Source organism: Citrobacter sp. KTE30, assembly GCF_000398825.1.
Lineage (GTDB): Bacteria > Pseudomonadota > Gammaproteobacteria > Enterobacterales > Enterobacteriaceae > Citrobacter > Citrobacter freundii.
Genome location: NZ_KB976056.1, coordinates 283,659 through 340,914 on the forward strand (window position 1 = coordinate 283,659; position 57,256 = coordinate 340,914).

General features: G+C 51.5%; 56 protein-coding genes (1 of these 56 running past the window's edge). 28 read left to right on the forward strand and 28 right to left on the reverse strand.

What is annotated here, in order from left to right:
* The 4 genes from lldR to trmL all read left to right on the forward strand — a co-directional run.
* Positions 1-163: the 3' end of a transcriptional regulator LldR gene (gene lldR / locus WC1_RS02070; RefSeq protein ID WP_016151162.1), read on the forward strand. It extends 614 nt beyond the left edge of the window; the window shows 163 of its 777 coding nt (coding positions 615-777); its start codon lies beyond the left edge, outside the window; the stop codon is at positions 161-163.
* A complete protein-coding gene (gene lldD, locus WC1_RS02065) occupies positions 160-1,350 on the forward strand; it encodes an FMN-dependent L-lactate dehydrogenase LldD (RefSeq protein ID WP_016151163.1) in 1,191 nt (396 codons plus the stop codon). Before lldR ends, lldD begins: the two co-directional genes overlap by 4 nt.
* A 195-nt stretch (positions 1,351-1,545) precedes the next feature.
* Positions 1,546-2,886, forward strand: a complete 1,341-nt coding sequence (locus tag WC1_RS02060; RefSeq protein ID WP_016151164.1) for an MFS transporter — start codon at positions 1,546-1,548, stop codon at positions 2,884-2,886.
* A gap of 46 nt (positions 2,887-2,932) precedes the next feature.
* Positions 2,933-3,406 (forward strand): tRNA (uridine(34)/cytosine(34)/5-carboxymethylaminomethyluridine(34)-2'-O)-methyltransferase TrmL, encoded by a 474-nt coding sequence (gene trmL / locus WC1_RS02055; protein ID WP_016151165.1) that lies wholly within the window; start codon positions 2,933-2,935, stop codon positions 3,404-3,406.
* 86 nt (positions 3,407-3,492) lie between these two features.
* Here the strand turns inward: trmL and cysE are convergent, their stop codons facing one another.
* From cysE to WC1_RS02030, 5 genes are all read right to left on the reverse strand, one after another.
* The gene (gene cysE, locus WC1_RS02050) at positions 3,493-4,314 is read right to left on the reverse strand and encodes a serine O-acetyltransferase (RefSeq protein ID WP_003024160.1); all 822 of its coding nucleotides are present in this window, start codon (positions 4,312-4,314) and stop codon (positions 3,493-3,495) included.
* Between the two features lie 78 nt (positions 4,315-4,392).
* Positions 4,393-5,412 carry an NAD(P)H-dependent glycerol-3-phosphate dehydrogenase gene (gpsA, locus tag WC1_RS02045; RefSeq protein ID WP_003844543.1) on the reverse strand — a complete coding sequence of 340 codons (1,020 nt, stop codon included), beginning with the start codon at positions 5,410-5,412 and terminating at the stop codon, positions 4,393-4,395.
* Complete coding sequence (secB, locus tag WC1_RS02040) at positions 5,412-5,879, reverse strand: protein-export chaperone SecB (protein WP_003024155.1); 468 nt, start codon at positions 5,877-5,879, stop codon at positions 5,412-5,414. Before secB ends, gpsA begins: the two co-directional genes overlap by 1 nt.
* A gap of 46 nt (positions 5,880-5,925) precedes the next feature.
* Entirely contained in the window at positions 5,926-6,177 is a 252-nt protein-coding gene (gene grxC / locus WC1_RS02035) for a glutaredoxin 3 (RefSeq protein WP_003844542.1), read from the reverse strand.
* Positions 6,178-6,229: 52 nt separating this feature from the next.
* Entirely contained in the window at positions 6,230-6,661 is a 432-nt protein-coding gene (locus WC1_RS02030; RefSeq protein WP_003024148.1) for a rhodanese-like domain-containing protein, read from the reverse strand.
* 249 nt (positions 6,662-6,910) lie between these two features.
* On the opposite strand from WC1_RS02030, the gene gpmM reads away from it, so the two are divergent.
* Genes gpmM through WC1_RS02015 form a run of 3 tightly spaced genes read left to right on the forward strand, consistent with a single transcriptional unit; the run spans position 6,911 to position 10,687 of the window.
* Positions 6,911-8,455, forward strand: coding sequence for a 2,3-bisphosphoglycerate-independent phosphoglycerate mutase (gene gpmM, locus WC1_RS02025; RefSeq protein WP_003837640.1), 1,545 nt, complete (start codon positions 6,911-6,913; stop codon positions 8,453-8,455).
* 33 nt (positions 8,456-8,488) lie between these two features.
* Positions 8,489-9,748 (forward strand): murein hydrolase activator EnvC, encoded by a 1,260-nt coding sequence (gene envC, locus WC1_RS02020; protein ID WP_230122419.1) that lies wholly within the window; start codon positions 8,489-8,491, stop codon positions 9,746-9,748.
* Positions 9,749-9,751: 3 nt separating this feature from the next.
* The gene (locus WC1_RS02015) at positions 9,752-10,687 is read left to right on the forward strand and encodes a divergent polysaccharide deacetylase family protein (protein WP_003024138.1); all 936 of its coding nucleotides are present in this window, start codon (positions 9,752-9,754) and stop codon (positions 10,685-10,687) included.
* Here WC1_RS02015 and WC1_RS02010 read toward each other — a convergent pair whose 3' ends face one another.
* From WC1_RS02010 to kbl, 3 genes are all read right to left on the reverse strand, one after another.
* Complete coding sequence (locus WC1_RS02010) at positions 10,688-11,725, reverse strand: glycosyltransferase (protein WP_003024135.1); 1,038 nt, start codon at positions 11,723-11,725, stop codon at positions 10,688-10,690.
* Positions 11,726-11,917: 192 nt separating this feature from the next.
* Positions 11,918-12,943 carry an L-threonine 3-dehydrogenase gene (gene tdh / locus WC1_RS02005; protein WP_003024132.1) on the reverse strand — a complete coding sequence of 342 codons (1,026 nt, stop codon included), beginning with the start codon at positions 12,941-12,943 and terminating at the stop codon, positions 11,918-11,920.
* A gap of 9 nt (positions 12,944-12,952) precedes the next feature.
* A complete protein-coding gene (gene kbl, locus WC1_RS02000; RefSeq protein ID WP_003837635.1) occupies positions 12,953-14,149 on the reverse strand; it encodes a glycine C-acetyltransferase in 1,197 nt (398 codons plus the stop codon).
* Positions 14,150-14,364: 215 nt separating this feature from the next.
* Here kbl and rfaD point away from each other — a divergent pair, with 215 nt between their 5' ends.
* Genes rfaD through WC1_RS01965 form a run of 7 tightly spaced genes read left to right on the forward strand, consistent with a single transcriptional unit; the run spans position 14,365 to position 21,636 of the window.
* Positions 14,365-15,297 carry an ADP-glyceromanno-heptose 6-epimerase gene (gene rfaD / locus WC1_RS01995; protein WP_003827312.1) on the forward strand — a complete coding sequence of 311 codons (933 nt, stop codon included), beginning with the start codon at positions 14,365-14,367 and terminating at the stop codon, positions 15,295-15,297.
* Positions 15,298-15,309: 12 nt separating this feature from the next.
* The gene (gene rfaF, locus WC1_RS01990; protein WP_003837632.1) at positions 15,310-16,356 is read left to right on the forward strand and encodes an ADP-heptose--LPS heptosyltransferase RfaF; all 1,047 of its coding nucleotides are present in this window, start codon (positions 15,310-15,312) and stop codon (positions 16,354-16,356) included.
* Positions 16,357-16,359: 3 nt separating this feature from the next.
* Positions 16,360-17,328 carry a lipopolysaccharide heptosyltransferase RfaC gene (gene rfaC, locus WC1_RS01985; RefSeq protein ID WP_016151167.1) on the forward strand — a complete coding sequence of 323 codons (969 nt, stop codon included), beginning with the start codon at positions 16,360-16,362 and terminating at the stop codon, positions 17,326-17,328.
* Positions 17,329-17,344: 16 nt separating this feature from the next.
* Complete coding sequence (locus tag WC1_RS01980; RefSeq protein WP_016151168.1) at positions 17,345-18,628, forward strand: O-antigen ligase family protein; 1,284 nt, start codon at positions 17,345-17,347, stop codon at positions 18,626-18,628.
* Entirely contained in the window at positions 18,621-19,634 is a 1,014-nt protein-coding gene (locus WC1_RS01975; protein ID WP_016151169.1) for a glycosyltransferase family 2 protein, read from the forward strand. Before WC1_RS01980 ends, WC1_RS01975 begins: the two co-directional genes overlap by 8 nt.
* Position 19,635: 1 nt before the next feature.
* Positions 19,636-20,691: a lipopolysaccharide core heptosyltransferase RfaQ gene (rfaQ, locus tag WC1_RS01970; RefSeq protein ID WP_016151170.1), complete on the forward strand. Its 1,056-nt coding sequence runs from the start codon at positions 19,636-19,638 to the stop codon at positions 20,689-20,691.
* Positions 20,692-21,636: a glycosyltransferase family 8 protein gene (locus WC1_RS01965; protein WP_016151171.1), complete on the forward strand. Its 945-nt coding sequence runs from the start codon at positions 20,692-20,694 to the stop codon at positions 21,634-21,636.
* Positions 21,637-21,662: 26 nt separating this feature from the next.
* Here the strand turns inward: WC1_RS01965 and WC1_RS01960 are convergent, their stop codons facing one another.
* The 4 genes from WC1_RS01960 to WC1_RS01945 are packed head-to-tail and all read right to left on the reverse strand — an operon-like array spanning position 21,663 to position 25,667.
* Entirely contained in the window at positions 21,663-22,655 is a 993-nt protein-coding gene (locus WC1_RS01960) for a glycosyltransferase family 8 protein (RefSeq protein WP_016151172.1), read from the reverse strand.
* Positions 22,656-22,702: 47 nt separating this feature from the next.
* Positions 22,703-23,722: a glycosyltransferase family 8 protein gene (locus WC1_RS01955; RefSeq protein WP_016151173.1), complete on the reverse strand. Its 1,020-nt coding sequence runs from the start codon at positions 23,720-23,722 to the stop codon at positions 22,703-22,705.
* 30 nt (positions 23,723-23,752) lie between these two features.
* Positions 23,753-24,550: a lipopolysaccharide core heptose(I) kinase RfaP gene (rfaP, locus tag WC1_RS01950; RefSeq protein ID WP_016151174.1), complete on the reverse strand. Its 798-nt coding sequence runs from the start codon at positions 24,548-24,550 to the stop codon at positions 23,753-23,755.
* Positions 24,543-25,667: a glycosyltransferase family 4 protein gene (locus tag WC1_RS01945; protein WP_003837612.1), complete on the reverse strand. Its 1,125-nt coding sequence runs from the start codon at positions 25,665-25,667 to the stop codon at positions 24,543-24,545. Before WC1_RS01945 ends, rfaP begins: the two co-directional genes overlap by 8 nt.
* Positions 25,668-26,091: 424 nt before the next feature.
* Here WC1_RS01945 and waaA point away from each other — a divergent pair, with 424 nt between their 5' ends.
* Positions 26,092-27,369 carry a lipid IV(A) 3-deoxy-D-manno-octulosonic acid transferase gene (gene waaA, locus WC1_RS01940; RefSeq protein WP_016151175.1) on the forward strand — a complete coding sequence of 426 codons (1,278 nt, stop codon included), beginning with the start codon at positions 26,092-26,094 and terminating at the stop codon, positions 27,367-27,369.
* Between the two features lie 8 nt (positions 27,370-27,377).
* Positions 27,378-27,857, forward strand: a complete 480-nt coding sequence (gene coaD, locus WC1_RS01935; protein ID WP_003024099.1) for a pantetheine-phosphate adenylyltransferase — start codon at positions 27,378-27,380, stop codon at positions 27,855-27,857.
* A gap of 38 nt (positions 27,858-27,895) precedes the next feature.
* Here coaD and mutM read toward each other — a convergent pair whose 3' ends face one another.
* The 4 genes from mutM to radC all read right to left on the reverse strand — a co-directional run bounded on the left by mutM (position 27,896) and on the right by radC (position 30,112).
* On the reverse strand, positions 27,896-28,705 hold the full coding sequence (gene mutM, locus WC1_RS01930; protein WP_003844529.1) for a bifunctional DNA-formamidopyrimidine glycosylase/DNA-(apurinic or apyrimidinic site) lyase: 810 nt from the start codon (positions 28,703-28,705) through the stop codon (positions 27,896-27,898).
* Between the two features lie 98 nt (positions 28,706-28,803).
* On the reverse strand, positions 28,804-28,971 hold the full coding sequence (gene rpmG, locus WC1_RS01925) for a 50S ribosomal protein L33 (RefSeq protein ID WP_003024094.1): 168 nt from the start codon (positions 28,969-28,971) through the stop codon (positions 28,804-28,806).
* A 20-nt stretch (positions 28,972-28,991) separates the two neighbouring features.
* Positions 28,992-29,228, reverse strand: a complete 237-nt coding sequence (gene rpmB / locus WC1_RS01920; protein ID WP_003024071.1) for a 50S ribosomal protein L28 — start codon at positions 29,226-29,228, stop codon at positions 28,992-28,994.
* A 218-nt stretch (positions 29,229-29,446) separates the two neighbouring features.
* The gene (gene radC / locus WC1_RS01915; protein WP_003837605.1) at positions 29,447-30,112 is read right to left on the reverse strand and encodes a RadC family protein; all 666 of its coding nucleotides are present in this window, start codon (positions 30,110-30,112) and stop codon (positions 29,447-29,449) included.
* Between the two features lie 171 nt (positions 30,113-30,283).
* Between radC and coaBC the strand changes: the two genes are divergently transcribed.
* The 3 genes from coaBC (at position 30,284) to slmA (ending at position 32,653) form a co-directional block, all read left to right on the forward strand.
* A complete protein-coding gene (coaBC, locus tag WC1_RS01910) occupies positions 30,284-31,504 on the forward strand; it encodes a bifunctional phosphopantothenoylcysteine decarboxylase/phosphopantothenate--cysteine ligase CoaBC (RefSeq protein WP_003024066.1) in 1,221 nt (406 codons plus the stop codon).
* Entirely contained in the window at positions 31,482-31,940 is a 459-nt protein-coding gene (dut, locus tag WC1_RS01905; RefSeq protein WP_006687626.1) for a dUTP diphosphatase, read from the forward strand. Before coaBC ends, dut begins: the two co-directional genes overlap by 23 nt.
* A 116-nt stretch (positions 31,941-32,056) precedes the next feature.
* Complete coding sequence (gene slmA, locus WC1_RS01900; RefSeq protein WP_003024060.1) at positions 32,057-32,653, forward strand: nucleoid occlusion factor SlmA; 597 nt, start codon at positions 32,057-32,059, stop codon at positions 32,651-32,653.
* 82 nt (positions 32,654-32,735) lie between these two features.
* On the opposite strand, the gene pyrE is transcribed toward slmA, so the two are convergent.
* Both pyrE and rph read right to left on the reverse strand, forming a co-directional pair.
* Positions 32,736-33,377 carry an orotate phosphoribosyltransferase gene (gene pyrE / locus WC1_RS01895; protein ID WP_003844527.1) on the reverse strand — a complete coding sequence of 214 codons (642 nt, stop codon included), beginning with the start codon at positions 33,375-33,377 and terminating at the stop codon, positions 32,736-32,738.
* Between the two features lie 65 nt (positions 33,378-33,442).
* Complete coding sequence (gene rph, locus WC1_RS01890) at positions 33,443-34,159, reverse strand: ribonuclease PH (protein ID WP_003024054.1); 717 nt, start codon at positions 34,157-34,159, stop codon at positions 33,443-33,445.
* 125 nt (positions 34,160-34,284) lie between these two features.
* On the opposite strand from rph, the gene WC1_RS01885 reads away from it, so the two are divergent.
* Positions 34,285-35,148: a YicC/YloC family endoribonuclease gene (locus WC1_RS01885; protein WP_003024052.1), complete on the forward strand. Its 864-nt coding sequence runs from the start codon at positions 34,285-34,287 to the stop codon at positions 35,146-35,148.
* A 259-nt stretch (positions 35,149-35,407) separates the two neighbouring features.
* A complete protein-coding gene (locus WC1_RS01880; protein WP_003024049.1) occupies positions 35,408-36,025 on the forward strand; it encodes a trimeric intracellular cation channel family protein in 618 nt (205 codons plus the stop codon).
* On the opposite strand, the gene ligB is transcribed toward WC1_RS01880, so the two are convergent.
* A complete protein-coding gene (gene ligB / locus WC1_RS01875) occupies positions 36,022-37,701 on the reverse strand; it encodes an NAD-dependent DNA ligase LigB (RefSeq protein ID WP_016151176.1) in 1,680 nt (559 codons plus the stop codon). The two genes, WC1_RS01880 and ligB, sit on opposite strands and share 4 nt — an antisense overlap.
* A gap of 261 nt (positions 37,702-37,962) precedes the next feature.
* On the opposite strand from ligB, the gene gmk reads away from it, so the two are divergent.
* The 5 genes from gmk to recG are packed head-to-tail and all read left to right on the forward strand — an operon-like array spanning position 37,963 to position 43,830.
* Positions 37,963-38,586: a guanylate kinase gene (gmk, locus tag WC1_RS01870; RefSeq protein WP_003024042.1), complete on the forward strand. Its 624-nt coding sequence runs from the start codon at positions 37,963-37,965 to the stop codon at positions 38,584-38,586.
* A 54-nt stretch (positions 38,587-38,640) separates the two neighbouring features.
* Entirely contained in the window at positions 38,641-38,916 is a 276-nt protein-coding gene (gene rpoZ / locus WC1_RS01865) for a DNA-directed RNA polymerase subunit omega (RefSeq protein WP_000135058.1), read from the forward strand.
* An 18-nt stretch (positions 38,917-38,934) separates the two neighbouring features.
* Complete coding sequence (spoT, locus tag WC1_RS01860; protein ID WP_016151177.1) at positions 38,935-41,049, forward strand: bifunctional GTP diphosphokinase/guanosine-3',5'-bis pyrophosphate 3'-pyrophosphohydrolase; 2,115 nt, start codon at positions 38,935-38,937, stop codon at positions 41,047-41,049.
* 4 nt (positions 41,050-41,053) lie between these two features.
* Positions 41,054-41,743 carry a tRNA (guanosine(18)-2'-O)-methyltransferase TrmH gene (trmH, locus tag WC1_RS01855; protein ID WP_016151178.1) on the forward strand — a complete coding sequence of 230 codons (690 nt, stop codon included), beginning with the start codon at positions 41,054-41,056 and terminating at the stop codon, positions 41,741-41,743.
* Between the two features lie 5 nt (positions 41,744-41,748).
* Positions 41,749-43,830, forward strand: coding sequence for an ATP-dependent DNA helicase RecG (gene recG, locus WC1_RS01850; RefSeq protein ID WP_003844525.1), 2,082 nt, complete (start codon positions 41,749-41,751; stop codon positions 43,828-43,830).
* Positions 43,831-43,872: 42 nt separating this feature from the next.
* Here recG and gltS read toward each other — a convergent pair whose 3' ends face one another.
* Entirely contained in the window at positions 43,873-45,078 is a 1,206-nt protein-coding gene (gltS, locus tag WC1_RS01845; RefSeq protein ID WP_003024029.1) for a sodium/glutamate symporter, read from the reverse strand.
* A 225-nt stretch (positions 45,079-45,303) separates the two neighbouring features.
* On the opposite strand from gltS, the gene xanP reads away from it, so the two are divergent.
* Together xanP and WC1_RS01835 are read left to right on the forward strand one after the other, a co-directional pair.
* Entirely contained in the window at positions 45,304-46,695 is a 1,392-nt protein-coding gene (gene xanP / locus WC1_RS01840) for a xanthine/proton symporter XanP (RefSeq protein ID WP_003024026.1), read from the forward strand.
* Positions 46,696-46,816: 121 nt separating this feature from the next.
* Positions 46,817-48,526 carry an AsmA family protein gene (locus tag WC1_RS01835; protein ID WP_016151179.1) on the forward strand — a complete coding sequence of 570 codons (1,710 nt, stop codon included), beginning with the start codon at positions 46,817-46,819 and terminating at the stop codon, positions 48,524-48,526.
* A 42-nt stretch (positions 48,527-48,568) separates the two neighbouring features.
* On the opposite strand, the gene WC1_RS01830 is transcribed toward WC1_RS01835, so the two are convergent.
* The 8 genes from WC1_RS01830 to yicI form a co-directional block, all read right to left on the reverse strand.
* Positions 48,569-49,246 carry a D-lyxose/D-mannose family sugar isomerase gene (locus tag WC1_RS01830; protein ID WP_003837587.1) on the reverse strand — a complete coding sequence of 226 codons (678 nt, stop codon included), beginning with the start codon at positions 49,244-49,246 and terminating at the stop codon, positions 48,569-48,571.
* A 49-nt stretch (positions 49,247-49,295) separates the two neighbouring features.
* Positions 49,296-50,156, reverse strand: coding sequence for a ketose-bisphosphate aldolase (locus WC1_RS01825; protein WP_003024018.1), 861 nt, complete (start codon positions 50,154-50,156; stop codon positions 49,296-49,298).
* Positions 50,157-50,236: 80 nt separating this feature from the next.
* Positions 50,237-51,088: a class II fructose-bisphosphate aldolase gene (locus tag WC1_RS01820; RefSeq protein ID WP_016151180.1), complete on the reverse strand. Its 852-nt coding sequence runs from the start codon at positions 51,086-51,088 to the stop codon at positions 50,237-50,239.
* An 11-nt stretch (positions 51,089-51,099) separates the two neighbouring features.
* Positions 51,100-52,191, reverse strand: a complete 1,092-nt coding sequence (locus tag WC1_RS01815; RefSeq protein ID WP_003837581.1) for a PTS fructose transporter subunit IIC — start codon at positions 52,189-52,191, stop codon at positions 51,100-51,102.
* A 26-nt stretch (positions 52,192-52,217) separates the two neighbouring features.
* Positions 52,218-52,538, reverse strand: a complete 321-nt coding sequence (locus tag WC1_RS01810; protein ID WP_003844521.1) for a PTS fructose transporter subunit IIB — start codon at positions 52,536-52,538, stop codon at positions 52,218-52,220.
* Positions 52,539-52,557: 19 nt separating this feature from the next.
* Positions 52,558-53,028, reverse strand: coding sequence for a PTS sugar transporter subunit IIA (locus tag WC1_RS01805; RefSeq protein ID WP_003842172.1), 471 nt, complete (start codon positions 53,026-53,028; stop codon positions 52,558-52,560).
* Positions 53,029-53,054: 26 nt separating this feature from the next.
* Positions 53,055-54,608, reverse strand: coding sequence for a BglG family transcription antiterminator (locus tag WC1_RS01800; protein ID WP_003844519.1), 1,554 nt, complete (start codon positions 54,606-54,608; stop codon positions 53,055-53,057).
* A 322-nt stretch (positions 54,609-54,930) separates the two neighbouring features.
* Complete coding sequence (gene yicI / locus WC1_RS01795; protein ID WP_016151181.1) at positions 54,931-57,249, reverse strand: alpha-xylosidase; 2,319 nt, start codon at positions 57,247-57,249, stop codon at positions 54,931-54,933.
* Positions 57,250-57,256 lie beyond the last annotated feature (7 nt).

The following is a 57,256-nucleotide window of genomic DNA, read 5'->3' on the forward strand; positions in this document are numbered from 1 at the left end:
GATTGTTGCCGGAGATGCCGACGGCGCGCGTAAAGCGATGATGGCGCACCTCAGTTTTGTCCACACCACGATTAAACGATTTGATGAAGATCAGGCCCGCCAGGCGCGAATCACCCGCCTGCCCGGTGACCCTAGTGAGAATAGCAGGGAGAACAACACATGATTATTTCAGCAGCCAGCGACTATCGCGCCGCAGCCCAGCGCATCCTACCCCCCTTCTTGTTCCACTATATTGACGGTGGGGCGTATGCAGAGCACACTTTGCGCCGTAACGTGGCAGACCTGTCGGAGGTGGCCCTTCGCCAGCGCGTGCTGAAGAATATGTCCGACCTGAGCCTGGAGACAAAACTGTTCGACGAAACGCTCTCCATGCCGGTGGCCCTTGCACCTGTCGGTCTGTGCGGCATGTATGCGCGTCGGGGCGAAGTTCAGGCCGCCGCCGCCGCTGATGCCAAAGGCATTCCGTTTACGCTTTCCACAGTATCCGTATGCCCGATTGAAGAAGTCGCCCCGACTATCAAGCGTCCGATGTGGTTTCAGCTGTATGTTCTGCGCGATCGCGGCTTTATGCGTAACGCCCTGGAACGAGCTAAAGCGGCAGGTTGCTCCACGCTGGTCTTTACCGTCGATATGCCAACACCTGGCGCACGCTACCGTGATGCCCATTCCGGGATGAGCGGCCCAAATGCGGCACTACGCCGCTACTGGCAGGCTGTCACCCATCCACAGTGGGCATGGGACGTTGGCCTGAACGGTCGCCCGCATGATTTAGGCAATATCTCGACCTATCTTGGCAAACCCACCGGCCTTGAAGACTACATCGGCTGGCTGGCGAATAATTTCGATCCGTCGATTTCCTGGAAAGACCTCGAGTGGATCCGCGAATTTTGGGATGGTCCGATGGTGATCAAAGGGATCCTCGATCCTGAAGATGCTCGCGACGCCGTACGCTTCGGCGCTGATGGCATCGTTGTCTCTAACCACGGTGGTCGCCAGTTAGACGGCGTGCTGTCTTCAGCTCGCGCGTTACCCGATATTGCCGATGCGGTAAAAGGCGATATCACCATTCTGGCAGACAGCGGGATCCGCAACGGTCTGGACGTCGTACGCATGATTGCGCTGGGTGCGGATAGTGTTCTGCTGGGACGTGCTTATCTGTACGCGCTGGCAACCCACGGTCAGGCCGGGGTAGCGAATCTGCTGAATCTGATCGAGAAAGAGATGAAGGTGGCAATGACCCTGACCGGTGCAAAATCGATTAGCGAAATCAGTCATGATTCGCTGGTACAAGAACTGGGAAAAAACCTGCCTGCTGCGCTGGCACCTCTGGTTCAGGGTAGCGCGGCGTAACAATATCCCCATAAAACCCACTTTCTGCATGGTCGGTCTGTTCTCAGTCCGGCCATTTTTTATCCAAAAATAACGACCAGTTAACATTTATAACCAATATATTTGACAACTTTTTATCCACCTGTCAGATGTATATACAAGCTAATACAAGGGCGAAATATACAGATAACAACCATCATAACGGGCGAGGGTAACATGGCTTATTCCGGAAAAGTGAATATCCAGCAGGCGATAGATGACAGTCCTTTTTCGCGCTTCCACTGGGTCATTATTGTCCTGGGTTTTCTGGTCCTGGCCATCGACGGCTTCGATACGGCGGCGATGGGCTATATTGCGCCCACGCTCTCAGCCGACTGGGGCATCAAGAAACAGGATCTCGGACCGGTGTTAAGCGCCGCGCTATTGGGCCTGTCATTTGGTGCACTGCTGGCCGGGCCGATTTCCGATCGTATGGGCCGTAAACGCGTGCTGGTCTTTTCCTGTCTGTTTTTTGGCCTCGCCAGTCTGGGAACTGCCTATGCCCAGACGCTGAATATGCTCACATTTTGGCGCTTTCTCACCGGGCTGGGTCTTGGCGCGGCAATGCCCAATGCCATCACCCTGGTGTCAGAATTTGCACCAAAACGCTGTCGTTCAATGGCGATTAACACCATGTACTGCGGCTTTCCGTTAGGGGCTGCAGGCGGCGGGGTGATCTCCTCCTGGCTTATCCCCAACTACGGCTGGCACAGCGTCCTGCTTGCCGGTGCGATCGCCCCGCTGGCCCTCACCGTATTGTTGGTGCTGTTCCTGCCGGAGTCGGTGAAGTATCTGGTTCACCGCGGTAAAGGGGTTGCACAGGTTAAACGCATTGCTCAACGCTTTATATCGGGAAGTCTGGAACAGGTTACCCAGTTTTATCTGGATGAAGACCGCGTCACGGTCAAAAAAGGCAGCGTGGCACAGCTATTCAGTATGCCCTGGCTTCCGGGCACGCTGATGCTCTGGATGACCTACTTTATGGGATTGGTTATCTATTACGTGCTGCTGAGCTGGATGCCAACGCTGATGCTGGGAATGGGCTATCCGCTGGCTGAATCCGCCTGGCTGACGTCACTGTTTACCTTCGGCGGTACTGCGGGGATCCTGCTGGCCGGTTGGTTAATGGATCGCTGGGAAGCACATAAAGTGGTGTCACTTGGCTTTATTCTGACGATGCTGTTTGCCCTCGCTCTCGGGTTTGAACATAACCATATCATCCTGTTCGGCGCACTGATCTTCCTGATGGGGATTACCATGAACGGCGCGCAGTCCGGGCTGCAGACGCTGGCCGCCACGTTTTATCCAACCCACTGCCGCGCAACGGGCATTGCCTGGATGCAGGGCGTGGGCCGCTTCGGTGGCGTAGCCGGAACGATGATGAGCGCCCAGTTGCTTTCCCTGCAATGGCAGGCAGACAGTATATTAATGTTCCTCAGCCTTCCGGCGCTGATTGCGGCTGCCGCAACGATTTACAAACTGCAACGCTATAAACCGCACGCGCTGACCGTCGCATAGTACCCGCTCTTTCTGCTATTCTGCCCCCCGTTATCAAGGGGGCAGTATGCTTAACATCGTTTTATTCGAACCAGAAATCCCGCCAAATACCGGCAATATTATCCGTCTTTGCGCCAACACCGGCTTTCGTCTGCATATTATTGAGCCAATGGGCTTTACCTGGGACGACAAGCGCCTGCGTCGCGCGGGGCTGGATTACCATGAGTTTACCGCCGTGCTGCGCCACCCTGATTACGCCAGCTTCGTCGCCGCAGAAAATCCGCAACGTCTGTTTGCCCTGACCACCAAAGGTACGCCAGCGCATAGCGCGGTAAGCTATCAGGACGGGGATTATCTGATGTTTGGCCCGGAAACTCGCGGTCTGCCATCCAGCATCCTCGACGCGCTGCCAGCCGAACAAAAAATTCGAATTCCGATGATGCCGGACAGTCGCAGCATGAACCTGTCAAATGCGGTGTCGGTGGTGGTGTATGAGGCCTGGCGCCAGTTAGGTTATCCCGGCGCGGTATTGCGTAGTTGATTTTTGTCGGATGGCGGCTGACGCCTTATCCGACCTACGAGATTTGTAGGCCCGGTAAGCACTGCGCCGCCGGGCATAGCTCGAAATCAGATGCCATCGCCGTATTCGAAAGTATGATGTATCCCGTTGAAATGCTGATCCATATCCATAGATGGTTTATCGCTGTCAGGCTTACCGACGATGCGTGCAGGTACGCCTGCCGCAGTGGTATGCGGGGGTACCGGTTGTAAAACCACGGAACCTGCGCCAATCTTCGCGCCGCGCCCGACTTCAATGTTGCCGAGAATTTTTGCTCCCGCGCCAATCATTACACCTTCACGAATTTTCGGATGACGATCGCCGCCGGCTTTACCGGTCCCGCCGAGCGTGACGGATTGCAGAATAGAGACATCATTTTCAATCACTGCCGTTTCACCGACCACAATGCCGGTTGCGTGATCGAGCATAATCCCACGGCCAATTTTTGCCGCCGGATGAATGTCTACCTGGAAGGTAACGGACACCTGATTTTGCAGGAAGATCGCCAGCGCCTGACGCCCCTGATGCCACAGCCAGTGACCGATACGGTAGGCCTGAAGCGCATGAAAACCCTTCAGGTACAGAAGTGGGGTGGAATATTTATCGACAGCCGGGTCACGCGTACGTACCGCCTGAATATCACAGGCCGCTGAGGCAATCATTTCAGGATCGGCGGCATAGGCCTCTTCCACGACTTCGCGAATCGCAATGGCGGGCATGATTGGAGAAGCGAGTTTATTCGCCAGCATATAGCTTAGCGCACTGCCGAGATTTTCATGTTTGAGCAGCGTTGCGTGGTAAAAACTGGCCAACATTGGCTCACATTCCGCCAGTGCCCGGGCTTCCGCTTTAATGTTTTTCCAGACGATATCCAGTTCTTCACACGGCATTGCGTACTCCAGAAGGTAGCAAAACGACCGACCCGTTCTTCGCGGGTCGGGTCGTTAGATTGAAACGGTTCCTTACGGCTAGTGGCTGCTTCGCTCGTCCTTGCGCGCACGACCTAATAACGTCAATGCTGCCTCGCGCGCGTTTTTTCCGCAATACAATACTTGATAAATTTCCTCGGTTATTGGCATCTCGACACCAAAACGGTGCGCCAATTCACGAACTTCTTTCGTATTGCGATAGCCTTCAACCACCTGACCAATCTTGTCCTGCGCGCCCTGCACGTCCATACCCTGGCCGAGCATCATGCCAAAACGACGGTTACGCGACTGGTTGTCGGTACAGGTCAGCACCAGATCGCCTAAACCCGCCATCCCCATAAAGGTGGCAGGATCGGCACCCAGCGCCGCGCCAAGGCGAGACATTTCGGTCAGTCCACGGGTGATCAATGCGGTACGCGCATTCGCGCCAAAACCGATGCCGTCAGACATCCCCGCACCAATCGCAATGACGTTTTTCACCGCGCCGCCAAGCTGCACGCCAATGAAATCCGGGTTGCTGTAAACGCGAAAGCTTTTGCCGCAGTGCAGCAACTGCTGGAGATCGTCAGCAAAGGCGTCGTCCGTCGAGGCCAGAGAAATCGCCGTCGGCATGCCCGCAGCCAGCTCTTTGGCGAACGTCGGGCCGGAAATAACCGCCAGTGGAATTGAGTCCCCCAGCGCTTCACGCGCGACGTCCTGCAGCAGACGCCCCGTTTCCGCCTCCAGACCTTTTGTCGCCCAGACCAGTCGTGCGTCAGGACGCATCAATGGTTTGATGTTTCGCAGCACTTCGCCAAAGACGTGGCTCGGCACCACCACCAGAATATTACGACTGGCGGCCAGCGCAGTGGCTAAATCACTTTCCAGGCGCAGTGTGTCAGGAAAAGGCACATCAGGAAGGAACGCGACGTTGCAGCGATCGTGCTCAAGGGTCGCGATATGTTTCGGATCATGGCCCCACAGGACAACCTGATGGCCATTTCTTGCCAGGGTGATGGCAAGAGCGGTGCCGTACGAGCCGGCACCAATCACAGTCATTGAAGCATTACTTTGGTTCATCAGGCATCCTGATGTTCTTCAGTACCTTCGCCAGCCTGCTGCTGTAAATAGTTCATGAACAGCGCATCAAAGTTGACCGGCGCAAGGTTCAGTTGCGGGAACGTACCGCGTGATACCAGGCTGGTGATGCATTCACGGGCATACGGGAACAGAATGTTCGGGCAGTATGCGCCCAGGCAATGCGCCATCTGAGTCCCTTCGATACCACTGATGGAGAAAATACCGCCCTGCTGAACTTCGCACAGGAACGCAGTTTCTTCACCCAGGGAAGCCGTTACGGTGACACGCAGCACTACTTCATACACGTCATCTGCCAGTTGGGTAGATGCGGTATCAAGATCAAGTTTAACCTCTGGCTGCCAATCTTTCTGGAAAACATGCGGTGCATTTGGCGCTTCGAAAGACACATCCTTGGTATAGATACGTTGGATCTGGAAAGCCATTTCAGTGTTATTTTGTTCTGACATGTTTAGAAAACCCTTAGTGTTGTCCTTTAAATACTTTCAGTACGCCTTATTGCAGCAGGGGATCCAGTCCACCACGCGCATCCAACGCATACAAGTCGTCACAACCGCCAATGTGCTGTGCATCAATAAAAATCTGCGGAACCGTCGTACGGCCACTGCGCTTGATCATCTCTTCACGCTTTACGGCATCGCCGTCAATCGGAAGCTCCTGGAAACTCACACCCTTGCTGTTCAACAGCGCTTTTGCGCGATGGCAAAACGGGCAGGTTGCTTTGGTGTAGATCTCAATATTGGCCATGACTTATCTCCAGTGTTCTTTTTACCCTGCGGCATGAAAGAAGATGGGTAAATTACTTGCCGCGAACCAGTGGCAGATTCTCACCACTCCAGCCCGCTACGCCGTCTTTCAGTACGGATACTTGCTCAAAACCGGCTTTAATCAGCGCAGTTGCTGAATCCTGGCACTGCATGCCTGAACCATCAACCACAATCACAGGTTTGTTTTTGTGTTTTTCAAGTTCGCCAAAATTGTTGGCTTTGATTTCGCTCGGCAGCAGGTTAGTGGAGCCTGCGATATGGCCTTTGCGGAAGTCGTCGCGCTGGCGTAAATCCACAACAACGGCGTCTTCTTTGTTGATGAGACGTGTAGCTTCGCCGCGAGTAATCACCTTCACTTTTGAGGTCAGGCTCTTAAACGTGGTAAATAATACAGCCGCCAGTAACGCAATCCAGGCGATACTCAAGACAGGGTGGCGACTAACAAATTGCATAATTTCTTGCATGGGGGGTAACAACTCCCGACTCAGTGATTAAAAAAACCAGGAAAGGAGTATACCTGCGCGTTGGCGCAAATACAGCCAGAGCGTGCATTGGATTGCATTTTTGCGGGGCGCTACGGAAAAAAAAATGTAAATCGGTGTTCCCCCTGGCACGCGATCCCCCATTATTTGATCTTCGGGGGCTACTTTATCGATTCAGCTGTAGTAAAATTACGCAATTATTTTTTATCTCTTGAGTGTGAGGTTGTCGCAATGTCGGTTTCTAAAAAACCTATGGTACTGGTGATTCTGGATGGCTACGGCTATCGCGAAGACAGCCAGGATAACGCCATTTTTAGTGCTAAAACCCCGGTAATGGATGCGCTGTGGGCAAAACGTCCGCATACCCTGATTGATGCGTCTGGTCTGGAAGTCGGCCTGCCCGATCGCCAGATGGGCAACTCCGAAGTGGGTCACGTCAACCTGGGCGCGGGCCGTATCGTGTATCAGGACCTTACCCGTCTGGACGTTGAAATCAAAGAACGTACTTTCTTCGCTAACCCGGTGCTGACCGATGCGGTCGACCAGGCAAAAAATGCCGGGAAAGCGGTACACATCATGGGTCTGCTCTCTGCTGGCGGCGTTCACAGCCACGAAGATCACATCATGGCGATGGTAGAAATGGCCGCTGAACGCGGCGCTGAAAAAATCTATCTGCACGCTTTCCTTGATGGTCGTGATACCCCGCCGCGCAGCGCTGAACATTCACTGCAGAAATTCGAAGAGAAATTTGCCGCGCTGGGCAAAGGCCGCGTAGCGTCCATCATCGGTCGTTACTACGCTATGGACCGCGACAACCGTTGGGATCGCGTAGAACAGGCTTACGATCTGATGACGCTGGCGAAGGGCGAGTTCCAGTTCGCTACGGCGGTTGAAGGTCTGCAGGCTGCTTATGCCCGCGACGAGAACGACGAATTCGTCAAAGCAACCGTGATCCGTGCCGAAGGTCAGGCAGATGCTGCTATGGAAGATGGCGATACGCTGATTTTCATGAACTTCCGTGCTGACCGTGCGCGTGAAATCACCCGTGCGTTTGTTAACGCTGATTTCGACGGCTTCGCCCGTAAGAAAGTCGTTAACCTCAACTTTGTGATGCTGACCGAATACGCGGCAGACATCAAAACTGCGGTTGCTTACCCACCAGCATCTCTGGCCAACACCTTTGGTGAGTGGATGGCGAAGAACGAAAAAACGCAGCTGCGTATTTCCGAAACTGAAAAATATGCGCACGTGACCTTCTTCTTCAACGGCGGCGTAGAAGAGCCGTTCAAAGGCGAAGACCGCATCCTGATCAACTCTCCGAAAGTTGCGACCTACGATCTGCAGCCGGAAATGAGCTCTGCTGAACTGACTGAGAAGCTGGTTGCAGCGATTGAGAGCGGTAAATACGACACCATCATTTGTAACTACCCGAACGGCGACATGGTTGGTCACACCGGGGTGATGGAAGCAGCGGTTAAAGCGGTTGAAGCGCTGGATCACTGCGTTGAGCAGGTGACTAAAGCGGTTGAGTCCGTTGGCGGCCAGTTGCTGATCACCGCAGACCACGGTAACGCAGAGCAGATGCGCGATCCGTCCACCGGTCAGGCACATACTGCACATACCAACCTGCCCGTTCCGCTGATTTATGTCGGTGGTAAGAACGTCAAAGCAGTCGAAGGCGGCAAACTTTCTGATATCGCCCCGACGATGCTGACGCTGATGGGTATGGAAATCCCGCAAGAGATGACTGGTAAGCCGCTGTTCATCGTGGAATAATCCCTCCCCATGAGGGGAAAGGCGATTAATACCATCACTCGGGCCGTGAAACCGCGTAAGTTTTCAGTCAGGCCCTTGTTCTACGCCAGCGCGCTTAGCGCTGGCGTATTGCTGTGCGCCTTTTCCGCCCACGCGGACGAACGCGACCAGCTCAAATCTATTCAGGCCGATATCGCGGCAAAAGAACGCGCGGTACGCCAACAGCAACAACAACGTTCCACTCTCCTCGCTCAGCTTAAAGCTCAGGAACAAGCCATCGCCGTTGCCGCAAGGCAGTTACGCGAAACGCAGAACTCACTGGCACAACTGAACGCGCAAATCGCAGAGATGAACGCAGCACTCGCGAAGCTGGAAAAGCAACGAGCAGCGCAAGAGCGCAGTCTGGCAGCCCAGTTAGACGCCGCGTTTCGCCAGGGTGAACACACCGGTATTCAGCTCATCCTTAGCGGCGAAGAAAGCCAGCGCGGACAGCGCCTGCAAGCCTATTTCGGCTACCTGAACCAGGCGAGGCAAGAAACTATCGCGCAGCTGAAACAAACGCGCGAAGAGGTCGATTCGCAAAAAGCCGAGCTGGAAGATAAGCAGAGCGAACAGCAGACCCTGCTGTACGAACAACGCGCTCAGCAGGCTAAGCTGGAGCAGGCGCGTAACGAACGCCAGAAAACACTGGCGGGTCTTGAGTCCTCGATTCAACAGGGCCAGCAGCAACTGGGCGAAATGCGCGCTAACGAATCCCGTCTGCGCAACAGCATTGCTCGCGCCGAAGCTGCGGCCAAAGCGCGCGCGGAACGTGAAGCGCGCGAGGCGCAGGCCGTACGTGATAAGCAGAAGGATGCGTCACGAAAAGGCTCGACCTACAAGCCGACCGAAAGCGAAAAATCACTGATGTCCCGTACCGGCGGCCTGGGTTCGCCGCGCGGCCAGGCATTCTGGCCCGTTCGTGGCCCAACACTGCATCGTTATGGCGAACAACTGCAGGGTGAGCTACGTTGGAAGGGGATGGTTATTGGCGCATCCGAAGGCACCGAAGTTAAAGCCATTGCCGATGGTCGCGTCATTCTGGCGGACTGGTTGCAGGGCTATGGCCTGGTGGTCGTCGTTGAGCACGGTAAAGGCGATATGAGCCTGTACGGTTATAACCAGAGCGCACTGGTCAGCGTCGGTACGCAGGTTCGCGCCGGGCAGCCTATAGCACTAGTGGGTAGCAGCGGCGGTCAGGGCAGGCCGGCACTCTATTTCGAAATTCGTCGCCAGGGTCAGGCGGTCAATCCACAGCCGTGGTTGGGAAGATAAGTTTTGCCACAACAATTTCGTCGTCTACTACTCTCTCTCGCCAGCCTGCTGGCCTTCGCAACACCTGTTTTTGCTGGCAAACTCGCCATCGTCATTGATGATTTCGGCTATCGCCCACACACTGAAAACCAGGTACTGGCGATGCCTTCTACCATCTCCGTTGCCGTTCTGCCTAACGCCCCACATGCGCGTGAAATGGCAATCAAAGCGCATAACAGCGGGCATGAAGTCTTAATCCATCTGCCAATGGCACCGCTGAGCAAGCAGCCGTTAGAGAAAGATACTTTACGCCCTGAAATGAGCAGCGAAGAGATTGAGCGAATTATTCGCGACGCGGTAAGCAAAGTACCGAATGCGGTCGGTCTGAACAACCATATGGGCAGCGCGATGACCTCCAGCCTGTTTGGCATGCAGAAGGTGATGCAGGCGCTGGAACGCTACGATCTCTACTTCCTGGACAGCATGACCATTGGTAACAGCCAGGCAATGCGCGCAGCGTCAGGAACCGGCGTGAAGGTCATCAAACGCAAAGTCTTCCTGGATGACACGCAAAACGAAGCCGATATTCGCCGTCAGTTTAATCGTGCCGTCGAGCTGGCGCGCCGCAACGGTTCCGCAATCGCCATTGGCCATCCTCACCCGTCTACGGTTCGTGTCCTGCAACAGATGCTGTATAGCCTGCCAGCCGACATCACGTTGGTTCGCCCAAGCAGCCTGCTCAATGAACCGCAGGTGGATACCTCCAGACCAAACCTCACGCCACCGAAGAACGGTACACCTGATGCGCCGCGTAATCCTTTCCGCGGGGTGAAATTATGCAAACCGAAGCAGCCGTTAGAGCCAGTGTACGCCAGCCGCTTCTTCAGCGTGCTCGGCGAAAGCATTACCCAAAGCACGCTGGTGCAGTATATGCGCCTGCAGTGGCAGGGCTGGCAATAATCACTCTTTGCTATCCAGCGTTAAATGAGCCAGGCGGCGCGGCGTCAGTGCTTTATCGCGCCACTGGCTAAAGCGGATAGCCCACAACAGCACCTGATAACCCAGCTTAACGCTGCAAATATTGCTTACCATACGCTTGAACATACCCGACACGAATACTTCAGCAATCATGCGCTGGCGGATTTTCTCGTCCGGTTCTTTACGTATGCAATGACAAACGCGTAGCGCTTCGTAAATCACCTGCTGTTTGAATTCCGGGTAAATGGGAATACGCCCAGCGTAGTCGTGATTCATCTTATCCAGCAGACGGGTAATTTTGATGTAGTGGCGCTGGTAAGCGAGGTTTTTCAGCCCGGTGCGCGGCAGACGGCTAACAGATGCGCCGTGCAGGAAGTATTTATACAGAGGGATTTCCGTGTAACGCGCGCGCTTCGCATTAAACATAAACTCCGTCGTCCAGATAATATCCTGGTGATGCAGGCCAGACAGGAAGGTCAGCCCCGCGTCGCGGATAGTCTGATGACGATAAACGCCCATCCAGACAACGTGTCGCCAACGGCGGCTGGCTAACGCTTTGCGTAACCAGTCTGGCCCGGTCATCACGCCGGTAGAACGAATACGATCGGTAGGAATGGATGCCCAAGTGTGGCCGGTTTCCGCAATACACCAATCAGCGTTGCACTGCGCAACATCCAGGTTGTCTTTCAGCGCCATAGTCATCAGCGTTTCATACATTTCCGGGTAGGCAATATCATCGCCGTCTACGTACGCAATGTACTCCCCCCTGGCGACTTTCATCCCGGTATTGCGCGCCGCCGAAACGCCCCCATTGCGCTGGTGCAGCAGATGAACGTGCGGATAACGATCCGCATAAGACTGAGCAAGCTCCGCAGAGTTATCCGTAGAGCCATCATTAACAATGATGATCTCCAGGTTCTTCCAGGTTTGCGCAATCAGCGAATCCATACACGCAATGAACGGTTCACCCGTGTTGTAAAGCGGCATAATGACGCTCAGGAGACCAGGGATATAGGTCATATCAAATCCAGCCAGACAATAGAGTAATCGGCACTTTTTAGCATATTAAGCGGTAGATTTTCAGAAAAAATTATTAATTCTTTAGCGGAAAATGCGCCGGGCGGGAGAGATTGTGCAGGCAAAAAACGCCCCGGATGATTAATGATAATCAACATCCGGGGACAACACACAGAATCCACAGGGTGGATACGGTTAATCCCAGCTCAGGATCACTTTCCCTGACTGGCCTGAACGCATCGCGTCAAAGCCCTGCTGGAATTCATCGATGGAGAATCGATGGGTGATGATCGGCGACAAATCCAGACCAGACTGGATCAGTGCAGCCATTTTGTACCATGTCTCAAACATCTCACGACCGTAGATACCTTTAATAAACAGTCCTTTAAAGATAACTTTCGTCCAGTCGATGGACATATCAGATGGCGGAATACCCAGCATAGCAATACGGCCACCGTGATTCATGGTGTCCAGCATAGCGCGAAACGCTGGCGGCGCCCCGGACATCTCCAGGCCCACATCAAACCCCTCGGTCATACCCAGTTCAGCCATCACGTCGGTCAGATTCTCTTTCGATACGTTGACCGCGCGAGTGATACCCATTTTGCGCGCCAGCTCAAGGCGATACTCATTAACGTCGGTGATCACCACGTGGCGTGCGCCAACGTGCTTCGCGACCGCCGCCGCCATAATACCGATTGGACCCGCACCGGACACCAGTACATCTTCCCCAACCAGATCGAACGACAGCGCCGTGTGCACTGCATTACCGAACGGATCGAAGATAGACGCCAGGTCGTCGGAGATATTGTCCGGGATTTTAAATGCGTTAAATGCCGGGATCACTAGGTACTCCGCAAAGCAGCCCGGACGGTTTACACCGACACCGGTGGTATTGCGGCACAGGTGAGTACGTCCACCGCGGCAGTTACGGCAATGTCCGCAGGTGATATGACCCTCACCAGAAACACGATCGCCGATTTTAAAGCCTTTAACTTCCTGGCCGATGCCAACAACTTCGCCGACATATTCATGCCCAACGACCATCGGTACTGGGATGGTTTTTTGCGACCATTCATCCCAGTTATAAATGTGAACGTCAGTCCCGCAGATGGCTGTTTTACGGATTTTAATCAGCAAATCGTTATGACCGACTTCCGGTTCAGGAACGTCAGTCATCCAAATGCCCTCTTCCGCTTTCAGTTTGGATAACGCTTTCATTTCACATCCTCAGGCAATAACGCCCAGTTGTTTACCAATGCGTGTGAACGCCTCAACAGCACGCGTAATCTGCTCAGGGGTATGCGCCGCAGACATCTGGGTACGGATACGCGCCTGGCCTTTTGGAACCACCGGATAGAAGAATCCGGTAACGTAAATCCCCTCTTTTTGCAGTTCACGAGCAAAGTCCTGCGCGATCACTGCATCACCCAACATCACCGGGATAATCGCGTGATCGGCACCGGCCAGAGTAAAGCCAGCGGCAGACATTTGCTCACGGAACTGACGTGCGTTCGCCCACAGGCGGTCGCGCAGGTCACTGCCAGCTTCAACCATTTCCAGCACTTTAATGGAGGCCGCAACAATCGCTGGCGCCAGTGAGTTGGAGAACAGATAAGGACGGGAACGCTGACGAAGCCACTCAACAACTTCTTTGCGCGCTGCGGTGTAACCACCGGATGCGCCGCCGAGTGCTTTACCCAGCGTACCGGTGATGATGTCCACGCGACCCATCACGTCACAGTATTCATGGGAGCCACGACCATTTTCGCCGACAAAACCGACGGCATGGGAATCATCAACCATGACCAGCGCGTCGTATTTATCCGCCAGATCGCAAACGCCTTTCAGGTTAGCGATCACACCATCCATAGAGAACACGCCATCAGTGGCGATCAGGATATGACGAGCGCCCGCTTCACGTGCTTCTTTCAGGCGAGCTTCCAGCTCGACCATATCGTTGTTGGCATAACGGAAACGTTTTGCTTTACACAGACGAACGCCATCAATGATAGAAGCGTGGTTCAGGGCATCGGAAATAATTGCGTCTTCTGCGCCCAGCAGCGTTTCAAACAGGCCGCCATTGGCGTCGAAGCAGGAAGAGTAAAGGATGGCATCTTCCATACCGAGGAATGCCGCCAGTTTTTGCTCCAGTTGCTTATGGCTATCCTGGGTACCGCAAATAAAGCGAACCGAAGCCATACCAAATCCGTGAGAATCCATACCCGCTTTTGCCGCTGCAATCAGCTCCGGGTGGTTGGCCAGTCCCAGATAGTTGTTCGCACAAAAGTTAATAACGTGGCTTCCGTCCGCCACGGTGATATCTGCCTGCTGGGCAGATGTAATAATGCGCTCTTCTTTAAACAATCCTTCCGCACGTGCGGTGTCGAGATCGTTGGTTAACTGTTTGTAAAAATCCCCACGCATTTCAATTCTCCAGACTGGGCAAATTTCAGCACATATTACCCAAAGCTATACGTTGATACGAGATGACGCATCATCACTTCTTCAAAATGAAGCATAAATCACGTGTACCCGCACGGCTTATCGGTGAATGGCTGAAGCCTGAGCCATGTAGTGATATGATAGAAAGTATTCGTGTCTGAGATTGTCTCTGACTCCATAATTCGAAGGTTACATTTATGATCATCGTTACCGGCGGCGCGGGCTTTATCGGCAGCAACATCGTTAAGTCCCTGAATGATAAAGGCATCACCGACATCCTGGTGGTGGACAACCTGAAAGACGGCACCAAGTTTGTTAACCTGGTGGATCTGAATATTGCTGACTACATGGACAAGGAAGACTTCCTGATCCAGATTATGGCCGGGGAAGATTTCGGCGATATCGAAGCTATTTTCCACGAAGGCGCATGCTCTTCCACCACCGAGTGGGACGGCAAGTATATGATGGATAACAACTATCAATACTCCAAAGAGCTACTGCACTACTGCCTGGAGCGTGAAATCCCGTTCCTGTACGCGTCCTCTGCCGCCACCTATGGCGGTCGCACTTCTGATTTCATCGAATCCCGTGAATATGAGAAACCGCTGAACGTCTATGGCTACTCAAAATTCCTGTTCGACGAGTACGTTCGTCAGATCCTGCCAGAAGCCAACTCTCAGATTGTTGGCTTCCGCTATTTCAACGTCTACGGACCGCGTGAAGGCCATAAAGGGAGCATGGCGAGCGTCGCTTTCCACCTCAATACTCAGCTTAACAATGGCGAAACACCAAAACTGTTCGAAGGCAGCGAAAACTTCAAACGTGATTTCGTTTACGTTGGCGATGTGGCTGCAGTGAACCTGTGGTTCCTGGAAAACGGGGTATCCGGCATCTTTAACCTCGGTACTGGTCGTGCGGAATCTTTCCAGGCCGTTGCTGACGCAACGCTGGCGTACCACAAAAAAGGCAGCATTGAGTACATTCCATTCCCGGAAAAACTGAAAGGCCGCTACCAGGCGTTTACTCAGGCAGACCTGACCAACCTGCGCGCCGCGGGCTATGACAAGCCGTTTAAGACCGTTGCTGAAGGCGTAACGGAATATATGGCCTGGCTGAACCGCGACGCATAAGGCAGGCAATCTATGAGGATTCTGGTGGTTGGCCCATCTTGGGTGGGCGACATGATGATGTCGCAAAGTCTCTATCGCACGCTCAAGGCGCGCTATCCCCAGGCGATAATCGACGTGATGGCACCTGCATGGTGCCGTCCGCTGTTATCGCGGATGCCGGAAGTCAATGAAGCGATCGCGATGCCGCTTGGGCATGGCGCTCTGGAAATTGGTGAACGGCGTAAGCTCGGTCATAGCCTGCGTGAGAAGCGCTATGACCGCGCTTATGTGCTGCCTAACTCGTTTAAATCCGCGCTGGTGCCCTTTTTTGCAGGTATTCCGCATCGTACCGGTTGGCGTGGTGAAATGCGCTACGGCCTGCTCAACGATGCGCGCGTGCTGGATAAAGACGCATGGCCGCTGATGGTCGAACGCTATGTGGCCCTGGCCTACGATAAAGGCGTGATGCTGTCGGCTAAAGATTTGCCGCAACCTCTGCTGTGGCCACAGTTGCAGGTCAGCGAAGGTGAAAAGTCTCTGACCTGTAGCCAGTTCTCCCTTTCTGCCGAACGCCCCATCATCGGTTTTTGCCCAGGTGCGGAATTTGGTCCGGCGAAACGCTGGCCACACTACCATTATGCTGAACTGGCAAAACAGCTGATCGACGAAGGTCATCAGATTGTGCTGTTTGGCTCGGCAAAAGATCATGAAGCCGGAAATGAAATCCTGGCAACGTTAAGCGTTGAGCAGCAGGCCTGGTGTCGTAATCTGGCGGGCGAAACGCAGCTGGAGCAGGCCGTTATTCTGCTTGCCGCCTGCAAAGCGGTCGTCACCAACGACTCTGGATTAATGCACGTTGCCGCAGCGTTGAATCGACCTCTGGTAGCGTTGTATGGCCCAAGTAGTCCGGACTTTACCCCGCCGTTGTCGCACAAAGCGCGGGTCATTCGTCTGATTACGGGCTATCACAAAGTGCGCAAGGGCGATGCGGCTGAAGGCTATCACCAAAGCCTGATTGACATCACACCCCAGCGTGTACTGGAAGAACTCAACGACCTGTTGTTACAAGAGGAAGCCTGACGGATGCGGGTTCTGATCGTTAAAACGTCGTCTATGGGCGATGTTCTGCATACGTTGCCCGCATTAACCGATGCGCAGCAGGCTATTCCGGGTATTCAATTTGATTGGGTGGTGGAAGAAGGATTCGCGCAGATCCCTTCCTGGCATGCAGCCGTTGACCGGGTCATCCCAGTGGCGATTCGCCGCTGGCGTAAAGCCTGGTTTTCAGCGCCGATTAAAGCCGAGCGTAAAGCGTTTCGCGATGCGGTACGTTTGCAGCAGTATGACGCGATAATTGATGCGCAGGGCCTGGTTAAGAGTGCGGCGTTAGTGACGCGTCTGGCACGTGGCGTCAAGCATGGTATGGACTGGAGTACGGCCCGCGAGCCGCTGGCTAGCCTGTTTTATAATCACAAACATCACATTGCCAAACAGCAGCATGCGGTAGAACGTACGCGTGAATTGTTCGCCAAAAGTCTGGGATATGCCAAACCGCAGTCGCAGGGTGATTACGCTATCGCTCAGCATTTTGTGAATGAATGTAATGCTGATACAGGCCAATATGCCGTATTTCTGCATGCCACAACACGTGATGATAAGCACTGGCCAGAAGCCAACTGGCGGGAGCTGATTGGGCTGTTAAATAATACGGGCATCCGTATTAAACTCCCCTGGGGCGCCCCTCATGAAGAAGAGCGCGCCAAAAGGCTGGCGGAAGGTTTTCCCTACGTTGATGTCCTGCCGCGGATGAGTCTGGAAGAGGTTGCTCGCATCCTGGCGGGAGCAAAATTTGTGGTGTCGGTTGATACAGGTCTCAGCCATTTAACCGCCGCATTGGATCGCCCCAATATTACGTTGTATGGCCCGACAGACCCGGGATTGATTGGTGGATATGGGAAGAATCAATACACACAGCAGAGCCATTCCGGAAAATTGCAGGATCTGGACGCAAGCTTAGTCAACGTATCGCTAATTGATAATAATTTGCTTTAACTTTAAGAGACGAACCATGCTTCGCCAACACATGTTTTCTCGTTTTGTTTGTAGTATAAAAAATAATCCATTCGATTTTATATACGTCTTATTTTATGCTGGGATCCTGGCAACTCTTGCGATGGTCCTGGTCAATCCAGATGAAGCGCTGAAGGTATTTATTTTCTCCACGGCTCTGTCTCTGCCGCTTATAGGAAAAAATATAAAGCATGTGTGCAGTAACAAACAAAATCTGGTTTTGCCTGTTATGTTGCTGCTCTTTGGTTTACTCCAGATTATTTGGGTAGAAGTATTTAAACAATCTGGGTCAGCCTTTACCGGTGCCTATCGTTCATACCAGAACGGTGGCAAAGTGATGATTTTTGCCGCACTGGTTATGACAGCTCTGACCACGCGAGAGCCGTGTGCCAACAAAACACGCATTACCAGTCTCTGGACGATTCTTACCGCAATAGGCTTGTATCTTTTCGCAGGCTACGAGGCTGCCGGAGCACCAGATATTATGACCTACCGTGTTGCGCTGGGCTTTGAACATCCAACCGGAGCGGCTTACGGCCTGACATTTATCGCTTTGTTAGCATCACAGGCCATCCTTAATCTGCGACTAAAACACACTGTTTCACTCTATCTTTTGCATTTTTTGCTCTCCCTTGCCGTCATGGTTACGACACAGACCCGAGCGGCCATTCTGATCTATCCAATCCTGAGTATTGGGTTGTTTTTCATCCACTACCGACATAATCGCAGAATGTTATTAAGAGCATTGCTTGCCTTCGTAATACTCGGCGGTTTGGCAACTATTCCGTTAAAATCGGTTATTGAGGTGCGTTACCAGAATCTGATGGCCGACTTGCATTCTTACAGCCAGAATAACAGTAATACATCAATTGGTGCGCGATTTGCGATGCAACAGGTCGGTATTGAAGCAGGAAACGCACACCTCTGGGGACAATCGCTTGAACAACGAGATGCAGAAATCAAAGCGTTCGCATTACAAAATGTCACAATGCAAGGGGCTCTCGCCTATGTGGACGTCCACCTGCATAACGAAGTCATTGATACCTTCTCGCTGAAAGGCATCCCTGGTGTTGTTGTGCTACTCTTGCTCTATACTGCCATGTTTTTAATAGCTTACTGGCAACGTAGTCCTCTGTTGTTCGTCGTCTCAGGCGCTATCGCTGTCTATGGCTTGAGTGATTTATTATTGTATGCCAAAGGTGAAGCCCTGAGCAGCGTACTGGCGTTATGTGTAGCAGCAGTACTGAGCTCGAATCCAACAAGAGAACGATGCCATGGTTAACGCTTCCGGTTATTTACTGAGCATTATTATACCTACATACAACAACGCTGAACTCATCACAGCGACGTTGGCGTCTATACATCAGAGCATCACTGATGATGTAGAGGTAATAATTGTTAATGATGGCTCTACGGATTTAACCGAAGAGCGTATAAATGCGTTTTACCGCGAAAAAGATTGCCATAATGTTAAATATATAAGCCAAAAAAATCAGGGCGTTGCAATCACTCGTAACGTTGGGCTTGCCCATGCGACAGGGAAATATATTGGCTTTGTAGACAGTGATGATATTGTCTGCCAGAATTATTTTACAATTCTCCTGCCTAAGTTAAGAGACGAAAAATATGACATTATCGAATTTAACTTAACTCGAGATATAAACAATTTGTATAAGAACGCGCCGGAAATGGAAAACAATATTGCCCAGCGCGAAATAACATTATCAGATGACAATTACGCCCCTCTGTTACCAACATTCAAGGCAGGGCAATGGCATCTGATGACAAAAATCTTTCACCGCAATATCATTGGTAGCGATAAGTTCGAGGAACATCATCGCTACGAAGACGTGATTTTTTGCCCATTCCAGTATTTTAAATGTCATAAGATTCTAAAAATCGAGAATAAGCTATATTACTACCGAGTAAATGATAAAAGCATTACCGAGAACATTATTGATAGTGACGCTGACAGCATCTTCTTTGCTATGCGAAAAATGTATAGATATATTAATGAAAATAGATCTAAGCGTACTGTTGCGACATTTATGATTATCAATTGCTTTCTCGAAGGACGTAAAATTTTACGCAAGAAAAAAGGCTATTATCGTTATAGCGAAAGTATGCTAAATGACATTCAGAATGCACTTGCATGCTGCGATACGAAAATCGTTAAGAAGAAAATAATTCTGAAGATGAAATATCCCCATATCGATCGTTCTATTTCTGAAACAAGATATAAGATACTATCTGCTTGTAAAAGCTTATTCTTGCGAAAGGGATTTTAACATGTTTGAAAAAGTTGACCGGGTTCTTATTTGCAAGCTCAAGTTTTATGGAGATGTTCTGTTAACAACGCCAGTCATTGCCAGCATTCGGGCTCGTTATCCACATGCTAAGATCGATCTGCTCCTCTATAAAGATACCAAAGCAATCTTAGCCGCCCACAAAGACATCAATACATTTTATCTCATTGAGAAAAAACAGGGCCTGCTGGCAACAGCAAAGAATTATCTCTCAGTACGTCAACAACTGAAGAAAAATCACTATGACCTGATTGTTAACCTCACTGAACAATGGCCAATTGGTGCGCTTATCGCCTCTTTACGCCGCCCTTCAATTGCCTTCCAGCGCGAAAAAGATCAGTGGAATCGACTTTTTACGCGAGTAACACCGTCCATTGGGACACATATTGTTGAACAAAACCTTTCGATTCTAAAAGGCATTGGCTTTAGCGAAGCAGAACTAAAGAAAGAGATGTCGCTGAGTTATCGTCAAGATGATTATCAACATCTGGTATCCCTGTTACCCACGTTGCCTACGCAGAAATATGTCGTTATTCAACCCACTGCCAGACAAGAGTTTAAATGCTGGGATGATGAGAAGTTCGCGCATGTTATAGACCACCTGCATCAACGAGGTCTGCACGTCTATCTTACCTGTGGGCCAGCGCTAAGTGAGCAGCAGCAGGTTCAGCGCATTGCTGAACTGTGTCAATCTTCCCCTGACCTGACGCTGGCAGGTAAAACCACCTTTTTGCAGTTAGCTGCATTGATCGATCATGCAGTTCTGTACATTGGTGTCGATTCCGCACCTATGCATATGGCTGCAGCGCTAAGGACACCGCAGGTTTGCCTGTTTGGCGCCACCAATTATCAACAGTGGAAGCCATGGTCGGATAAAGCCTTATTGATTTGGGCTGGCGATTATCATCCGATGCCTTCTCGGGATGAACTCGACAGATCAAAAAAATATCTCACATGGATACCGGAGCAAGCCGTGATTGACGCTATCGATACGGTACTTCATGATAGTGACAATATAAAAGGTAATGAGAAAGCATAAATGGACAGCAAAAAAAACGTTATTAACATTGCTTACTGTACAGATGCCAATTATCTGGAATATGTAGCAGTGTCCATTATGTCTGTAATAATGAACAACCCGGGGCAAAACCTATCATTTTTCGTTTTTGTCTATGACGTTACTGACGAAGAAATCAAGAAACTGCGTTCAACCACTGATAAAATTCAGATTATAAATATTGATAAAAAAGAGATTGAAAAGTATAACAATGACTTTGCAATTAAACACCTGAACCGTTCAATTTATATGAGGTTGACCGTACCGCGTCTGCTTAAAGGTAAAGTAGAGCATTTTATCTATTTAGATGCTGATACTCTATGCTTCGATAAAATCGATGACATTAATAGCATTGATATTAGCGAAGTAATTTGTGCTGCCAGTCATGATTCGTTAAATAACAACGATAATAAAAATGCCAAACGATTAAAACTTAGCACTCCTTCTTATTTTAACTCCGGATTCCTATATATTAACATAATAAACTGGCTTAAAAATGATATTGAAACAAAAGCCAATCAGATTTTATTTGATCGAGGGGAAAGTCTTCCCTACCCCGACCAAGATGCTTTGAACATAGCAATGGACGGCAACGTCAAATTCATCGATCATCGATGGAACTTTTTGTTCAACTGGTTCACCGACCAACAAAAAGAGACTTTCTTCTACCAAAAGGATATTCTGCCGAGAATTATCCACTTTACCGGTGGAAGAAAGCCCTGGTATAAAGAACATACTGGGCTTTCACAGCAACTTTATCTTTTCTACCATCATTTCACACCATGGCGAAACACAGAAATGCGTTCTTATGCTCCACGCATGAGACCTACTGATTATCGGGTCTATTCACGCCAGGAAGCTAAAAAAGGGAATTATTGCGCCTCGATCAAATGGTACTTGAAATACCTTAAGACTAAATTACGTTAATAAAAAACTCCCTTACGGGAGTTTTTTTACTTACTTTTTAATTTTTCCCGTAAATAACCAATATAGCTTATTACCGAGGCGAAATACTTCCCTTGTAATCTTTCATGCCTTGATTTCTTTTTATACTGTTTTGGCGTTCTGGCTGGTAGCAATGGAACATCCGCCCAAGGTGAAGCCTTCCAGGCCTCAACAAAGTACTGTGCCGAAGGATAGTTTGCCCAAGAGTTCCACGGCTTAGTCACGCCAACATAGTGAATTAGAATAGTATCAGATGTAATATATTCTTTATATTTCGCAAGATCTCTGCTTTTTAATTCTTGCTTAATTCCATAGATAGCATTGAACCTTCGCTCCAGAAAAATTACTTTTTTAAAGAAAAGAATATTCAAGACATCCTGATCCGGGAATGAAAGTTTATTATTTTTGTCTAATAAGATATCAAAAGCTGCATTGATAAAATTCTGCTCTTTCCACTTTTTTAGGTTTGCAAATATGACACCTGAATTGAAATAATCTTTATTTATCTCAATATCTCTGGCAGGGCTATCATCCACATCGGTAATTACCGCTGCAACATATTCTCCAAGATCAATCTGCGTGAGTTCAAAAAGTGAACCTTTACACATTACATCCGCATCAATGTATAAAAGTGAATCAATTTTCTCATCAAGATATTCAAAGGCAATAAACCTGAAGTACATTGCGTGTGACCAGGCGTGACCACTTGGCAAAACTTTTAACCCATTAGCATCCATAACATAAATTGAGATGTTTGTGGAAAATTGCTCTGCTAATTTAGCTATCCGCTGCTGGTAATCAGCATCAATGTAGTCAGTAAAAAGATGAAAATGGATATTTAAATCTTTATTATTCAATAGTACCGATGTCATCGAAATTGCAGCACCAAACATAAAATTCCTGTCAACACCCCAGGCGATGTTAAGTTGTATTTTCTGTTCGGTCGGCGCTTGATTAAACTCAAGTATCTTTTTTATAGACTGATGACAATCAAAGTTCATTCGCTACACCTATTTAATCGATTATCAATAAGTTACTGTTTCTATATTCAATATGCTTTTGAATTGTGTAACTTATTTTTTATATACATTACATGACTAAGTACCGAGCGAATATATTTACGCTGCACTCTTTCATGCCGTGACTTACGTTTATACAACTTTGCCGTATTTGCATTTAACAAGGCTTGTTCCGCCCATGCGGATTTTTTATATGCTTCGATGAAGTATTTAGCTACCGGATATTTAGCCCATGTATGCCATGGTTTAGTGACACCGACGTAATGTATTAAAACAGTATCCTCAGTAATATAATCCTGGTATATTTTATCGTTTTTATTTTTTAGTTCCTGATCTACACCATAAATGCAGTTAAAATCTCGTCTCAGGAAAATCACATTACCAACGAACAATATATTTAGGACATCCTGGTCAAAATACAAAAGTTCCTTTTGGCGTTTATCTAAGATAGAAAAAGCCTTCGTCAATAACTGCTGCTCACGCCAAACTTCCAGATTCGCAAACACCACTCCGGAGTTAAAGTACCCATTACTCAGTTCAGGAATACCGAGCCTATTGCCGGACTTAGTACGTACTTCATCAATATCATTGATAACAGCGGCATATTCTCCACAGAAATTAATCTCGGTAAGCTCGCGAAGAGAGCCTTTGCAAATAACATCTGCATCAAGATACAGTACGGAGCTTAACTCTGTGCTTAAATATTCAAATGCGAAATAACGATAGTACATTGCATAAGTCCATGCTTTTGTACTCGGCAGTGCACGAAACGCCGCGTTATCGAACACAAGAACCGTCACAGTCGTACTATACATTTGGGTCAGGCGTTTTACACTCTTCAGATAATCGTCATCTATATAGTCTGTTACTATATAAAAGTGAATATCAATATCAGGGTTATTCACTAATACTGAGGTCATTGAAATACCAGAGCCAAATAAAAAATTACGGTCGACACCATACGCAACACTTAATTTTTTACTCTTCTCATGCGTAGAGCTGTCTATGACGTGTTTTTGGATAACTAGCTTTTGGAAATCAATGTTCATAGTAAAATGGCCTCAAACTTTATCTGTGATTTATAGCGCTTTTCTTATTGTTCTTTGTCTTATTTTTTGCGCTTTTGTGACAGCCTGTTCAAACAACCTGACTTCCTGACGAAAGATTTCACGTAGTGGCTTCGAAAAATAGACACGTAAAAAACGGTAGATATCTCTGGACGTCAACCCGATCTCAAGTGAAGAGAAATAGAGTCCAATCAGATCCTTATCCCGCCAGCGGCGTGGCACATGCTGGCGTATTTGTGCACGATGCAAATCAATTACGGAAAGTTTGATATTCGCAACGTCTTCCGGCATCGGCTGCTGGAGCAGGAAATGGCATATATAGCAATCCCGGTGATTTACCCCGCCCCGATGCATTTTACCCACCATTTCTGCCACCCGGGTAATAATTGTCCGTTTTAATACAAAATCAGGGGGCTCAACTTTCCACCTTGCACAAAAATCTTCAAGGCTGATAGCAGGAGAGAGATCTTCAGTGATGATAAATGAGGTGCGCTCTAACGGATTCAGTCCTTTCTGCCCAAATGCCACGCCGGTCATGGTGTCAACATTCAGTTCTTGCAAGCGATGTATCGCCAGCCACTCACGGTCTGCGCCAAGTACAGGCATACGTAAAGATATAAGATTCTTCACCACTTCTTTAAGCGTGGTTCCATGATGATATTTAAGAAAATAACCCTTACCCATCATCTCAAAACGTAGGGTACGTCGTGTTTCCAGGGCGCGAAAAACCTCACCGTCCAGCTTAGCGACTTCAGTAAACGGGTCTTTTCCTTGCCACTGCGTGGCAAATGGTTCTTTTAATTCAATCATTCTTAGGACCTAAAATGATATCTGCAGCTTTATCTGCCAGGCTGTAGAGATCTTTTGTATCAGCAAAATGCCGTGCGTTCCCGGCCCAACGACTTCTCTGCTCATTATTTTGCAGCGCATCGAAAAGTGCTGTATTCAGATTTTCCTGCTCAAAAGGTTCAGGAATCACCACCCCACATTGGGCGGCGTTGATATAACCCGCATAGCCGCAAACTTCGGTAGTTAATACCGGCAGCCCGGCAACTACAGCTTCTAGCAAGACAATACCGGCGGCTTCCTGTACAGCTGGGTGAAGTAATAAATCAGCAGCAGACATCAATTCTGCTACATCGTCCCGCCCCGAGAAGAACTGCACTTGTTCTTCAACCCCCAATTGACGAGCCTGAGCGCGATAGCGATCGGCCTTATCCTGACCAACAACCATCAATCGTGTGCGGTGGCGAATGACATCAGGCAAAGAAGCCAACGCCTGTAATGTTCTTGGCACGCCTTTGCGTTTGAAATCGGAACCTACCTGTAAGAGCAAGAACTGATCGAGACCAATACCATTTTTTTCTCTAACAATCAGCCGGCTGTTTTCAGGTTGCTGGCTGTACTTTCTGTCAGGGTAGATTCCTGGAGGCAGAATACGAAAGCGCTGGCTCTCAGTTTGGTAATGATGTTTGAAGTCACCAATTTGTTTATCGGTTAACATCAAAAGCGTAGTGCCGACACCCTGCTGAAATACGGCTTTTTCAAATGCAGAGTAGTGTCGGTACCTGCGCGTCAATTTGTAGAAAAAGCCTTTCTCGCGGGCAACCTTTTCCGCATAGCAAACGTCCGCAGCGTAATACACATCCAGGCCAGGCATTTTATTAAAACCAACGACACGATCGACGGGATGTTGAGTTAAATAATTCTGAACCCACTGATAATATTGCTCGTTTTTCCCATGATTCGTTCTGGATGTAACGGGGACGAGTATAATCTCCAGCCCTTCCGGACGCTCGCCCTGCCATGACTGGGTAAATACCTGAACATGATGCCCACGAGAAGCAACCGTCAGCGCTACCCGCAAGAAATCACGCTGTAACCCACCATAGGGAAAATACTTGTACAAACAAAAAGCAATATTCATGCATTAATATCCGCATCGCGTCGCCAGGCATATCAGGTTTGAAGCATCAGAATCGTGTAATCCTTGCCTAAAGCATCCAAAGATGACTTTCTGTGCTTTCGAAACGTTTCTGCCCGCTAGCTACCTGAAATTGCGCAGTAGTATATCATTTATTATCAAGCATTCCGAAATGAATATTTTTTAAACAAAAAACAAAATAAACTATTAAAAACATACAGATAAATAAGACACCAGTTCATCAGGAAACGCACACCGCACAAGAGGTTAAGACATATAAATGCGGCCATGTGAATTTTTGAAATAGCCATCAGCGAAATCAGTTCCCCACCAATTCCATCGTTTTGATACAACCTGGATAAAAATGATGGTAAAGCCATAGTTAAATACATAGAATCCCCAGCACATTCATAAGTCAGCTACCATTATGCTCGAATTGCTTTACACCGCCCTTTTCTACCTTATTCAGCCTTTGATCTGGATACGGCTTTGGGTGCGCGGACGTAAGGCTCCGGCCTACCGTAAACGCTGGGGCGAACGCTACGGCTTTTATCGCCGCCCGCTAAAACCCGGCGGGATCATGCTTCATTCGGTTTCTGTGGGCGAAACGCTGGCTGCAATCCCATTAGTTCGCGCTCTGCGTCACCGTTATCCCGACTTGCCGATCACGGTCACCACCATGACGCCAACCGGTTCCGAGCGCGTACAATCTGCTTTTGGCACTGACGTTCAGCATATTTATCTGCCTTACGATTTACCGGATGCCCTGAACCGTTTTCTGAATAAAGTTGACCCCAAACTGGTGTTAATTATGGAAACCGAGCTGTGGCCAAATCTGATCGCGGCACTCCATAAGCGTCACATTCCTCTGGTCATTGCCAACGCACGTCTTTCTGCTCGTTCAGCCGCTGGCTATGCGAAATTAGGTAAATTTATTGGCAGACTACTGCGTCGAATTACGTTAATTGCCGCACAAAACGAAGAAGATGGCGCACGTTTTATTACGCTTGGCGCCAGAAGCAATCAGGTCACCGTTACTGGCAGCCTGAAGTTTGATATATCCGTCACGCCACAACTGGCTGCAAAAGCGGTGACATTACGTCGTCAATGGGCTCCTCACCGCCCGGTATGGATTGCAACCAGCACCCACGACGGCGAAGAAAGCATCATCATTGCCGCCCATCAGGCGTTATTAAATCAGTTCCCGAATCTTTTACTAATTCTGGTTCCCAGACATCCTGAACGGTTCCCGGATGCAATTCACCTCGTACGCCAGGCTGGGCTAAGCTATACCACTCGTTCTTCGGGTGAAGTTCCGTCCTCAGGCACTCAGGTTGTGATCGGCGATACCATGGGTGAGCTGATGTTGCTGTATGGCATTGCCGACCTTGCTTTTGTCGGCGGTTCACTGGTTGAACGTGGTGGGCACAATCCACTGGAAGCCGCGGCACATGCTATTCCAGTGCTGATGGGACCACATACGTTTAATTTTAAAGATATTTGCGCCCGCCTCGAACAGGCAAGCGGATTGATCACCGTCACCGACGCACCTACGCTGGTAAAAGAAGTATCTTCTTTACTGACCGATGCAGATTATCGTAATTTTTATGGCCGTCACGCAGTTGAAGTTCTGTATCAAAATCAGGGCGCGTTACAGCGTCTGCTGCAGCTGCTGGAACCTTATCTGCCACCCAAAACGCATTGAGGCAAGCCATGCAAAAACGGGCGATTTATCCAGGAACCTTTGATCCCATAACTAACGGCCATCTTGATATCGTGACGCGTGCGACCAGCATGTTCGATCACGTGATCCTGGCGATTGCCGCAAGTCCCAGTAAAAAACCGATGTTTACCCTTGAAGAGCGCGTCGAGCTGGCGCAACAGGCAACGGCGCATCTCGGCAATGTGGAAGTTCTGGGATTCAGCGACTTAATGGCAAATTTTGCCCGTGATAATCAGGCTAACATTCTGATCCGAGGCCTACGCGCGGTAGCAGATTTTGAGTATGAAATGCAGCTGGCGCACATGAACCGCCACCTAATGCCGCAACTGGAAAGCGTCTTTCTGATGCCGTCTAAAGAGTGGTCATTTATCTCATCGTCACTGGTGAAAGAAGTCGCCCGCCATCAGGGTGATGTGACGCACTTTCTGCCGGAAAACGTCCATCAGGCGTTAATGAGTAAGTTGAAGTAATGTGCCTGGCCGGATGCTGCATCCGGCCAGCAATGACACTATTTCTGACAGCGACGGCAATAGAACGTTGTACGCTGGGCGTGTTTTGTCGCAACAATCGGTGCGCCACATGCGCGGCAAGGTTCACCTTCTCTCCCATAGACCTGCAGCTCCTGGGCAAAATAGCCCGGCTTACCGTCACTTTGCAGAAAGTCCTTCAGCGTCGTCCCGCCCTGCTCGATAGAACGCAGCAAAACCGCCTTGATAACGCGTACCAGCAGTTCACACTCATCTTTCGACAGCGATGACGCCAGACGGTCAGGATGGATACCAGCCGCAAACAGCGACTCGCTGGCATAGATGTTTCCCACCCCCACCACCAGCTTGTTATCCATCAGCCAGGGTTTAATCGCCGTTTTCTTCTTTGCACATTTCTGCTGTAGATAACCGGCGTTGAAATCGTCACTCAGCGGCTCAGGGCCAAGATGGGCGAGGACATTATGTCCATCCAGCTCTTTAGTCCACAGCCAGGCACCAAAGCGACGGGGGTCGGTATAACGCAGAACTTTGCCATTACTCATCACTAAGTCAACGTGGTCGTGCTTATCTGCCGGAAGCTCTTCAGGAAGGATACGCAAACTACCCGACATCCCCAGATGAATGATTACCCAGCCATCCGGCAGCTCCAGAAGCAGGTATTTTGCGCGCCGCTGTACGCTCAGGACAGGTTTATCGCTCAGGCGATAGATTTCCTCTGATACCGGCCAACGCAAACGACCGTTACGCACAGTCGCGTGCATAATCGTTGCCCCCACCAGATGCGGCTCAATCCCACGGCGACTGGTTTCGACTTCAGGTAATTCAGGCATAGTATCTCCGGCGGTGTATCAGGTCTCATTAATATGGGGACGGCCAGAAAACAAAAAACCCCGCCGAGGCGAGGTTTTTTGCTACATCGAAACTAAAATTATTTGATTTTAGCTTCTTTGTACAGTACGTGCTGGCGTACAACTGGATCGAATTTTTTCAGTTCCAGTTTTTCCGGCTTAGTACGTTTGTTCTTCGTAGTGGTATAGAAATGACCAGTACCAGCAGAAGAAACCAGCTTGATTTTCTCACGAATACCTTTAGCCATGATTTATTTCCTCTTAGTACTTAGTACTTTTCGCCACGGGCACGCAGTTCAGACAGAACTGTTTCGATGCCTTTCTTATCAATTACACGCATACCTTTAGCAGATACACGCAGGGTGACAAAACGCTTCTCGCTCTCAACCCAAAAACGGTGAGAGTGCAGGTTCGGCAGGAAACGGCGTTTAGTCGCGTTCAGTGCGTGGGAACGGTTGTTACCGGTCACCGGACGCTTGCCAGTAACTTGGCAGACTCGGGACATGTCTATTCTCCAAAAATCAAATTAGCTCGAGCTTCGTATGGGGTATCGGCGCCTCGTCAGGCTTTACAGCCCGGTCATCGCATAGTTCTAAGTGAACTCTCGATTGCCAGGCCCAAATGCCAAACCCGAGATTCTCAAAGGTGGCGTAGTATACGCTGACCCGGCGTTATGCTCAAGTCCCGAACAGACAAAGATCCCGATGGATCGCGTAAAGTGCGTTAAATCCAACCGCGTTCCGCAAAAGAAACGTACTCTCCGCGCCCAATGACCAGATGATCAAGCACCCGGATATCCATGAACTGACAGCATTTCACAACACGCTCGGTGATGAGTTTATCTGCTTTACTCGGCTCTGCACACCCCGAAGGGTGATTATGCGCAAGGATCACGGCGGAAGCATTCATTTTTATCGCTTCGCGGACAATTTCTCGCGGATGTACCTCGACGTGGCTTAGTGTCCCGGAAAAAAGTTTGCTGTGTTTAATCACTTGATGTTGAGAATCCATAAAGATCACCAGAAAGATCTCGCGTTCCTCTTGCGAGAGCTGGCTTTGCAGAAATTCACGCGCCATTTCCGGGCTAAGTAGAGCACGCTCCTCTATCACTCGCACGTTGTAGTAGCGTCTTGCCAGCTCCGCAATACCCTTCAACTGTGCATACTTCGCGATACCGATTCCCGGAACATAGCTAAAATCCATGTAATCAGCAGACAACAAACCATACAACGACTCAAAATGCTGAAGCATCTCTTTCGCCAGCGTAAGCACATCTTTACCCTGAATGCCGGTACGTAAAAAAAGCGCCAGTAACTCAACATCGGTCAGCGAACTGGCCCCCTGTGCCAACAGCTTTTCCCTGGGCATCATACTTCCTGTATTGTCCATACTTTTCCCTCCTTTCGCGTCCGCATAGTGGCATAACACCGACGGTGAATCGACGCGCGGTTTTCACTTCTTCGTAGTGCCTCGCAAAGTAGAAGGCGGTCAAAAGCACGACAAATTGCGGATTGTGATAAAATATCCGCCTTCTGGTGAAACCCAACAGGAAAGATCATGATGAGCCTGGCCGGTAAAAAAATCGTACTTGGCGTCAGTGGCGGGATTGCTGCGTACAAGACCCCTGAGCTGGTGCGTCGTTTACGGGAACGCGGCGCTGACGTCCGCGTGGCGATGACCGAAGCGGCAAAAGCATTTATTACTCCCCTGAGTTTACAGGCAGTTTCAGGTTATCCCGTTTCCGACAGCCTGCTTGATCCCGCAGCCGAAGCTGCGATGGGCCACATTGAGCTGGGAAAATGGGCCGATTTGGTCATCCTGGCGCCCGCTACAGCAGACCTGATTGCTCGTGTCGCCGCAGGTATGGCCAACGACCTGGTGTCAACGATTTGTCTGGCAACGCCTGCTTCTGTTGCTGTACTGCCAGCCATGAACCAGCAGATGTATCGCGCAGCCGCGACCCAGCACAATCTGGGTATTCTTGCCTCACGCGGTTTGCTCATTTGGGGCCCAGACAGCGGTAGCCAGGCATGTGGCGATGTCGGTCCTGGACGTATGCTGGATCCGTTAACGATTGTGGATATGGCGGCAGAACATTTTTCGCCTGTCAACGATCTGCAACATCTCAACATCATGATTACGGCGGGCCCGACGCGTGAACCGCTTGATCCCGTGCGTTATATTTCCAACCATAGCTCCGGGAAGATGGGATTTGCTATCGCGGCCGCTGCAGCAAAGCGCGGGGCAAACGTCACACTGGTATCGGGTCCGGTTTCGTTATCCACACCACCATTTGTTCAGCGGGTTGATGTGATGACCGCGTTGGAAATGGAAGCCGCTGTGCAGTCTGCAGTGCAACAACAGCATATTTTTATCGGCTGCGCTGCAGTCGCTGATTATCGCGCTGAAACTGTCGCCCACGAAAAAATAAAAAAACAAGCGACGCAGGGTGATGAATTAACAGTAAAAATGGTCAAAAACCCGGACATTATCGCCGGTGTTGCCGCACTGGATGCTAACCGTCCTTTTGTCGTTGGGTTTGCCGCCGAAACAAATAATGTGGAAGAATATGCCCGGCAAAAACGCATCCGCAAAAACCTTGATGTGATCTGTGCGAACGACGTTTCGCTGTCAACTCAAGGGTTTAACAGCGATAGCAACGCATTACATCTTTTTTGGCAGGATGGAGACAAAGTCTTACCGCTTGAGCGTAAAGAACTCCTGGGCCAATTATTACTCGACGAGATCGTGACCCGTTATGATGAAAAAAATCGACGTTAAGATTCTGGACCCGCGCGTTGGGCAACAATTTCCGCTCCCGACGTACGCCACTTCTGGTTCTGCCGGACTTGACCTGCGTGCTTGTCTTGATGACGCCGTAGAACTGGCACCGGGCGCAACAACGCTGGTGCCAACCGGGTTAGCTATCCACATTGCCGATCCTTCTCTGGCAGCGGTGATGCTCCCGCGCTCCGGATTGGGCCATAAGCACGGTATCGTGCTGGGCAATCTGGTTGGTTTGATTGATTCCGACTACCAGGGCCAACTGATGGTGTCCATCTGGAACCGTGGTCAGGACAGCTTCACTATTGAGCCGGGCGAACGTATCGCGCAGATGGTATTTGTACCGGTCGTGCAGGCTGAATTTAATCTGGTGGAAGAGTTTGAAGCCACCGATCGTGGCGAAGGTGGCTTCGGCCATTCCGGGCGCAAGTAACCCGCAGAAAAGTATCCCATAGCGTAATAACGCAATAACACACCGCAAACAACAGTTTGCGGTCGCTGTGTGGATGCCTGCCTGGCAAGAGCTTATTTTCAGGGGTATTTTGTAACATGGTAGAAAAGCAAACTGCGAAAAGGAATCGTCGCGAAGAAATACTTCAGTCTCTGGCACTGATGCTTGAGTCCAGCGATGGTAGCCAACGCATCACCACAGCAAAGCTGGCAGCCTCAGTTGGCGTATCCGAAGCGGCATTGTATCGCCATTTCCCCAGCAAGACCCGTATGTTCGATAGCCTGATTGAGTTTATCGAAGATAGTCTGATTACGCGTATCAATCTGATTTTGAAAGATGAAAAGGACACCAGCGCGCGTCTGCGTCTGATCGTTCTGCTGATTTTAGGGTTTGGTGAGCGTAATCCGGGCCTGACGCGAATTCTGACCGGACACGCGTTGATGTTCGAGCAAGACCGTCTGCAAGGTCGCATTAACCAACTTTTTGAGCGCATTGAAGCGCAGTTGCGCCAGGTTCTGCGAGAAAAAAGAATGCGTGAAGGTGAAGGCTACACCGTGGATGAAACGCTGCTGGCCAGCCAGTTACTGGCTTTCTGCGAAGGTATGCTATCCCGATTTGTACGTAGCGAATTTAAATACCGCCCAACGGATGATTTTGACACCCGCTGGCCGTTGGTTGCCGCTCAATTGCAGTAGCGGTTTCGTCTTGTCCGGCCTACGTAAAACGTAGGCCCGGTAAGTGCGTAGGCCGGATCAGCGCAGCGCTATCCGGCAGTCCTTATACACCGTATGCTTCGCGATAGGCTCGTACTGCCGCCAGGTGCTCCGCCATATCCGGTTTCTCTTCCAGATACGCAATCAGGTCTTTCAGGGTGATAATAGAGATCACTTTGCAACCGTAATCACGTTCCACTTCCTGAATAGCGGAAATCTCGCCGCGACCGCGTTCCTGACGATCGAGAGAAATCAGTACCCCCGCCAGAGTGGCGCCATTCGCCTGGATAATTTCCATCGACTCACGAATCGCCGTACCTGCGGTGATAACATCATCCACCAGCATCACGCGCCCCTCAAGTGCACTACCGACCAGATTGCCACCTTCACCGTGGGTCTTTGCCTCTTTACGGTTAAAGCAGTACGGCAAATCTTTATCGTGGTGTTCAGCCAGCGCAACGGCCGTTGTAGTCGCAATCGGAATACCTTTGTACGCTGGGCCAAACAGCAAATCGAACTCAATACCGGAATCCACCAGCGCTTCGGCGTAAAAACGGCCTAACAGAGCCAGGTCGCGCCCGGTATTAAACAGTCCGGCGTTGAAGAAATAGGGGCTTTTACGCCCGGATTTCAGCGTAAACTCGCCAAACTTTAGTACCTGCTTGCTAAGCGCAAACTCAATAAACTGGCGCTGATACGGTTTCATGGATTCGCTCCTCATCTCACTTTATTACAGACAAAAAAAAGGCGACTCATCAGTCGCCTTTAAAATCAATTTTCTAACGCCGCCTTCTGCGTCGCTACAATGGATTCGATTCCCCCTCGGGCCAACGCCAGTAGGGTGAGAAGTTCTTCATGGCTGAATGGCTCACCTTCCGCCGTGCCCTGAACCTCTATAATGCGACCGTCTTCAGTCATCACTACGTTCATATCGGTTTCTGCAGCAGAGTCTTCAACGTACTCGAGGTCGCAGAGCGCTTCACCGTTAACAATGCCCACGGAAACCGCGGCGACCATCCCTTTCATCGGGTTAGTTTTCAGTTTACCGCTCGCGACCAGCTTGTTAAGCGCATCCGCCAACGCAACGCATGCACCGGTAATTGATGCGGTGCGCGTACCGCCATCTGCCTGGATAACATCGCAGTCCAGCGTAATGGTGAACTCACCGAGCGTCTTCAGGTCAACGGCAGCGCGCAACGCGCGAGCGATCAGACGCTGGATTTCCATGGTACGACCGCCCTGCTTACCTTTCGCCGCTTCACGGGCGTTACGGGTGTGTGTGGCGCGTGGCAGCATGCCGTATTCTGCGGTGATCCAACCCTGGCCCTGACCTTTCAGAAAACGCGGTACGCCTTCATCAATAGAAGCGGTACATAGCACTTTGGTATCACCAAATTCGACCAGCACGGAGCCTTCAGCGTGTTTTGTATAATTACGGGTCAGGGTGACGGGACGCACCTGATTGGCACTACGACCTGCTGGACGCATGATAAAATCTCCGGCTTGAAACGAATGTGGCTGCGCATTATACGGACTTCCGACTGTTATTCCTATCCTGACAAGACGTGGATGGCTATAATCCTCCCATCTCATCTTTAAAAACAGGAACGTCTATGATCCGCAGCATGACCGCTTACGCCCGGCGTGAAATCAAGGGTGAATGGGGTAGCGCTACCTGGGAAATGCGCTCGGTAAACCAGCGTTATCTGGAAACTTATTTTCGCCTGCCGGAGCAGTTCCGTAGTCTCGAACCCGTAGTTCGCGAACGTATTCGCACGCGTCTGACGCGCGGTAAAGTCGAATGTACGCTGCGTTTTGAGCCTGATGCCAGTGCACAAGGCGAGCTGATTCTGAATGAAAAACTCGCTAAACAGCTCGTTAGCGCTGCTAACTGGGTCAAAATGCAGAGTGATGAAGGTGAAATTAACCCGGTTGATATCCTGCGTTGGCCAGGCGTAATGGCAGCTCAGGAGCAAGATCTGGACGCCATTGCCGCCGAAATCCTCGCCGCGCTTGACGGTACGCTGGATGACTTTATCGTTGCGCGTGAAACCGAAGGTCAGGCACTGAAGGCGTTGATCGAGCAGCGTCTGGAAGGCGTCAGCGCCGAAGTGACGAAGGTACGTGCGCATATGCCGGAAATCCTGCAATGGCAGCGCGAGCGTCTGGTAGCCAAACTGGAAGATGCTCAGGTGCAACTGGAAAATAACCGCCTTGAGCAAGAACTGGTGCTGATGGCACAGCGTATCGACGTGGCTGAAGAACTGGATCGCCTGGAAGCTCACGTCAAAGAAACCTACAACATTCTGAAGAAAAAAGAGGCGGTTGGCCGTCGTCTGGACTTCATGATGCAGGAATTCAACCGTGAGTCGAATACTCTGGCATCGAAGTCTATCAATGCCGAAGTGACTAACTCCGCAATTGAACTGAAGGTATTGATCGAGCAAATGCGCGAGCAAATTCAGAATATCGAGTAAGTCACCATCTCACGTAGCCCGTCAATAAACGGCGGCGCTACGTGCTTTTCCCGACGCTATCAGTTCTCATCTATGCGATCAGACTTATATTTTCTCATCATTTATTGTCACCACTCATATCACAAAGCGCATGCCATAACGTGTTTACAACAATTTCGCATTAGCTGTAGTTATTAGAATCACTTCGCCTTAGAAAATCTCAATCGTGACAGTGCGCACAAATCGTTAACCTTAGCCCCCAGAGAATCAGGGGGAATACATGCTGTTACACGTTTTATACTTAATTGGTATTACTGCCGAAGCCATGACCGGTGCGCTTGCGGCTGGGCGTCGTCGTATGGATACATTTGGCGTCATTATCATTGCCACCGCGACAGCCATTGGCGGTGGTTCAGTACGCGATATTCTTCTCGGCCATTATCCGCTCGGCTGGGTAAAGCACCCTGAATACGTCATTATCGTAGCCACTGCCGCGGTACTGACCACTATTATTGCTCCCGTGATGCCCTATCTGCGCAAAATATTCCTCGTACTGGATGCGCTGGGCCTGGTGGTCTTTTCTATTATCGGAGCTCAGGTGGCACTGGATATGGGCCATGGACCGATTATCGCCGTGGTCGCTGCGGTCACTACCGGGGTTTTCGGCGGCGTATTACGCGATATGTTCTGCAAACGCATCCCGCTGGTGTTCCAGAAAGAACTGTATGCCGGTGTATCATTTGCCGCTGCCGTGCTGTACATCGTGCTGCAGCATTATGTCTCCAGTCATGATGTGGTGGTTATCTCTACCCTGCTCTTCGGCTTTACCGCCCGACTACTGGCGCTGCGCCTGAAGTTAGGTCTGCCAGTATTTTACTATCGCCATGAAGGCCATTAAGGCATAAATCCCGCGATCCGCTGAGCAGCTAACCAGTTGCTCAGCGCTGTGACCTCTCGATCCTCCAGCCACTGAATAACCTGCCGTGCCCGCTGCTCCCCCATGAAAGGAAGCTGCCGCCAGCTTTGTTCATCGCGTTCTTGCAATTGCTGCCACGAACCATCCCGGCTGGCATTCAGCGTTGCCTGTGTTAACGGTATTCCCATGGCAATCACCCAGCGCGTGAACGGAAGATCGCGTGACAGGTTGAATTGATGCCATAACTTCTCCCCTTTGCTTACACCAAATGTGGACTGTAGTTGTTCCTGAGTTAGCCCGAGCCAGGAAAAGATATGCTCAAAACGATACACCTGGTGGAGCTCCCGCCATCCCGCCTCGCCGATGCCCTCCAGCCCCAGCACCTCTTTGGCCCCCAGCCAGACCAGTCTGGCAACAAACTGTTCCTGGCACTCCGCTGTGGCATAAAAACAGGTTAATGAATTGAAGCGCCCCTCAGGTGGCACTGGCTTAATACGCTGGGTACTGCGCCAGACCACCTCATCTATACGGGGGATCCCTTGTCCGGCCAGGCTCACCAGAATCTGATCGCCAGGCGCGATATCCCATTCATTCCAGCGTCGAACGGAGCCAATATTGACGCGCTGTACGCGTTTATCATCCAGCATGACGGGAGTCAGCAATGCTACCACCGCAATTTTCCCGCTTTTACCAACGGAGAACTGAATACCGGTTACCTCAGATACCCTGGCCACGGGAGGATATTTCCACGCAGCCAGCCAGTCTCCCTGTCCGGGTAGCCAGTATCGCGCCTGCGGCTCTTTTCCTGTTCGCACGACCACGCCATCAGTGACAAAAGGTAATCCTGAAGTCCACCACTTTGCTCGCACTTGCTCTACGTCATCCGCACTCTTCACGGCCTTGGTAAAATGTTGCGTGAAACTGAACCCGGCAGCAGTGAGCTGCTCCAGTCTTTCAGACATGACCGCAGGACCATCGGGCCAGGCCCAGATAAAAATAGCCAGCGAGCCTAATAATTCCTGATTGCTCTGGCGCATCATCAATCCAGCAACCTTCGAGCGGGCGTTCATTCCCCCTCTCTGCTTCTGAATATGCCCCTCTTGCTGCAAAAAAATCTCACCCTGCAACGTACTGTTAGCGAGATTCCCCTTGGTGGAATGTGGTACGGAAGGGATCTGAAGAACCTTTTGCGTCCAGTCTTCGCCTTTCAGGCCATTACCACGGCTAATAGCCCGTACCAGATTGCCATTGCGATAGACTAACGTCACTGCCACGCCATCCACCTTCGGTTGCACCCAGAGATCGCTGCGCGCGTGCATCCATTGCTGTAGCGCTTGCTTATCGGCAAGTTTTCGAACACCCGTGTGGGGAACGGGGTGCGATACTGTGCCACCCATTGGTGGCGCAGACAGATCTGGTGGAACTTCATCACCAAAACAGCGCTGCCATTGAATTAGTTGCGCATTGAGCTGGTCATAAACGCCGTCATCTACGGCACTTTCACCCTGTTTCCAGTAACTGTCATTCCACTGTGTTATCTGCTGCTGTAGTCGTGAAATTTCCTCGTTTGCCCTGGCAGGCGACCAGACGGGGCATACCGCCCATGCGGGTAGATACCCCATTAGCAAAACCAGCCCTATGCCTTTCCATAATCCCATGTTACCTCCGCTGAGCACTGCATTTCCTGGCAGGTATAGCGCGAAATAATAGGGAAACAGAGCGGCAAAAAAGCATCCTGCGAGCACCGTTCCTGACATTTGCACGTATTGCTGCAAATCATCGATAAAACAGGAAACTGATACGCAAAACGCAATAAACATGCGCAAAAAGTGTGACAAGGGCTACGTCACATAGCGGCTACGTGTATAATAAGCCCGTATGTAGGCTCTCTTTCGACAATCACATACATTAAGATACTCATGGCTCAAGGCACGCTTTATATTGTTTCTGCCCCCAGTGGCGCGGGTAAATCCAGCCTGATTCAGGCTTTATTAAAGACCCAACCGTTGTATGACACCCAGGTTTCTGTTTCGCACACCACGCGCGCACCGCGCCCGGGGGAAGTGCACGGTGAACACTATTTTTTTGTGAACCATGATGAATTCAGAACCATGATTGGCAGAGACGCGTTCCTGGAACACGCGGAGGTTTTCGGTAATTACTACGGCACCTCACGTGAAACCATTGAGCAAGTATTAGCATCCGGCGTAGACGTCTTTTTAGATATCGACTGGCAAGGTGCGCAGCAAATTCGTGAAAAAATGCCGCATGCGCGCAGTATTTTTATTTTGCCGCCATCTAAGATTGAGTTGGATCGCCGTCTGCGTGGCCGCGGTCAGGATAGCGAAGACGTGATCGCAAAACGTATGGCGCAAGCTGTTGCAGAAATGAGCCATTACGCCGAATATGATTATCTTATTGTGAACGATGATTTCGATACCGCCCTGGGCGATTTGAAAACCATCATTCGCGCCGAACGTCTGCGCATGAGCCGCCAAAAGCAGCGTCATGACGCTTTAATCAGCAAACTGTTGGCAGACTGAACCCACATTCAGTATCATGCCCAGTCATTTCTTCACCTGTGGAGCATTTTAAGTATGGCACGCGTAACTGTTCAGGACGCTGTAGAGAAAATTGGTAACCGTTTTGACCTGGTACTGGTCGCCGCGCGTCGCGCTCGTCAGATGCAGGTAGGCGGAAAGGATCCGCTCGTACCGGAAGAAAACGATAAAACTACCGTTATCGCGCTGCGCGAAATCGAAGAAGGTCTGATCAACAACCAGATCCTCGACGTGCGTGAGCGCCAGGAACAGCAAGAGCAGGAAGCCGCTGAATTACAAGCCGTTACCGCTATTGCTGAAGGTCGTCGTTAATCACAAAGCGGGTCGCCCTTGTATCTGTTTGAAAGCCTGAATCAACTGATTCAAAACTACCTGCCGGAAGACCAGATTAAGCGTCTTCGGCAGGCGTATCTCGTTGCACGTGACGCTCACGAGGGCCAGACACGTTCAAGCGGTGAACCCTATATCACGCACCCGGTAGCGGTAGCCTGTATTCTGGCCGAGATGAAACTCGACTACGAAACGCTGATGGCTGCGCTGCTGCATGACGTGATTGAAGATACCCCAGCCACCTATCAGGACATGGAACAGCTTTTTGGTAAAAGCGTTGCAGAGCTGGTAGAAGGGGTATCGAAGCTTGATAAGCTTAAGTTTCGCGATAAGAAAGAGGCGCAAGCCGAAAACTTTCGCAAGATGATTATGGCGATGGTGCAGGATATCCGCGTCATTCTCATCAAACTTGCCGACCGTACTCACAATATGCGCACGCTGGGCTCATTACGCCCGGACAAGCGTCGCCGAATCGCCCGTGAAACCCTCGAAATCTATAGTCCGCTGGCACACCGTTTAGGTATTCATCACATTAAAACCGAGCTGGAAGAGCTGGGTTTTGAAGCGCTGTACCCGAACCGCTATCGCGTGATTAAAGAAGTGGTTAAAGCCGCTCGCGGCAACCGCAAAGAGATGATCCAAAAAATCCTCTCGGAAATCGAAGGGCGTTTGCAGGAGGCAGGTATTCCGTGTCGCGTAAGCGGGCGTGAGAAGCACCTGTACTCTATTTACTGCAAAATGGTGCTCAAAGAGCAGCGTTTTCACTCCATCATGGATATCTACGCATTTCGCGTCATCGTTCATGATTCCGATACCTGCTATCGCGTACTCGGCCAGATGCACAGCCTGTACAAACCACGTCCTGGCCGCGTGAAAGACTATATTGCCATCCCAAAAGCGAACGGATATCAGTCTTTGCACACCTCAATGATCGGCCCTCATGGCGTCCCGGTTGAAGTGCAGATTCGTACTGAAGACATGGACCAGATGGCAGAGATGGGTGTCGCAGCGCACTGGGCTTACAAAGAGCACGGCGGCGAAAGCAGCACCACTGCGCAAATCCGCGCTCAACGCTGGATGCAAAGCCTGCTGGAACTGCAGCAGAGCGCCGGTAGCTCGTTTGAATTTATTGAAAGCGTTAAATCTGATCTCTTCCCGGATGAGATTTATGTTTTCACACCGGAAGGGCGCATTGTCGAACTGCCCGCCGGTGCAACGCCTGTCGACTTCGCCTACGCCGTGCATACCGATATCGGTCACGCTTGCGTCGGCGCGCGCGTCGACAGACAGCCTTACCCGCTTTCACAATCGCTCTTTAGCGGTCAGACAGTTGAGATTATTACCGCCCCGGGTGCGCGCCCGAATGCCGCGTGGCTCAACTTCGTCGTCAGTTCGAAAGCGCGCGCCAAGATTCGCCAACTGCTGAAAAACCTCAAGCGCGATGATTCCGTCAGTCTGGGCCGTCGACTGCTCAACCATGCCCTGGGCGGTAGCCGTAAACTGGCTGAGATCCCGCCAGAGAGCATCCAGCGTGAGCTTGAGCGCATGAAGCTCGCCACTCTTGACGATCTGCTCGCAGAAATCGGTCTGGGTAATGCCATGAGCGTGGTGGTAGCGAAAAACCTCCAGCAGGGCGAAGCAACAGCGAACGTACCAGCACAATCTGGCCATGGTCATCTGCCGATCAAAGGCGCAGACGGCGTGCTGATCACCTTCGCGAAATGCTGCCGTCCAATTCCAGGCGATCCCATCATTGCCCACGTCAGTCCGGGTAAAGGTCTGGTGATTCACCATGAGTCCTGCCGTAATATTCGTGGCTACCAGAAAGAGCCAGAGAAATTTATGGCGGTGGAATGGGATAAAGAAACAGAGCAGGAATTCATCACTGAGATTAAGGTGGATATGTTTAACCACCAGGGTGCTTTGGCGAACCTAACGGCGGCAATCAACACGACCACCTCCAATATTCAAAGCCTGAATACGGAAGAGAAAGATGGTCGCGTCTATAGCGCCTTTATTCGCTTGACCGCTCGCGATCGCGTGCACCTGGCGAATATCATGCGCAAAATTCGCGTCATGCCGGACGTGATAAAAGTCACCCGTAACCGAAACTAGTCTTATGAATGAACAGCGCTATGCACGTATCCGCGAGATGCTCGCACGTCGTCAGCCCGATCTGACCGTCTGCATGGAGCAGGTTCACAAACCTCATAACGTTTCTGCGATTATTCGTACTGCAGATGCGGTCGGCGTGCATGAAGTCCACGCCGTCTGGCCGGGTAGTCGTATGCGCACCATGGCCTCTTCTGCCGCAGGCAGCAACAGTTGGGTGCAGGTGAAAACTCACCTAACTATTGGCGATGCGGTCACACATTTAAAAAACCGCGGCATGCAGGTTCTGGCAACTCATCTGTCAGATAAAGCCGTGGATTTTCGCGAGATTGATTACACGCGCCCCACCTGCATCCTGATGGGCCAGGAGAAAACCGGCATCACTCAGGAAGCGTTGGATCTGGCAGATCAGGACATCATCATTCCCATGACTGGCATGGTGCAGTCGCTGAACGTTTCGGTCGCCTCCGCGCTGATTCTGTACGAAGCACAACGCCAGCGGCAAAACGCTGGGATGTACCGACGAGAAAACAGCATGCTGCCACAAGACGAGCAGCAGCGCTTACTGTTTGAAGGCGGTTATCCGGTGCTGGCGAATGTCGCTAAGCGCAAAGGTCTTCCCTACCCTCACGTAAACACGCAGGGCGAAATTGAAGCCGATGCAACGTGGTGGGCCACTATGCAGTCTGCGAGATAAACGCGATGAAAGGCCGTTTACTGGATGCCATCCCACTCAACTCTCTGACCGGCGTTGGCGCAGCGCAAAGCAGTAAACTGGCGAAAATTGGCCTGCACACCGTACAGGACCTCCTGCTACACCTCCCCCTGCGTTACGAAGACCGTACCCATCTGTACCCAATTGGCGAACTGCTGCCGGGCGTCTATGCCACCGTTGAAGGCGAAGTGCTGAACTGCAATATCACCTTCGGCGGTCGCCGGATGATGACCTGTCAGATCAGCGATGGCTCCGGCATTCTCACCATGCGCTTTTTCAACTTCAGCGCAGCAATGAAAAACAGCCTAGCCACCGGTCGCCGGGTGCTGGCCTACGGTGAAGCCAAACGCGGGAAATACGGCGCAGAGATGATCCACCCGGAATACCGTGTGCAGGGCGATCTCAGCACGCCGGAATTACAGGAAACGCTGACCCCTGTTTATCCGACTACCGAAGGCGTGAAGCAGGCCACGCTGCGCAAGCTGACCGATCAGGCACTGGATCTGCTCGATACTTGCGCCATTGCCGAACTGCTACCGCCAGAGCTGTTACAGGGCATGATGAGCCTGCCCGAAGCACTGCGCACGTTGCACCGCCCCCCACCGTCGCTGCAACTCAGCGATCTGGAAACAGGACAACATCCGGCGCAGCGACGTCTGATTCTCGAAGAACTGCTGGCGCATAATCTCAGCATGCTGGCACTACGCGCCGGGGCACAGCGTTTTCATGCCCAGCCGCTGAGCGCAAACAATGCGCTGAAAGATAAGCTGTTGGCGGCGCTACCATTTAAACCGACTGGCGCACAGGCTCGCGTTACCGCGGAGATCGAACGTGATATGGCACTGGATGTCCCAATGATGCGCCTGGTACAGGGTGATGTCGGCTCAGGTAAAACGCTGGTTGCGGCGTTAGCCGCCCTGCGCGCTATCGCACATGGTAAGCAGGTTGCGCTGATGGCCCCCACCGAATTATTGGCTGAACAACATGCGAATAACTTCCGCAGCTGGTTCGCGCCGCTGGGCGTTGAAGTGGGCTGGCTGGCGGGCAAGCAGAAAGGCAAAGCGCGTCTGGCGCAACAGGAAGCCATCGCCAGCGGTCAGGTGCAGATGATTGTCGGTACTCATGCAATTTTCCAGGAACAGGTTCAGTTCAACGGTCTGGCACTGGTTATCATCGACGAACAGCACCGCTTCGGGGTGCATCAGCGTCTGGCGCTGTGGGAAAAAGGTCAGCAGCAGGGTTTCCACCCGCACCAGCTAATCATGACTGCCACGCCAATCCCGCGCACGCTGGCGATGACCGCCTATGCCGATCTCGACACCTCAGTAATTGATGAACTCCCACCGGGACGTACCCCGGTCACCACGGTGGCGATTCCGGATACCCGCCGCAGCGATATTATTGATCGCGTGCGCAACGCCTGTACCCACGAAGCGCGCCAGGCATACTGGGTCTGTACGCTGATTGAAGAGTCTGATCTGTTAGAAGCTCAGGCAGCAGAAGCAACGTGGGAAGAGCTTAAGATTGCGCTGCCAGAACTCAATATCGGCCTGGTACACGGCCGTATGAAGCCCGCCGAGAAGCAGTCAGTAATGACGGCCTTTAAGCAGGGTGAACTGCATCTGTTGGTTGCCACCACGGTGATTGAAGTGGGCGTGGACGTGCCAAACGCCAGCCTGATGATTATTGAAAACCCGGAGCGCCTGGGCCTGGCCCAGCTGCATCAGCTACGTGGCCGCGTAGGTCGTGGCGCGGTGGCCTCCCACTGCGTCCTGCTGTACAAATCACCGCTGTCTAAAACCGCGCAGAAACGCTTGCAGGTTCTGCGAGACAGCAACGACGGGTTCGTGATTGCGCAAAAAGATTTAGAGATTCGCGGCCCCGGCGAGCTGTTAGGTACTCGCCAGACCGGAACGGCAGAATTCAAGGTCGCAGATCTACTGCGTGATCAGGCGATTATCCCGGAAGTTCAGCGCATTGCTCGCCATATTCACGAACGCTATCCGCAACAGGCCGTGGCGCTAATAGAGCGCTGGATGCCGGAAACCGAACGCTACTCCAACGCATAGTCGATTCATAGCGGCGGCGGATGTTACCCCGCCGCACAGCCGTTATTGCGCAAAAATCGGTAACAGCAGATACAGCTTAATCACCAGCGCGTTAACGATATCGATAAAGAATGCCCCCACCATCGGCACCACCAGAAACGCCATATGGGATGGCCCAAAGCGTTCGGTAATCGCCTGCATGTTGGCAATCGCCGTCGGCGTCGCGCCGAGGCCAAAACCGCAGTGTCCGGCAGCCAGCACAGCGGCATCGTAGTTCTTACCCATCATGCGCCAGGTAACGAATATCGCATACAGCGCCATGAAAATGGTCTGCACAACCAGGATTGCCAGCATCGGCAAGGCCAGAGAAGCCAGTTCCCATAGCTTCAGGCTCATCAGCGCCATCGCCAGGAACAGTGACAGACTAACGTTACCCAGCACAGAAACCGCACGTTCGAACACCCGGTAAAAGCCCAGTAGCGCCAGACCATTGCTGAGGATCACCCCCACAAACAGCACGCAAACGAAGGTCGGCAGTTCCAGTACCGTTCCAACCAGCATTTGCGCAACGATTTTCCCCACCGTCAGACAGATAGCGATCAGCGCGATGGTTTCAATCAGCACCAGTGAGGTGATCATACGTCCGACGTCCGGTTTTTCAAATGCGGTCGGCACAGCCTGATCGTCCGGCATACCGTCTGGCGTGGTGGAGTGTTTGACCAGATAGCGTGCCACCGGGCCACCAATCAGCCCACCCAATACCAGACCAAACGTTGCGCAAGCCATCGCCACTTCAGTCGCATTGGTGAAGCCATAACGTTCAATAAACAGCTTGCTCCATGCGGCCCCGGTTCCGTGTCCGCCAGAGAGGGTGATCGAGCCAGCGATCAGACCCATCAGCGGGTCCAGACCCAGCAGGGTCGCCATACCAATACCGATGGCGTTTTGCATCAGCAACAGGCCAACAACCACAATCAGAAAAATACCCACCACGCGGCCGCCAGCACGCAAGCTGGCGATATTGGCGTTCAGACCGATAGTGGCGAAGAAGGCCAGCATCAACGGATCGCGCAGGGTCATGTCGAAGTTCACTTCCCAGCCCATGCTTTTTTTCAGCACCAGCAGCGCAATCGCCACCAGCAGGCCGCCCGCTACGGGTTCGGGAATGGTGTATTTTTTCAGGAAGGAAACAGACTGGACGAGCTTACGTCCCAGCAGCAACACAAGGGTTGCCGCAACCAGCGTTGATAACGTATCGAGATAAAACATTTACAGCTCCATTAGTGCGTTTAGCACAATCACGCACGATGCATTCCAGACCGATTTTTAGCTCTTATTGAGTTTTCGGGGTGGATTTTAAGCAGAAAATGATGAAAAGTTATATAAAAATGTTTGTTTATCCGTTTTAAATATTAAGAATACCTGCTAGCAAACGTTTGCTTTTCTGCCCTGGTCAGATAAAATCACCGCTTTTCCACCATGGGATTGCCTCTGATGTCCGTTAACGCCGTAGAGTCAACAAATGCGCAACCGGTTGCGCAGACTCACAACAGTGAACTGATTTACCGTCTTGAAGATCGCCCCCCGTTAGCCCAGACCTTGTTTGCCGCCTGTCAGCATCTGCTGGCCATGTTCGTCGCGGTAATTACTCCCGCTCTGTTAATTTGCCAGGCGCTTGGTTTACCGGCTCAGGATACTCAACACATTATCAGTATGTCGCTGTTCGCCTCCGGCGTAGCTTCTATCATTCAGATCAAAGCCTGGGGGCCGGTAGGCTCAGGGCTGCTATCCATTCAGGGCACCAGCTTTAACTTTGTTGCGCCACTGATTATGGGCGGTACGGCGCTAAAAACCGGTGGCGCAGATGTCCCAACCATGATGGCGGCGCTGTTCGGTACGTTGATGCTGGCAAGCTGCACCGAGATGGTTATCTCACGCGTACTGCATTTGGCGCGGCGGATCATTACCCCATTGGTCTCAGGCGTGGTGGTGATGATTATCGGCCTGTCGCTGATTCAGGTGGGTCTGACATCAATTGGTGGTGGCTATGCCGCAATGAGCGACAACACCTTTGGTGCACCGAAGAATTTACTGTTGGCAGGCGTGGTACTGGCGCTAATCATCCTGCTTAACCGTCAACGCAACCCTTACCTGCGTGTTGCGTCATTGGTGATTGCGATGGCGGCAGGCTATCTGCTGGCCTGGTTTATGGACATGCTGCCGCAAAATACCGCACCGGTAAGTCAGGACCTGCTAATGGTGCCAACGCCGCTGTATTATGGCCTGGGTATCGACTGGAGTTTACTGCTGCCGCTGATGCTGGTCTTTATGATCACCTCGCTGGAAACCATCGGCGATATTACGGCCACCTCTGATGTCTCCGAGCAGCCGGTTTCTGGTCCGCTGTATATGAAACGCCTGAAAGGCGGCGTGCTGGCGAACGGCCTGAACTCGTTTGTTTCCGCTGTGTTCAACACCTTCCCGAACTCCTGTTTTGGGCAGAACAACGGGGTTATTCAGTTAACGGGCGTTGCCAGCCGCTACGTCGGTTTTGTGGTGGCGCTGATGTTGATCGCGCTGGGCCTGTTCCCGGCGGTCAGCGGTTTTGTACAGCATATTCCTGAGCCAGTACTGGGCGGGGCAACGCTGGTAATGTTCGGTACTATCGCCGCATCCGGCGTGCGTATTGTGTCCCGCGAGCCGCTGAACCGTCGCGCGATTCTGATTATCGCGCTGTCGCTGGCCGTCGGCCTGGGCGTCTCCCAGCAGCCGTTGATCCTGCAGTTCGCCCCGGACTGGGTGAAAAACCTGCTCTCTTCCGGTATTGCCGCAGGCGGTATTACCGCTATCGTTCTGAACCTGGTGTTCCCACCAGAAAAGCAATAAGCAAAATGCGGTGTTGATTCTGAATCAACGCCGCTGTAACGCTCTTTCACCATTCCCGCCTTGAGCATTGCGTCTAAATCGTGCATAACTTGACTATGTGCACTTCGCGGGATGGAAGACCATGAAATTTATTGGAAAGCTGCTTCTTTACGTGCTGATCGCCCTTGCAGTGGCGATCCTCGGCCTTTATTTTCTACTGCAAACCCGCTGGGGCGCAGAGCACGTCAGTGCCTGGGTTTCACAGAACAGCAGCTACCATCTGGCCTTTGATGCCATCGATCACCGGTTTTCTTCCCCTTCCCATATTCTGCTGGAAAACGTCACCTTTGGCCGGGATGGTCAGCCCGCCACGCTGGTCGCCAAAACGGTCGATATTGGACTCAGTAGCCGCCAAATCACCGACCCGCTGCATGTAGACACCATTTTGTTGCAAAACGGTACGTTGAATCTTTCCCAGCAAACCGCGCCGTTACCGTTTCAGGCCGATCGTCTGCAATTGCAGGATATGGCGCTTAACAGCCCCGGTAGCGAGTGGAATCTCAGCGCCCAGCGCGTTAACGGCGGCGTCATTCCCTGGAGCCCTGAGGCAGGTAAAATTCTCGGCAGCAAAGCGCAAATTCAGCTCAGCGCCAGTTCGTTGACGCTCAACGATGTCCCGACCACCAACGTCTTGATTGAAGGCAGCATTGACCATGACAGGGTGACACTTAGCAATATTGGCGCAGACGTGGCACGTGGAGCATTAACCGGCATAGCGCAACGCAATGCCGACGGGAGCTGGGTAGTGGAGAATCTGCGCCTGAATGATATCCGGCTACAAAGCGACAAATCGCTGACCGACTTTTTTGCCCCGTTAAGCACCATTCCTTCCCTGCAAATTGGTCGTCTGGAGATAACGGATGCCCGTCTGCAAGGCCCTGACTGGGCGGTGACGGATCTCGATCTGAGCTTGCGCAACATGACCTTCAGCAAGGACGACTGGCAAACTCAGGAAGGAAAATTGTCGATGAACGCCAGCGAGTTTATCTACGGCTCTCTGCACTTCTTCGATCCGATTCTGAACGCCGAGTTCTCACCACAGGGCATTGCGCTGCGCCAGTTCACCACCCGCTGGGAAGGCGGTATGGTCAGAACATCCGGAAACTGGCTACGCAGCAACAAAGCGCTGGTCCTCGATGATGCCGCGATTGCCGGTCTGGAATACACGCTGCCGGAAAACTGGAAGCAGCAGTGGATGAAACCTCTGCCAACATGGCTAAACAGCCTGACGCTGAAGAAATTCAGCGCCAGCCGCAATCTGGTAATTGATATCGACCCGAGTTTCCCGTGGCAGCTCACCGCGCTTGACGGTTACGGCGCTAACCTCGGGCTGGTACAGAACAATCAGTGGGGGATCTGGAGCGGGAGCGCCACCCTCAACGCCGCTGCTGCTACCTTTAACCGCACGGATGTACGTCGTCCTTCGCTGGCGCTGACGGCGAACAACAGCACCATCAATATCAGCGAACTGAGCGCCTATACGGAAAAGGGGCTGCTGGAGGCCACCGCCAGCATTTCGCAGTTGCCTCAGCGCCAGGCTCAGATCAGCCTGAACGGACGCGGCGTGCCAATGACGATCCTGCAGCAGTGGGGCTGGCCCGCACTGCCGCTTTCCGGCGATGGTAATATTCAGCTTACCGCCAGCGGCAATATTCAGGCCGATGCGCCGCTCAAGCCAACGATCAGCGGGCAACTGCATGCGGTGAACGTGGAGAAACAGCAGGTCACGCAGACTATGCAGGCGGGTGTGGTTTCAGGGAGTGAAGTCACAGCACCACCACCTGCGCAATAATTTATTGCCCGGTGGCGCTTCGCTTACCGGGCCTACTCACGCTCATAAACGAATATATTCACTGCACAACAGCCACTTCACCGGCTCATCCTCTTCAATCGCCGGGAAGCGACCGCCAGGTTCCAGAAAGTGGTTGTCATGCTGGTCGTCATTGACCATCGAGATTTCCCAGCCCAGCACGAACGCCTTCTCCGCCCAAAAGCGATGATACAAGCGCGGCGGCAGGCACACCCCCTGTCCCGGTTTCAATACCAGCGTCTCGCCAGCGTCAACGGTACGCCGCTGACCATCGACGCTAACTTCAACAATACGCCGTGCGTCATACCCATCATCAGGCGTGGCCCATGCCAGCTGCATACATAAGTCACCGCCGCCGCGATTCACGATATCTTCCATTTTATGGCGATGAAAATGCCATGGCGTTTGCTGATCCTGCTGAATTTGCAGCATCTTTTCAGCATACGGTTTGGGGTAATTAGCTGACCCTGGCTGACCATTGCGCAACGTCAGTAACGTCAGTCCCGTTTGCGCAAAATCTCCACGCCCAAAGTCGGTAATATCCCAGCCCAGCTGGAGATCGCGCACTTCACGCCACAGAGATTGATCCTGTTGCCGCCAGGCATCGATCGTAAAATACGCAAAATCAGGCAGACAGACCCGAAAAGTCTCGGCGATGGCATGCGCTTTATCGACGGCATAATTAATATGTGAACGCTTCATTCCACTTTTCCTTGTTGCGAAAGAGGCGGGTCGCCCCGCCTGCATGCCGTTAGTAAAGTGATGCTTTGCCGGTTGAACCGAACAATTTCATTTTGTGGCGGATCACGTCCCGCGCGGCGCTAATGGCTTCTGGGTAGATTACGTTCGGGTCCCACCAGGTTTCTTTTGCCAGGATTTCGCGGACTTTCTGGAAGTAGGCGTATTTCATATCGCTGGAAATGTTGATTTTACCCACGCCCAGCGTCACGGATTCGGCAATTTCCGCATCCGGGTTAGCGGAACCACCGTGAAGCACCAGCGGAATATCCACACGCCCGGCGATGTCGCGCAGGATGTTCATTTGCAGCTCTGGCTGCATCCCTTTCGGGTAGATCCCGTGCGCGGTTCCAATCGCCACCGCCAGCGTGTCTGCACCGGTTCGGGCGATAAAATCCTCTGCCTGAGCAGGATCGGTATAAGTAACCTTCGACACGCCGCCTTCCACTGACGTCCCGGTCTGACCAATCGTACCCAACTCCCCTTCCACAGAAACACCTACCGCATGCGCCAGCTTGACCACTTCGCGGGTCAGCGCCACGTTCTCTTCATACGGCAGCAGCGAGCCATCAATCATCACCGAGGTAAACCCACACTGAATCGCCCGCAGCACATGCTCAACCGAAGCGCCGTGGTCCAGATGCAGAGTAAAGGGAACCGGGCTACGCAGAGTGATATCGCGGACATAGCTAAAAAACGCATCGCCGACAAAATCATGTTCACTGGGGTGAATAGAGATAATCGCCGGGGTATTGGTCGCTTCCGCTTCCTCCACTACTGCACGTACAAAGCAGCTGTCCGCCACGTTGAATGCGCCGATAGCAAAACCGTGCTGACGAGTAGGTTGCAGTAATTCTTTCATCGAAACTAACATGTTAATTCTCCAGTTTCAGGGTGTAGAAAGCCCTGCCAGTGCGTCATCGCAGAGGCATAGAAGGCGTTACAGAAAATGAATCAGGCTTTGCCGATAGCGCCGCTGGCCTGCAGGTACGGAATAATGGCTTCCTCGCAGGCCTGCTCCATCAGGGCCAGGGCATCAACGAGCTCACCGGATGTGTCACAACACAGGGTATGCAGTAGCGCAGCCTTTCCGGCTTCGAAAACCGCCGCACCAACGTTTATCTTGGCGACGCCAAACGTCGGGCAACGCTGTAGCTGATCAAACGGCGTCCCGCTGCCGCCATGCAGCGCCAGAGGTACAGTTGATAACCGGGCTATTTCCTCCAGCCGCAGGAAATCAATAGCAGGTGTGATACCCGGCGCGTACATGCCGTGTGCCGTACCCACCGACACCGCCAGCAAATCGATCCCGGTCTGTTGGATAAAGGGTTCCACGTCGGCGGCCTGAGTCATCAAATCAGCGTTAGCGGCATGGTCATAGCGCGGAGCATCGGCCAGATGGCCCAGCTCGCCTTCCACGCACAGAGAAACGCTGGCTGCGAGCTCGACCACTGCCCGGGTCTGGCGAATGTTCTCCTCCAGCGCAAAGGCGGAGGCATCGATCATTAACCCGCTGAATCCGGCGCGAAAAGCCTGACGAATGCGTACAGGATCCTTTCCATGATCCAGCGCCAGCGCGACCGGTACTGAGGCTTCCTCTGCCAGCGTTTTGACGACCGCAGCGGCTATCGGGGCCGGAAAATGCTCCAGATGCCCCTGATACAGATTCAGAATGATGGGCGCACGGTGTTTCTCTGCCACCCGAACCGCCGCGCGGGCGCTTTCCAGGTTCATACAGTTAATGGCCAGCAGCGCGTACTGCTCGCGCCAGGCTTTCGTCACCATGCTTTTCATATCGGCAAACATACGGCCTCCGGTTATTCCAGGGTGAAGGTGATCTCTTCGTCTTTCAGTTTTTGATCGCTGAGTTCATCAAACTCTTCGTCACGCTCGGTCACCGGTTTCTTCCACAGCGACAACATGACACCGCAAATCACTGTGCCGATCCCCAGCGCCAGGCAAAACAGCAGCGGATGCGTAAAGAGCGGAACCACAAACATGCCGCCGTGCGGTACCGGGCTTTCGACACCCCACACCATAATCAGGCCGCCCGCAATCGCCGAGGCCACCACGCAGGAGCCCACCACACGCAACAGATCGCGCGCCGCAATCGGAATGACCCCTTCGGTAATCATGCAGATCCCCATCGGGAATGCGGCCTTCAGCGCCTCACGTTCCGCACGGGTGTACTTGTGACGCGTCAGCAGGAAAGAGAGCGTAATGCCGAACGGAGGGATCATCGAACCAACAAACTTCACCGCTTCCGGACCGTACACACCGCTGACCAGCATGCCGTCAGCAAACAGCGACATGGTTTTATTCACCGGTCCGCCGAAGTCGAATGTCGCCATCGCACCGAGGATAGCGCCCATCAGAAAGCGGGATCCGCCCTGCATGGACTCCAGCAGATGAATCAACGCGTCCTGCAGCCAGGCTATCGGCTTGCCAATCAGCGTCATCATCAACAGGCCGCCAATGACGGTACTCAGTACCGGCAACACCATGATGGGCATCAGCCCCTGCATCGACTGTGGCAAACGGATATAGCGCTTAAGTAGCAGTACGGTATAACCGACCAGGAACCCGCCCAGCATCCCGCCGATAAAACCGGTATGAATTTCGCCGCAAACAAAGCCGACAATCAGGCCCGGCGCAAATCCGGGACGATCGGCAATGGAGTACGCAATCGCCGCACTGATCAGCGGTACGATTAACCCCATCCCCCAGCCGCCAATCTGGTTGAGCATCCAGGGTATGGTTCCTGTTTTTTCACCTACGTTAGTGCCGCCAAGTATTTGCCCGAGAGCAATACAGATCCCGGCGGCGACAATTAACGGGATCATCCACGAAATCCCCGTTAATAAATGTCTTTTTATTTCCTGAGATAGCGGAATTTTATTTTCACTCATGTGAAATCCCTCCAGAATGAGGATCGCTACTGGTTATTATTAACTAATGATTTTTCGACCTTTTCAAGAAACTGAATGGGCGATTTTATGACGATTTCGGTTTTCACTCGCACGATTCGTTTATTTGAAAATCGTTCCTCCCCTTTTATTTTGACATCGACAGCAAGAATTACGACATCAGCTGCAGAAATATCCTCTGTCAGCAGTTCGTTCTCCGTGCCGATAGTTCCTTGGGTTTCAACTCTTATATTATGACCAAGCGCTTTAGCACCTTTAATTAGCTTCTCACGGGCAATATAGGTGTGCGCAATACCCGCCGTACAGGCGGCAACACAAACAATATTCATAACATGCTCCACTTTTTATTTAGCAGACATTGGATTCAGCATATTGGCTAAAAAGCTCAATAATTTTCTGTGGACTGCTTTCGACTAACAGTTGTTCAATAATGTCGTCATCCGCCAACGCGCCGGCAACCTGCGAAAGCAGACGAATATGTGTAGTGTTTTGATCTTCAAGACGTACGGCAAACAGAATGATGCAGCGCACGTTGCTACCATCCAGGGTTTCCCAGGGAATATCCTGGCGGGTACGCCCAATTGCCAGCGTGGTATTGACCACTGCCGAGGATTTCCCATGCGGGATCGCAATATGATTTTCGAAGCCGGTCGAGCCTTCTGATTCACGCTGCCAGACATCCTGAATAAACGTTTCCCGACAGCTAATTGCCCCATCTTTTTGCAGAATATCCGTCAGTTCCTCAATAACCTCCGTTTTGTTTGTGGCCTTCATGTCCAAAATAACGCGATTTGTATTGAGTATTTTCGTGATGTCCATCAATCATACCTCATGGAGTTCAGACATTAATTTTCGACGACCAGCGACGTCGCCCGATGTAATTTTTCCGTAATAACCGTTTCTGTTACCCGCTTAATATCTGCATCATTGAAAAAGGCGGTGACATACACGACCGGCATAGCAACGGCAGGTAAATTTATCGTCGATACCACCAGTTCAATATCGTCAGTCAGTACGGAGGGCAGGCTGCCTGCCGATACCACGCCGACGATAGTCCAGTCCGGAAAGGCGCGCAGAATACGGCTTTTGAGTAAGTGAGAGGTGCCAATACCGGTTGAGCAGACCAGCAGCACGCGCTTACGCGCTATCTGCCGCTCCATTGCGGCTTGAAAATGCACGGTTAAATATCCCACCTCATCTTCCGACACGGCCCGCTCGCCCCAGCTGCTAAACACCCGATTCACCGCGCACTGGGTCAGACGCCACACGTCCTGCAACTCGCCTTTAATATCCTCCAGCAATGGATTGCGAATGCGGATCTGGTAGTTCAGGCGGTTAATCAGCGGCTTAATGTGGATCAGCAATCCGTCATAAAGCGCCGTGTCCTGGCTAAGATCGCTGTCGACCATCTCGGCAAAGGAGGCAATCAACCGATGGGTAATCAAACGCGCTTCGTCGCTGGAGTGCATATGGCCAATCACGCTCACGTCGTTATGCTCTTCAATTACCACGCCGGAAGAGATAATGTATTGATAAATAAACCAGACTTCGTCTTCCGGCAGCGGGTGGGCAATGCGTTTTTCAATATGCTGAATCATCCGGCTGGCAATGGAAAAAATATTCTCGTCACATGAGGTGATATTTTCATCTTTTCTCGGCAGCGCATTGCCCCGCGTGATGCGGTACATCATGATCAAAATATGGGTAAAGATATTGACGTAATAAGGCTCGCCCAGAGACCAGCACAGGTCGTTCTCCATTTCCTGCAATAACGTCTGGACAAATAAAACATCTTCTTCACCAAAGTAATGCACTAAGGCTTTATAACTGCCCGGGTCAAGGCGTGAATAAACCACGTTACCAGGTTCATTATGGTTAATCACGCCGTTAATCAGTGACGCCATCGCCTGGCGTACACCGCTCTCGCTGCCTTCGATATGCGTGCCGCTCTGACTGCGAATCAACGACAGGCCCAGTGGGGTAATCCAGGATTCAATTACTTTCAGATCGTTAACAATCGATGCGCTACTAATGAAATAACGTTCGGATAATTTACTGATCGACGTTTCATGCGGCGTTTCGCTTAATAACTGTGAGGCTATCTTGACTCGCCGTGAATTATTCATCATGCCGTCAGTATCATCACCTTCCGATCCTAATAACTGATCCATATATAAAAGGTCGGTAATATTATCGGAACTTAATATCACCCCAGCACCAGCACGTTTATCGATGGTTATTTTCCATTCTGATAACCATGGTTCCAGTAAACGCAGATCGCGCTGCACAGTTTTCTCTGAAACAGATAAATACTCGGCAATTTTCAGCAGCGTGACATATTCCTTCTTAGACAGAAGAAACTTTAATAATCTGTTTTGTCGCGAGGTAATCATTTGCATTATTTACCCTTATCACACACCAGATTAAATAGCTAAAGAAGCGCTTATGCTCCACGTGTAATCCGTGATGATAAATATAAGAGGACTACGATGCGTCAACAATACTAAATCGTGTCCAGTAATCCGGACAGAAATAAGACAAAAAGAGGAAATAGTGAGATATTTACGGCGCAGATCACATTTTTCGCGGGAATCAGAGTGATACCGCTCGCAAATATGCAGAGATAAAAATTTAATTCAGGATGTTTTGGATTTTCAGATCTGGAATGCTGCTCGCAGCGTGGGCCGGATAAAACGCATCCGGCACCACGTCGACACATACTTACAAGGTAATCGTCAGCTCACTGCCCTGTGGAGTAATAACTACACCCAGCTCGCTGCCCATATGCGACCCGCATTTAATGCCGCCAATTTCCTGAATATTTCGCAGGCACAGCGTCCAGTTACGTGCCTCACCGTTCCCTTTCACAGTGATGGTATTACCTACACGCGTCGCCTTCAGCGTGAAGATAACCGAGCCGTCCATCGCAGGCACTTCACACACCGCTTCCCGGCCCTCCTGCAGATGGAACAGCTGGAACGCGGTTCCTTCATGCCAGGCGTAGTCCGGCTTCTGGTTATTGCTGCCCAGCGCCAGCAGGGTGTTCTCGCGCACGTAGACTGGCAGACTCAGGAAGTCATGCTGCTGTTTATGCCAGCGACTGCCAGACACCTCGTCGTTACGCCACAGATGCGTCCAGCGTCCTTTCGGCAGGTAAAACTGTACATCGCCCGCCTCGCTAAACACCGGCGCAACCATCACGCTATCGCCCAGCATGTACTGGCGGTCGAGATAATCACACGCCGGGTCGTCCGGGAACTCCAGCATCATTGCGCGCATCATCGGCGTTCCTAGCTCATGGGCGCGCGCCGCTTCGCGATACAGATACGGCATCATGCGGCATTTCTGCTCGGTGAAATAGCGCACCACATCGCAGGATTCGTCATCGTACGCCCACGGCACACGGTAGGATTTGCTCCCGTGCAGACGACTATGGCTGGAGAGCAGCCCGAACGCACACCAGCGCTTGTAGACGTGCGCCGGGGCGGTATTCTCAAAGCCGCCAATATCGTGACTCCAGAAGCCAAATCCGGACAGACCAATGGACAACCCGCCGCGCAGGCTTTCGGCCATCGATTCATAGTTGGCATAGCAATCGCCGCCCCAATGCACCGGAAACTGCTGCGCGCCGACCGAAGCTGAACGGGCAAACAGCACCGCCTCTTCTTCACCGACAGTCTCTTTCAGCACGTTCCACACCAGTTCGTTGTAGATGTACGCATAATGGTTATGCATTTTCTGCGGATCGGCACCGTCAAACCACTGAACGTCAGTAGGAATGCGTTCGCCAAAGTCGGTTTTGAAGCAGTCAACGCCAATATCCATCAGACCTTTCAGCTTATTGGCATACCACTCACAGGCTTGCGGATTAGTGAAGTCGTAAATCGCCAGGCCCGGCTGCCATTTATCCCATTGCCACAGGGAACCGTCCGGCCGCTTGAGCAGATAGCCTTTCTCTTTCAGCTCTTTGAATATTGGCGATTTCTGGCCAATATACGGGTTAATCCACACGCAGACCTTCAGCCCTTTTTCTTTGAGGCGGCGGATCATGCCTTCCGGATCCGGGAAGGTCATCGGATCCCACTCAAAGTCGCACCACTGGAAGGCTTTCATCCAGAAGCAGTCAAAGTGAAAAACGTGTAGCGGCAGATTGCGCTCGCCCATGCCGTCGATAAAGCTGTTGACCGTCGCTTCGTCATAATTGGTGGTGAACGACGTGGTCAGCCACAGGCCGAACGACCAGGCGGGCGGCAGCGCGGGACGGCCAGTGAACTGGGTATAACGGTTCAACACGTCCTTCGGCGTTGGGCCGTCGATGACGAAATATTCCAGATACTCACTTTCCACGCTGAACTGCACTTTCGACACTTTCTCAGAGCCGATTTCAAACGACACGCACTGCGGATGATTCACCAGCACACCGTAACCGCGGTTGGTGATATAGAACGGGATGTTCTTGTAAGATTGCTCGGTGCTGGTGCCGCCGTCACGGTTCCAGGTTTCTACCGTTTGCCCGTTACGCACCAGCGCGGTAAAGCGCTCGCCCAGGCCGTATACCGTTTCCCCGACGCCGAGATCCAGGCGCTCAAACATATAGTTTTTCCCGCTGTTGGTATCCTGCACGTAGCCGTTGTTTTTCAGCTGGCTGCCGGTAATACGTTCGCCGTTACGCAGGAAATCCAGCGACCAGAATTCCCCTTTGGTTACGCGCACGCTCAGGTTACCGCTCTTCAGTTCGGCAATCTCAGCGGTGTTGCGCATCTCGACCTTCACATCCTGCAGCACATTGAGCGGGTAATGCGGACCGGTATCCAGCGCCCCCTGGAAGTGCTCCATACGCACACCGACCACGCCTTCCTGCGGCGAGAAGAAGCGCAGGGTAAACAATGGGGTATCCAGTTGCCAGGTACGTTCACGCACGTCGCGCGGCGCAACGTAGACAATCATCTCATTGCCCTGCTGTTCAACCTCGAACACCTGAATCGGGTTAATCACGTTCAGACCGGGCTGAATCAGCCAGTTTCCATCGCTAATTTTCATCATCGGT

What these genes read in the sequence shown, in the direction of transcription:
- lldD (WP_016151163.1), top strand. Translation starts at nt 160, where the DNA reads ATGATTATTTCAGCAGCCAGCGACTATCGCGCCGCAGCCCAGCGCATC.
- WC1_RS02060 (WP_016151164.1), top strand. Translation starts at nt 1,546, where the DNA reads ATGGCTTATTCCGGAAAAGTGAATATCCAGCAGGCGATAGATGACAGT.
- trmL (WP_016151165.1), top strand. Translation starts at nt 2,933, where the DNA reads ATGCTTAACATCGTTTTATTCGAACCAGAAATCCCGCCAAATACCGGC.
- cysE (WP_003024160.1), bottom strand. Translation starts at nt 4,314, where the DNA reads ATGCCGTGTGAAGAACTGGATATCGTCTGGAAAAACATTAAAGCGGAA.
- gpsA (WP_003844543.1), bottom strand. Translation starts at nt 5,412, where the DNA reads ATGAACCAAAGTAATGCTTCAATGACTGTGATTGGTGCCGGCTCGTAC.
- secB (WP_003024155.1), bottom strand. Translation starts at nt 5,879, where the DNA reads ATGTCAGAACAAAATAACACTGAAATGGCTTTCCAGATCCAACGTATC.
- grxC (WP_003844542.1), bottom strand. Translation starts at nt 6,177, where the DNA reads ATGGCCAATATTGAGATCTACACCAAAGCAACCTGCCCGTTTTGCCAT.
- WC1_RS02030 (WP_003024148.1), bottom strand. Translation starts at nt 6,661, where the DNA reads ATGCAAGAAATTATGCAATTTGTTAGTCGCCACCCTGTCTTGAGTATC.
- gpmM (WP_003837640.1), top strand. Translation starts at nt 6,911, where the DNA reads ATGTCGGTTTCTAAAAAACCTATGGTACTGGTGATTCTGGATGGCTAC.
- WC1_RS02010 (WP_003024135.1), bottom strand. Translation starts at nt 11,725, where the DNA reads ATGACCTATATCCCTGGTCTCCTGAGCGTCATTATGCCGCTTTACAAC.
- tdh (WP_003024132.1), bottom strand. Translation starts at nt 12,943, where the DNA reads ATGAAAGCGTTATCCAAACTGAAAGCGGAAGAGGGCATTTGGATGACT.
- kbl (WP_003837635.1), bottom strand. Translation starts at nt 14,149, where the DNA reads ATGCGTGGGGATTTTTACAAACAGTTAACCAACGATCTCGACACCGCA.
- rfaD (WP_003827312.1), top strand. Translation starts at nt 14,365, where the DNA reads ATGATCATCGTTACCGGCGGCGCGGGCTTTATCGGCAGCAACATCGTT.
- rfaF (WP_003837632.1), top strand. Translation starts at nt 15,310, where the DNA reads ATGAGGATTCTGGTGGTTGGCCCATCTTGGGTGGGCGACATGATGATG.
- rfaC (WP_016151167.1), top strand. Translation starts at nt 16,360, where the DNA reads ATGCGGGTTCTGATCGTTAAAACGTCGTCTATGGGCGATGTTCTGCAT.
- WC1_RS01980 (WP_016151168.1), top strand. Translation starts at nt 17,345, where the DNA reads ATGCTTCGCCAACACATGTTTTCTCGTTTTGTTTGTAGTATAAAAAAT.
- WC1_RS01975 (WP_016151169.1), top strand. Translation starts at nt 18,621, where the DNA reads ATGGTTAACGCTTCCGGTTATTTACTGAGCATTATTATACCTACATAC.
- rfaQ (WP_016151170.1), top strand. Translation starts at nt 19,636, where the DNA reads ATGTTTGAAAAAGTTGACCGGGTTCTTATTTGCAAGCTCAAGTTTTAT.
- WC1_RS01965 (WP_016151171.1), top strand. Translation starts at nt 20,692, where the DNA reads ATGGACAGCAAAAAAAACGTTATTAACATTGCTTACTGTACAGATGCC.
- WC1_RS01960 (WP_016151172.1), bottom strand. Translation starts at nt 22,655, where the DNA reads ATGAACTTTGATTGTCATCAGTCTATAAAAAAGATACTTGAGTTTAAT.
- WC1_RS01955 (WP_016151173.1), bottom strand. Translation starts at nt 23,722, where the DNA reads ATGAACATTGATTTCCAAAAGCTAGTTATCCAAAAACACGTCATAGAC.
- rfaP (WP_016151174.1), bottom strand. Translation starts at nt 24,550, where the DNA reads ATGATTGAATTAAAAGAACCATTTGCCACGCAGTGGCAAGGAAAAGAC.
- WC1_RS01945 (WP_003837612.1), bottom strand. Translation starts at nt 25,667, where the DNA reads ATGAATATTGCTTTTTGTTTGTACAAGTATTTTCCCTATGGTGGGTTA.
- waaA (WP_016151175.1), top strand. Translation starts at nt 26,092, where the DNA reads ATGCTCGAATTGCTTTACACCGCCCTTTTCTACCTTATTCAGCCTTTG.
- coaD (WP_003024099.1), top strand. Translation starts at nt 27,378, where the DNA reads ATGCAAAAACGGGCGATTTATCCAGGAACCTTTGATCCCATAACTAAC.
- mutM (WP_003844529.1), bottom strand. Translation starts at nt 28,705, where the DNA reads ATGCCTGAATTACCTGAAGTCGAAACCAGTCGCCGTGGGATTGAGCCG.
- rpmG (WP_003024094.1), bottom strand. Translation starts at nt 28,971, where the DNA reads ATGGCTAAAGGTATTCGTGAGAAAATCAAGCTGGTTTCTTCTGCTGGT.
- rpmB (WP_003024071.1), bottom strand. Translation starts at nt 29,228, where the DNA reads ATGTCCCGAGTCTGCCAAGTTACTGGCAAGCGTCCGGTGACCGGTAAC.
- radC (WP_003837605.1), bottom strand. Translation starts at nt 30,112, where the DNA reads ATGGACAATACAGGAAGTATGATGCCCAGGGAAAAGCTGTTGGCACAG.
- coaBC (WP_003024066.1), top strand. Translation starts at nt 30,284, where the DNA reads ATGAGCCTGGCCGGTAAAAAAATCGTACTTGGCGTCAGTGGCGGGATT.
- dut (WP_006687626.1), top strand. Translation starts at nt 31,482, where the DNA reads ATGATGAAAAAAATCGACGTTAAGATTCTGGACCCGCGCGTTGGGCAA.
- slmA (WP_003024060.1), top strand. Translation starts at nt 32,057, where the DNA reads ATGGTAGAAAAGCAAACTGCGAAAAGGAATCGTCGCGAAGAAATACTT.
- pyrE (WP_003844527.1), bottom strand. Translation starts at nt 33,377, where the DNA reads ATGAAACCGTATCAGCGCCAGTTTATTGAGTTTGCGCTTAGCAAGCAG.
- rph (WP_003024054.1), bottom strand. Translation starts at nt 34,159, where the DNA reads ATGCGTCCAGCAGGTCGTAGTGCCAATCAGGTGCGTCCCGTCACCCTG.
- WC1_RS01885 (WP_003024052.1), top strand. Translation starts at nt 34,285, where the DNA reads ATGATCCGCAGCATGACCGCTTACGCCCGGCGTGAAATCAAGGGTGAA.
- WC1_RS01880 (WP_003024049.1), top strand. Translation starts at nt 35,408, where the DNA reads ATGCTGTTACACGTTTTATACTTAATTGGTATTACTGCCGAAGCCATG.
- ligB (WP_016151176.1), bottom strand. Translation starts at nt 37,701, where the DNA reads ATGGGATTATGGAAAGGCATAGGGCTGGTTTTGCTAATGGGGTATCTA.
- gmk (WP_003024042.1), top strand. Translation starts at nt 37,963, where the DNA reads ATGGCTCAAGGCACGCTTTATATTGTTTCTGCCCCCAGTGGCGCGGGT.
- rpoZ (WP_000135058.1), top strand. Translation starts at nt 38,641, where the DNA reads ATGGCACGCGTAACTGTTCAGGACGCTGTAGAGAAAATTGGTAACCGT.
- trmH (WP_016151178.1), top strand. Translation starts at nt 41,054, where the DNA reads ATGAATGAACAGCGCTATGCACGTATCCGCGAGATGCTCGCACGTCGT.
- recG (WP_003844525.1), top strand. Translation starts at nt 41,749, where the DNA reads ATGAAAGGCCGTTTACTGGATGCCATCCCACTCAACTCTCTGACCGGC.
- gltS (WP_003024029.1), bottom strand. Translation starts at nt 45,078, where the DNA reads ATGTTTTATCTCGATACGTTATCAACGCTGGTTGCGGCAACCCTTGTG.
- xanP (WP_003024026.1), top strand. Translation starts at nt 45,304, where the DNA reads ATGTCCGTTAACGCCGTAGAGTCAACAAATGCGCAACCGGTTGCGCAG.
- WC1_RS01835 (WP_016151179.1), top strand. Translation starts at nt 46,817, where the DNA reads ATGAAATTTATTGGAAAGCTGCTTCTTTACGTGCTGATCGCCCTTGCA.
- WC1_RS01830 (WP_003837587.1), bottom strand. Translation starts at nt 49,246, where the DNA reads ATGAAGCGTTCACATATTAATTATGCCGTCGATAAAGCGCATGCCATC.
- WC1_RS01825 (WP_003024018.1), bottom strand. Translation starts at nt 50,156, where the DNA reads ATGTTAGTTTCGATGAAAGAATTACTGCAACCTACTCGTCAGCACGGT.
- WC1_RS01820 (WP_016151180.1), bottom strand. Translation starts at nt 51,088, where the DNA reads ATGTTTGCCGATATGAAAAGCATGGTGACGAAAGCCTGGCGCGAGCAG.
- WC1_RS01815 (WP_003837581.1), bottom strand. Translation starts at nt 52,191, where the DNA reads ATGAGTGAAAATAAAATTCCGCTATCTCAGGAAATAAAAAGACATTTA.
- WC1_RS01810 (WP_003844521.1), bottom strand. Translation starts at nt 52,538, where the DNA reads ATGAATATTGTTTGTGTTGCCGCCTGTACGGCGGGTATTGCGCACACC.
- WC1_RS01805 (WP_003842172.1), bottom strand. Translation starts at nt 53,028, where the DNA reads ATGGACATCACGAAAATACTCAATACAAATCGCGTTATTTTGGACATG.
- WC1_RS01800 (WP_003844519.1), bottom strand. Translation starts at nt 54,608, where the DNA reads ATGCAAATGATTACCTCGCGACAAAACAGATTATTAAAGTTTCTTCTG.
- yicI (WP_016151181.1), bottom strand. Translation starts at nt 57,249, where the DNA reads ATGAAAATTAGCGATGGAAACTGGCTGATTCAGCCCGGTCTGAACGTG.